This is a genomic window from Streptomyces sp. H39-C1, assembly GCF_027158125.1.
Taxonomy (GTDB): Bacteria; Actinomycetota; Actinomycetes; order Streptomycetales; family Streptomycetaceae; genus Actinacidiphila; species Actinacidiphila fildesensis.
On record NZ_JAPVLS010000057.1, the window covers coordinates 1 to 56992 of the forward strand.

Sequence of the window (56992 nt, forward strand, 5' to 3'; positions counted from 1 at the left end):
GCCGCTCGCCAGCCGTATCGCCGCCTCCCGGCTGGCCGCGCGCCGCACCTGGACCGTCGCCGTCCTGGCCCGCAAGCTCGCCGACCAGCGCCGCCGCCTCGACGAACTGCGCGCCGGTGACCTGGCCGTCAAGGCCACCTTCGAACTCGGCTACGGCCAGCTCGAACCGCTCCAGGCCCGCGCGTTCCGCCTGCTGTCGCTGCCCGACGGCCCGGACATCTCGCTGGACGCGGCCGCCGCCGTCCTGGACATGGACCCGTACTCGACCGAGGAACTGCTCGAAGCCCTCGTCGACATCAGCCTCATCGAGTCCGCCGCCCCGGCCCGCTACCGCTTCCACGACCTGCTGCGGCTGTACGCCCGCGAGTGCGCCGACCGCGACGAGACCGACGAGGCCCGCTGCCGGGCGCTGTCCCGGCTGCTCGACTTCTACCTCTCCTCCGCCGCGTGCGCGTACGAGCTGGAGAACCCCGGCGACCGCGTCCTCGACCACCTCGCCCCGACCGAACGGACCGGCCTGGCCTTCGGCACCCGCGAAGAGGCCCTGGAATGGCTCTTCTCCGAGGCCCAGGGCCTGCTCGCCGCCGTGCAGCAGGCCGCCGGCGGCGGCTGCGAGGGCCCGATGCGGCGCGCGGTCGACCTGCTGTGGGCGGCCCAGGATCTGATGGAGTCGGGCGTCTACGCGCGGCAGTACGAGCAGGGTGTGCAGGCGCTGGTGACGACGGCGGGCGACTGCGCCGAGCATCTGGTCGAGGGCCGGGCCCGCGTCCTCCTCGGCCAACTCCACCGGCTGTCCGGGCAGTTCGTGGCCGCGGACATGGAGGCGCAGCGCTCCTTCATCCTGGGCATGGCCGCGGAAGACCCGCTGACCCGCAGCTACGCCCTCAACCTGCGGGGCGGGATCGCCCTGCAGGGCCACCGCTTCGACGAGTGCGCCGAGTACCACAGCAACGCGCTGGAAGCGTTCCGCGAGGACGGCAACCGGCACGGCGAGGCCGCCGCGCTCAGCAACCTCTCCCGGGCCCAGCTGGAGCTGGGCGACACCGACGCCGCGGTGTCCGCCACCGAGCAGGTCGTGGCGATCTACCGCGGACTGGGCGCCGGCTTCCGGCTCGGCAACGGCCTGTACGCCATGGGCATCGCCCTCACCACGACCGACCGGCTCGACGAGGCGACCGTCTGCCTGACCGAGGCCCTGGGCATCTTCCACGAAGCGCGGCAGCGGTTCTGGGAGGGCATGACGCTCTTCCGGCTCTCCAAGGTCCACCTGGCGGGCGGCCAGTGGCGCCAGTCCGCGTCCCACGCCGAGCAGGCCCTCGTCATCCTCCGCGAGGTCGGCGGCGAATGGCGCACCGCGAACGCCCTCACCGTCCTGGGGCGAGCCCTCGCCGGCTTCGGCCAGACCATCCGTGCCCGCGCCTGCTGGCACGACGCCCTCGGCATCTTCACGGCGCTCGGATCCCCCGAGGCGGACGAGGTCCGACGGCTCATCGACGACCGGTCGTCCCCCGCCGTTGCCATATAATCGCAGGTCACCTCAATCAACGCGCTCGTTTATCTGTTGATTATCTCGGGATGCCAGGATTCCATTCATTGCACGAGCTACCCACCCGGTGGCGCACGGGGGTCGCCACCGGGTGGGTGCAACACAGGACCGACAAAACCTGGGGAGTCCATATGACCACCGAGATCCCGAAGCCAAAGAACGACGGCGGCACCGTCAAGCCGGACAACTGGCACAACGACAGCACGACGGAGCCCATCCCCGACGTCCTCCTCGCCGACGGTGGCCCCGAGACCAAGCCCGACAACTGGCACAACGACTCCGAGCCCGCCAAGTAACAGGCCGGGCCGGCGAATCGGGCCCCGCCCGCTCGGGGGAGCGCCAGGGGTGACCGGGGGGAACCACAAAGCACGGGGAAGCACGGGGGAACGACGGGGGAACGCTCAGGAGCTCGGGGGAGCTCAGGAGCGAACGGGCTCGGGGGGCCCATGGTCCGGGGGGACCGCACGGGGGAAGCTCAGGGGTTCGGGGGAACTCAGGAGTGCACGGGGCTCGAGGGAGCCCACTGGTGAACGGGTCCGGGGGGACCCGGCACGAATCCGGAGTCCGGGGGGACTCAGCGGAACGATCGGGACCGCACAGGGGGAACGCGAGAGACCGACCATGGCGTGGAGGGGGCGCCGTGGCCGGTCTCTCTTCCTGTGCGGGACCGGCTCTACCGCCGCGAGGGGAGCGGTCGACGTCCCCTTCGCACTTTTGCCCGGCTACGCGGGCGACGTCCGCGCCGCCCCCCGCAGCTCCGCCTTCATCACTTTGCCGCTCGCGTTCCGCGGCAGTTCCGTCAGGAAGTTCACTTCCCTCGGGACCTTGTAGTTGGCCATTTCGCGGCGGGACCAGGCGATGAGGTCGTCCGCGGAGAGGGTGGAGTCGCGGCGGCGGATGACGTAGGCCTTGCCCACCTCGCCGAGGCGGGGGTCGGGGATGCCGATGACGGCGGCGTCCGTGACGTCGGGGTGGTGGCGCAGGGCCTGTTCTATCTCGGCGGGGTAGGCGTTGAATCCGCCGACGATGAACATGTCCTTGATGCGGTCGGTGATGCGCAGGTTGCCGTCGGCGTCCATGACGCCGACGTCGCCGGTGTGGAGCCAGCCGTCGGCGTCGATCGCGCGGTCCGTCTCGTCGGGGTCCTCGAAATAGCCGCGCATGACGTTGTAGCCGCGGACCAGGACCTCGCCGGGTTCGCCGGGCCCTGCGGACAGGACGCGTACCTCGGTGTCGGGGATGGCGCGCCCCGATGTGGAGGCGATGACTTCGGCGGGGTCGCCCTGGCGGCACATCGTGACCGTGCCGCCGGCCTCGGTGAGGCCGTACGCCGTCAGGACGGTGGCGATCTTCAGCTCGGAGCGCAGCCGTTCCACGAGTTCGAGCGGGACGACGGCGGCGCCGGTGACGACGAGGCGCAACGCGCTCAGGTCGTGCTTGGCGCGGGCCGGGTGGTCGAGGATCGACTGGTGGAGGGTGGGCGGGCCGGGGAGGACGCTGATGCGTTCCGCGGCGATGTTGGCGAGCGCGGTGTCGACGTTGAAGACGGGCTGCGGCACCATCGTGGCGCCGCGCATGAGGCAGGCGATGATGCCCGCCTTGTAGCCGAAGGTGTGGAAGAACGGGTTGATGATCAGGTAGCGGTCGCCCTCGGTGAGGCCGGCCAGTTCGCTCCAGACGCTGTAGACGCGCAGCGTCTGGGCGTGGCTGATGACGGCGCCCTTGGGGTGGCCCGTGGTCCCGGAGGTGAACGTGATGTCCGAGGGGTCGTCCGGGCGCAGCGAGTCCGCCCGGCGGCGCACCGCCTCGCGGGAGACCGTCCCGCCGCCCGCCAGGAAGTCCCGCCAGGTGCGGTAGCCCTCGGGGGCGGTGTCGGAGAGGACGACGACCTCTTGCAGGTGCGGCAGTTCGGCGTCGGCGCGGCGCAGCGAGGCCACGTAGGACGTGCCGAGGAAGGTGCCGGTGACGAAGAGCAGTCTGGCGCGGGTCCGTTCCAGGACGTAGGCCGCCTCGGCGCCCTTGAAGCGGGTGTTGAGGGGGACGAGGACGCCGCCCGCGGACACGGCGCCGAGCGCCGCGACGATCCAGTCGAGCGTGTTGGGCGCCCAGATGGCGACACGGTCGCCGGCTTCGACGCCCGCCGCGATCGTGGCGGCGGCGGCCCGCTCGACGCGCTCACCCAGCTCCGCGTAGCTGATGCGGGTCCGGCCGTCGACGACCGCCTCGCGGTCGCCGTACTGTCGTACCGCCGCTCGTACCAGCCCCGGGATGCTGCCCCAGTCCAGGTCACCGCGCATGATGCTCCCCTCAACGGGCTTACCGACTGCCTGACCACCGCTACCGGAATACCCGGATACCTCTGACCCACCACTACCTGACTACCCGTCAGATTAGCGGTACCCTGACTGGCTGTCAGCAGTGATGACCATGCCGGGAGGTGTCCGTGAGCGCTGCCCTGAAGGACGCGACAGCGATCGTGGGAATAGGCCAGACCCCGTTCGCCAAGAACCTTGTGGAGTCCGAACGCGCCCTGGCCTGCCGCGCGATCATCGCGGCACTCGACGACGCCGGGATAGCACCCGCCGAGGTCGACGGCTTCGCCTCCTACACGATGGAGGAGACCGACGAGGTCGAGGTGGCGAAGTCCATCGGCGCCGGGGACGTCACCTTCTTCTCCAAGGTCGGGTACGGCGGTGGCGGCTCCTGCGCGACGGTGGCGCACCTCGCGGCGGCCGTCGCCACCGGGCAGGCGACCGTGGGCGTGGCCTGGCGGTCCCGCAAACGCGGCAGCGGCAAGCGCCCCTGGACCAACACCGCGGTCCAGCTCCCCACCCCCGGCCAGTGGACCCGGCCCTTCGGGCTGCTGCGTCCCGCCGACGAGATCGGGATGCTCGCCCGCCGCTACATGCACGAGTTCGGCGCGACCCGCGATCACCTGTTCAACGTCGCCCTCGCCTGCCGTAACCGCGCCAACCAGAACCCGGCCGCGATGATGTATGAGCGCCCGCTGACCCGCGAGATGTACATGACGTCCCGCTGGATCAGTGAACCGCTCTGCCTCTTCGACAACTGCCTGGAGACCGACGGGGCGCTGGCCTGCGTCGTCGTCAGCGCCGAGCGCGCCCGCGACTGCCGCCGCAAGCCCGTCTACGTGCACTCCGCCGCCCAGGGCCTGCCCGCCCAGCACCACGGCATGGTCAACTACTGGAACGACGACCCGCTGACCGGCCCGTCCTGGGCCACCGCGCGCCATCTGTGGAAGAACTCCGACCTCACCCCTGAGGACGTCGATGTCGCCCAGATCTACGACGCGTTCACCCCGCTCATCCCGCTCTCCCTGGAGGGCTACGGCTTCTGCGGCCGCGGCGAGGGCGCCGCGTTCACCGAGGGCGGCGCCCTGGAGATCGGTGGCCGGCTCCCCATCAACACCGGCGGCGGCGGGCTCAGCGAGGCGTACGTCCACGGCTTCAACCTCATCAACGAGGGCGTCAAGCAACTGCGCGGCGACTCCACCGCCCAGGTCCCCGACGCCGCGACCTGCCTGGTCACGGCGGGCGAGGGCGTACCGACATCCGCGCTGCTGCTGCGAAGCTGAGGAGCTGACCGCCATGACCGCCCTGCCCACCGAGCCCGCCAGGACCGTCGAGTCCGCCACCGCCACGACCGGCGACGGCCTGCTGCTGCCCGTGCCCGACGACGACGGCGCGCCCTTCTGGGAGTACGCCCGCCGTGGCGAGCTGCGCGTCCAGGCGTGCGCCGCCTGCGGCGTCCTGCGCTTCCCGCCGCGCCCCTGCTGCCCGCACTGCCAGTCCTTCGACAGCGAGTGGCGGCGGATGAGCGGCCGCGGCCGCATCTGGTCGTACGTCTTCCCGCACCCGCCGCTGCTGCCCGCCTACGCGGAACAGGCGCCGTACAACGCGATCGTCGTGGAGCTGCTGGACGCCCCGCGGATCCGTCTGGTCGGCAACCTCGTCACGTCGGCCGACGCCCCGCTCGACTCCGTCGATCCGTCGAGGCTCCGCATCGGCGCCGGGGTGAAGGTCGCCTTCCACGCGATGGCGGACGGCGTCACCGTGCCGCGCTGGCTGCTGGAGCGGCCATGAGCGTCACCTGTACGTCGAAGGACGGCGTCGCCGTCGTCACCCTGGACCGCCCGCGGCGCCTCAACGCGATCGACCTCGACACCGTCACCGAACTCACCGCCTTGTGGCGGGAGTTCCGGATGAACGACGACGTCCGCGCGATCGTCCTCACCGGCGCCGGCGACAAGGCGTTCTGCACCGGGATCGACCGCTCCGTCGACGTCCCGCAGCCGCCGTCCCCGTATTCCATCGACGATCCGCTGCTGCGCCTCGGCCCCAAGTCCAACGACCTGTGGAAGCCGGTCGTCGCGGCCGTCAACGGCATGGCCTGCGGCGGCGCCTTCTATCTCCTGGGCGAGGCCGAGTTCGTCATCGCCGCCGAGCACGCCACCTTCTTCGACCCGCACACGACGTACGGCATGGTCAGCGCCTACGAGTCCGTCCTCATGGCGCAGCGCATGCCGTACGGCGAGGTCATGCGGATGTCGCTGATGGGCACGGCGGAGCGGGTCGGCGCGCGACGGGCCCACGAGACCGGTCTCGTGTCGGAGGTCGTCCCGGCGGACGAGCTGCTCGACGCGGCCCTGCGCGCCGCCGCCGTCATCGCCTCCTACCCGACGGAAGCGGTCCAGGGCACTGTCCGCGCCGTCTGGTCCGCCCGCGAGGCGGCCCGCGCGCACGCACTGGCGCAGGCCCCGCACCTCATCGCGCTCGGGAACCTGCCGCCGGAACGTCAGGCGGGACTGTTCACGTCGCGCAGCGGAGAGTTCCGGGTGCGCTGACGGTCACCCACCCATGAGCTCAGCTGCGGTTGGCACTCGCGATGACGCAGTCGGTCCACTCCCCGCTCGCGACGCCCGAGTCGAGCGTCCCGATGGCGTCGACCGTCTTCGTCGAGCGGGCCTTCACCAGGGTGCGGGCCAAGGTGGAGCTGCCGATCTGCACGCCCTGCGCGTTCTTCAGGCGCACCACGGCGGAGAAGTAGTACGACTTGGTGCCCCGGCTGTTGTCGATCCGCAGCTGCGACGTGGGCCGCGCGGCGCTGGAACCGGAGCCGTGGCACTGCACGACGGACACTTGGTCGATCGCGGCCGGCAGCCCCGTCGGACTGGCCGAACCGGAGGACGTCGGCGAGCTGGTGCTCCGGCGGTAGGTGCTGGTGGACTGCGGTCGCGGGCTGTACGTCGAATCAGAAGTGGAACCGGAACTCGAGCCCGAGCCGGAACTGGAGCCGGAACTGGAACCGGAACTGGAACCGGAGCCGGAGTTCGAGCTCGAGGAACTGCTGCTGCTGTGACTACTGCTGCAACCGCCCCCCTTGCTGTGGCTCTTGCTCTTGCTCTTGCTCTTGCTCTTGCTCCCGCTGAAACCGGTGAGCGAAAGAACGACGACGGCGAGTACCGCGACAAGGCGCAGTTGACGGAGCTGCAAGGCTGACCATCCCCAGTGGTTGGCAGGAGCGCGTCAGGCTAGCAGCCTCATCGCCCCGCCCGGAGCGCCGCGATCCGCGGCGCCCGGCTCTTCGGCGAGTCCAGGCTGAAGCTGCGGGCGTCGCCCAACTGGTCACGGACGCATGCCTCCGCCGACGCGACGGCGGCCCGCAGTTCCGCGTCCCGCGGCACCCACGGCTGCCGGACGAGCTCCTGCGCCTCCGTGTCGAACTCCCACAGCCCGACCAGCCGCCCCCGGTCCACGATCATGTGCGCGGGCGAGTCCGACAGGGCGCCCAGCGCCTTCGGCCCGGTGAGGTCCGGGCGCCGCGCGTCCGCCGGATCGAGCAGCCGCCCGAAGTCGCGGTGCAGCAGATGGATCCCGTCGATGCCCGCGACCAGCGCGTACGAGGGGTCCTTCGGCACGGTGAACCGCGCGTACTCCGCCGCCGTCCCCTCCGTCCACAGCAGGCCGGGCTCGACCTGCGGTCCCGGCCCGCGCGTGGAGCCCCAGATACAGCCCGGACCCGCCCACGGACCGCGCCCACCCGGTACGCCCCAACGTCCCGGCCGCGTCGTCCGCAGCCACCGACCCGTCAAGACCCTGACGGTGCGACCACCAAGCGCGCGGCTTCCCGATGTCCATGCGGCAGCGTCTGCCCCGCGTGGCGAGCTCACGCCGACCGGCATAGCGTGGGCCACACGGGGGCGCCGAGATTGGACGACGCACGATGATCCGCAACGTCTTCGGGTCCCTCATCGCCCTCATCGGAGCGGCGGCCGCCGTCTGGAGCCCCTTCCGTGCCTGGTACGACGGCCGTCACGGCTCCGAGATCCGCATCGAAGACCTCTTCGACGGGATCACCACCGACCGGGCCGCCGTCATGGGCTCCCTGTTCCTCCCCATGCTCTTCGCCACCCTGATCACCCTCCTGGGGATCCTGCTGCGCTCCCGGCTCCTCGTCGCCTTCTCCGGTGTCCTGGTCCTCGGCTTCACCATCCTGTGGATGGTCCGCCAGGGACTGGCCGCCGGCTCCCTCACCGCGGGCGGCAACGGCCTCGGCATCGGCGTGGCGAACGCCCTCGGCGGCGGCATCCTGCTCCTGATCGGCGCCGCCACCATGTCCGGCCGCCACCACCCGCACTACGGCACCCCACCGCCCCACCCCATCGACACCGTCGCCCCCGTCGAGCCCGTGGAAACTCCCCCCACCTGGCCGACCCCGCCCGAGACCCCACCCGAACCGGCCGAACCCCCACTCGAGGACACCCGGACAGCAACCTGGATCCCACCGGAGCACCGACCGACACCGGAACGTCCGGACTAGGACGGCAGGGGTTGGAACGCGAGGTGCCCGGGGCCGGAGGGGTGGGGGTTCGAAATGCTGCCGAGCTATTTGTGGGCCGCCAGGCCCGTAAATAGTCGATTTCGAACCGCCGCCCCGCAGGACCCGGGCACCGGAACCACGAACAAACCCGCAACCGCTAAGGCCGCCTCGCAGCAGCGCCCGTTCCCTTCACCGCGTCCAGTGCGTAGACGCAGCGGTCCTTGCTGCACGCGTACACGACCCCGTCCGCCGCCACCGGCGACCCCGTGATCTCGCCGCCCGTTTCGAGCTTCCAGCGCAGCTGGCCGCCCCCGGCGTCCACCGTGTACAGGCAGTGGTCCTTCGAGCCGAAGTGGACGCGTCCGTCCGCCACGACCGGCGATCCGACGATCTCGCCCTGGGCGGCGAAGCGCCACTTCGGATTGCCGGTGACGGCGTCGAGCGTGTAGAGCGCGCTGCCCGCGCCCAGGAGCACGTCGCCGCCGGCGACGAGCACCGGTTCGAGGGACTGCCGGGGCTCCGTGGCGACGCGCCAGCGGTCGCGGCCGGTGTGCGGGTCGAGGGCGTAGACCGTGCCGAGGTGGTCGGCGATGTAGATGCCGCCGCCCGCCGCGCCGGCGCCCGGAACGTGGGCCGGCGGCCCGAACATGACGGCGGGGGCGTCGAAGCGCCAGCGCTCCGCCCCGGACCTGGCGTCGAGGGCGAGGACACGCGTGCCCGCGGTGACGTAGACGATGCCGTCGGCCACGACCGGCCGCGTCGGGACGCTGCCGGTCGCGCCGGGGACGCCGGACGCCCCGACCGGGTAGGACCAGCGCTCGGCGCCGGACCCGGCGTCGATGGCGTAGAAGCGGCCGCCGCCCTGGAAGTAGACGGTGCCGGCGGCGATCGAGGGCCCCGACTCGGGGGACTCGAACTCGGTCTGCGCGCCGCCGCGCTCCCAGCGCAGCAGTCCGCGGTCGGCGTCCCAGGCCTGGACGCCGCCGCCCCGCGTGCCGGTGACGACCGTGCCGTGTTCGGCGCGCAGCGAGTAGATCCAGCCCTCGACGCCGGTGCGCCAGAGGTCGCCGCCGTCGGCCGTGTCGAGGGCGTAGAGGCTCGGTCCGTCGGAGGCGTGGATGCGGCCGTCGGCGACGGCCATCGTCCAGGCGACGTCGCGGGTCTTGAACTGCCGCCGCCCGCTGGCGATGTCGAGCGCGTGCACCTCGAAGGAGGTGACGTACAGGCGCCCGTCGGAGACGACGGGCGTGCCCCACACGTCGTTGGACATACGGAAGCGCCAGGGCCGCCACTCCCCCGGCGGGGCCGGCGGCTGGAGCTGCTGCACGGGGAGCGCGCCGGGCCCGTTGGCCCGGTGGGAGCCACCGCGCCGCACCCAGTCCGTGCCGGGGGCGCCCTCCGGCGGTCGCGCACCGTGGTCGGCGTCCGCGACGCGCAGGCCCGGCCCTATCGGAGCGGAACCGGCCAGCCGGACGGGCCCGTGGGTGTGCGGCTCGGACACGGCACCACCTCGCCCGCCGACCGGCGCGTTCAGACCACCGGCGTTCCGACCACCAGGGTTCGGACCGCCCGCGTTCAGACCACCGGGGCCGTTGTTCAGCCCGCCGGGACCGTTGAAACCGCCGGGACCGTTCAGCCCACCGGCGCCGCCGGGGCCCTGTCGGCCGTCCACACCGTGCCGGCCGTGCCCGACCGGTTCGGGGTCCGGGGTGCGCGGCGGCACGGGAGGCCGTGGCGGCGGTGCGGTGCCGGCGTTGACGGCGACGGCCGGCCGCCCGCTGCGGCGCTGCTCTATCAGCGCGACCGCCCCGGGCGGCAGCCACGCGGACGCCGTACCCGTGTCGTCGCTGCCGGTGGAGAACAGATGCGGGGCGAGCTGGGCCTGGAGCTCCGCGGGCGTGGGCCGCTGGTCGGCTTCCATCCGCATGCAGGACTCGATGAGGGGCCGCAGCTCGCTCGGCAGACCCGCCAGGTCCGGGCCCTCGCGGAGCAGCATGAAGACCGTCTCGACGGGGTTCGCGCCGTGGAAGGGGGCGTGCCCCGTCGCGGCGAACACCAGCGTCGAGCCGAGCGAGAACACGTCGCTGGCGCCGCGCACGCTGCGCGAGTCGCGGGCCTGCTCGGGCGACATGTAGGCGGGGGTGCCGACGGCGACGTTCGTCATGGTCAGCCGGGTGTTGGACACCCCGCTGGCGATACCGAAGTCGATCACCCGGGGCCCGTCCTCGACGACCAGGACGTTGGACGGCTTCATGTCACGGTGCACGAGCCCCGCGCCGTGGATGGACTGCAGCGCCTCGGCGACGCCGGCGGCGAGCCAGCGGACGGCCTGGGCGGGCATCGGCCCGGCCTCGTTGATGATCTCTTCGAGGGAGGGGGCGGGGACGTACGCGGTGGCCAGCCATGGCACGGCCGCGCGCGCGTCCGCGTCCACGACGGCGGCCGTGTAGAAGCCGCTGACCGCGCGGGCCGCCTCGACCTCACGGCTGAAGCGGACCCGGAACAGCTGGTCCTCGGCGAGCTCGGCGCGCACCGTCTTGATCGCGACCCGGCGGCCGGAGGCCGACCTGGCGAGATAGACCAGCCCCATGCCGCCGGCACCGAGCCGGGCCAGCACCTCGAAAGGGCCGATCCGTCGCGGGTCGTGCTGCGTCAGCTGCTCCACCGGTGCCCGTCCCTCCCCGTGGGGTGTTCCCCATATGGAAGCTGATTCTTCCTGGCGGAGGGTCCAGTTGCGAACCCGGGGGCGTAACGACACGACATCTGTCGATTCTGTCGGTACGGACCCCCGGTCCTGACCGCTGTGAACAGAGGGCTGACCGGAGCCGGAAGCGACCCGGAACCGGGCCCGAACCGGGCCGGAACCAGGCCCGAACCAGGCAAAACCCGGGCCGGGGCTCCGTGGGGCGGGCTGTCGCGTCATCCACGGCGGACCGGAGTGCGGCCGGCCGCGAACCGACTCATCAAAGAAGTCGGGACGGCGTGTCGCGGGCCCTGTTCGTCACGCCAAGGACGACGAATACGGCACTTCGGCCACTATTCGAACATATGCGCCCTTCCTGGGCCCCGCAGAGCACTGCCCACAGAAGTTATCCACAGGCTGTTGATAAGATGATTCGCTCGAATGGCGGACCGGGGACAGACCGGAGGCGGACCGGGGACGATCAGGCGCGGCAGCGCCGGGGCCGACCGGAAAGCCTGCCGGACCAACGTCCCCCGCATCGCATCCGACGCCGTCGGGACCGCATTCGACGCAGTCGGGACCGCACCCGGAATCCGGTCGAACCCATTTGCACGAGGCCGAATCGCGCGCTGATCACCCGCCGGTAAACTGACGGCATGACAGGACAAGTTCGCACCGTCGACGGCCGTGTTGCCGGTCGTCGAGGTCAGGCGACGCGGCAGAAGCTGCTCGACTGCCTCGGCGAGATGCTCAGCACCTCGCCGTACCGGGACGTCAAGGTCATTGACGTGGCCCGGATGGCGGGCACCTCCCCCGCAACGTTCTACCAGTACTTCCCCGACGTCGAGGGCGCGGTCCTCGAACTCGCCGAGGAAATGGCCAAGGAAGGAGCGAGCCTCACCGACCTGGTCGCCGGACGCTCCTGGATCGGCAAGTCCGGCGCCCTGGCGGCGGAGGAACTGGTCGACGGCTTCCTCTCCTTCTGGCGGAAGAACGACGCGATTCTGCGCGTCGTCGACCTCGGAGCGGCAGAAGGGGACAAGCGGTTCTACAAGATCCGCATGAAGATCCTCAACGCCGTCACCAACTCGCTCACGGATTCCATCAAGGATCTGCAGAGCAAGGGCAAGGTCGACAAGGAGGTCAGCCCGGCCGCCATGGCCGGCTCACTGGTCGCCATGCTGGCCGCCGTCGCGTCGCACCAGAAGGGGTTCACCAGCTGGGGCGTGAAACAGGCCGAGTTGAAGCCGAACCTCGCACTGCTGGTGCATCTCGGCGTCACCGGAAAGAAGCCCGTCAAGTAACTCATCAGGCCCCAAGCGGCCCTTGGCGCGCTCCTGTTCATGTGTCCATCCGTCCTGCCACGTCACGCCCAACGCGGGCGCCGTCCGGTCCTCGGGGGAGGTAGCCGGTACGGCGCCCGCGTTTTCGTACGTGCGGATGCCATGGCTCGATACGTCGTCGGTGGTCAGTCCGCCGCCGGTTCCTCACCGCGCGGTACGAGACGGAAGAGCCGGATCTGCCGGTCCACGCGTGCCGCGTAGGACGCGTAGGGCGGCCAGAACTTCAGGACCGCCGCCCAGGCCGCCTCGCGCTCGGCCCCTTCGAGGAGCCGGGCGACGACGAGCAGGTCCTTCCCCTTCCAGTTGATCTCCGCATCCGGATGCCTGATCAGATTGCCGGTCCACGCCGGGTGGTCGGTCCGCCCGAAGTTGCTGCCGATGAGGACGAACGTGCCGCCGTCCTCGGGCATGCACGCCAACGGCGTACGGCGCGGCTGCCCGCTCTTCGCGCCGGTCGCCGTCAGGACGACGCCGGGTAGCATCTGGGCGCTGAGCAGCACCTTTCCCTTCGTCAGCCGGTGCACCACCTTGTCCATGGCCGGGACGACGTACGGCGCGACCTTCGCGAAGCCGCGGGTGGACGACACCTTCTGGACGAGTGGCTTCGAACGTTCCATCAGCGTCTTCTTCATGCCGCGCTCCCGGCGGCCGTCGACTCAGCGGCGGGTTCCACGATCGGAGCGGCCGGAGCCGTCGCAACCACGGGAACCACGGGAACCGCCGGCCCGAAGAGCCCCGCCCGGTCCGCGGCGCGGGCGCGCAGCAGGTGTACCGGGCCGAAGAGCAGCTCGTCGGACGCGGCGCGCTTGAAGTACAGGTGCGCGTGGTGCTCCCAGGTGAAGCCGACGCCGCCGTGCAGCTGGATCGCCTCACCCGCGACGGACCGCAGGGCCTCCAGGGCTTGTGCGAGCGCGAGCGGCCCGGCGACCGGCAGGTCGCCCTCGGAGGCGGCGGCCGCCCAGGCGGCGTAGTAGGCGGCGGAGCGCGCCGCCTGGACCTGGACGTAGAGGTCGGCGAGCCGGTGCTTGACCGCCTGGAAGGAGCCGACGGGACGTCCGAACTGCTCTCTGACCTGCACGTACTCCACGGTTGAGGCGAGCGCCTGGTCCGCGGCGCCGACCGCCTCCGCGGCGAGCGCGGCGGCGGCGAGTTCACCTGCCCGGGCGAGCGCGGGCCCCGGGTCGGCCGCTTCGTCGCCGCCGAGCGGCACGGCGGCGACGTCGCGCAGCTCGATGCGGGCCTCGGGGCGGGTCTCGTCGAGCGCGGTGAGGCGGGTGCGTACGACGCCGGCCGCGTCGCCGTCGACGAGGAAGAGCCGGGTGCGGGCGGCCGCGTAGCCGCCCGCGTGGGCGGCGACGAGCAGCAGGCCTGCGCTGTGCCCGCCCAGTACCTGGTCGGCCTGCCCGTAGAGCCGCCAGCCGGCCCCGTCCGGATCCTGGCGGGCCTGGATGCCGCCGGCGCGGCCGCCGCCCGCCCAGCTGCCGTCGTTCGGGCCGGTCAGGCCCAGGGCCGTGCCGAGGCCGCCCGGCAGCGCGAGCGCCACCGTGACGGCGCCGGCGGCGATCCTGGGCAGCAGGTCGGCGCGCTGCTGCTCGGTGCCGAGGTCGGCGATGAGCGGAGCGGCCAGCACCGCGGTGCTGAACAGGGGCGACGGCAGCAGCGTGCGGCCCGCCTCCTCGCAGGCCAGCACCAGTTCGGTCGGCCCGCAACCGGCGCCGCCGTACTCCGTCGGCAGCCCGAGTCCCGGCAGGCCGAGCTGTTCGGCGAGCTGGCGCCACAGGGGCTCGTCGTATCCCGCGGTGGTACCGACCGCGGCCTTGACCTCGTCCGGCCCGCAGCGTTTCTGCAGTACCTCTCGCAGGGTGCGCCGGATCTCGTCCTGCTCCTCGGTGAACGCGGCATCCATCGGCGGGCTCCTCACAGGCTAATCTGACGGTCCGTCATCTTAGGGAGCGGCAGTCCAGATGCACAGGGCCGGGGAGCACCCATTCCCGACCGGGCATGATGTCCGGCATGAGCCAGAACTCCAGCCAGGACGGCAAGACCCCGCGCCCGAAGCCGCAGCGCCCGCGCAGCACCACGCTGCGCTTCCTCTCCCCAGGGCCGGACACGTCGACGACACAGCTCAAGGTCTACATCGCGATCTGGGCCGCGCTGCTGGTCCTGTGGATCAGCGCACAGTTCTGGATGAGCGACATCTCGGGCTTCCAGCGGGTGCTGTACATCCTGCTCGCGCTCGTCGCCCTGACGCAGATGTCCTCGGCGGCCGCCCAGCTGCGCAAGAGGCGCTGAGGCACCACCCCTCCCTATCGCCCCCTCTCGCCGCCCCCTCGCCGCATCCCCTGTTCCGGGCTTCCGAATCTGATGTACCGTCAGATTCATGGCTGCTGCTGCTCGCAAGGTCGCCGTCGTCGGCGTGGCGCTGTCCGACTGCGGACGGGTCGACGAGGCCACCCCGTACGCCCTCCACGCCCAGGCCGCCCGCCGGGCGCTGGCCGACTCCGGGCTCGACCGGTCGGTCGTCGACGGCCTCGCCTCGGCCGGTCTCGGGATCCTCGCGCCCGTCGAGGTCGCCGAATACCTCGGCCTGCGCCCCACCTGGGTGGATTCCACCGCCGTCGGCGGCTCCACCTGGGAGGTCATGGCCGCGCACGCCGCCGAGGCGATAGCCGCCGGCCACGCCAACGCCGTCCTGCTCGTCTACGGCTCCACCGCGCGCGCCGACATCAAGGCGAAGCGGCGCACCGCGAACCTCTCCTTCGGCGCCCGCGGCCCGCTGCAGTTCGAGGTCCCGTACGGCCACACCCTGATCTCCAAGTACGCGATGGCCGCGCGCCGCCACATGCACCAGTACGGCACGACGCCGGAGCAGCTCGCCGAGGTCGCCGTGCAGGCCCGCGCCAACGCCGCCCGCAACCCCGACGCGATGTACCGCACCCCGATCACCGTCGACGAGGTGCTGTCCGGGCCGATGATCGCCGACCCGTTCACCAAGCTGCACTGCTGCATCCGCTCCGACGGCGGCGGCGCGGTGCTGCTGGCCGCCGAGGAGTACGTGGCGGACACGGCGAAGACCCCCGTCTGGATCCTCGGCTCGGGCACCTCGGTCTCGCACACCACGATGTCCGAGTGGGAGGACTTCACGGTCTCCCCTGCGGCGGTCTCGGGCCGGCTCGCCTTCGAGCGGGCCGGGGTGACCCCCGCCGACATCGACCTCGCCGAGATCTACGACGCCTTCACGTACATGACGCTCGTGACGCTGGAGGACCTCGGTTTCTGCGCCAAGGGCGAGGGCGGCGCCTTCGTCGAGAAGGGCCGGCTCACGATCGACGGCGATCTGCCCGTCAACACCGACGGTGGCGGCCTGTCCGCCTGCCACCCCGGGATGCGCGGTCTGTTCCTGCTCATCGAGGCCGTCCGGCAGCTGCGCGGCGAGGCGGGCGACCGGCAGGTGCGCAAGTCCGGCGGACGGCTGCCACGGCTGGCCGTCGCCTCCGGGACCGGCGGCTGGTTCTGCTCCTCGGGAACGGTGATCCTCGAACGCGGCTAGGGCGTGCGGTGGCCGGGCCGGACGGAGTGGCCGGACCGGGAGCATTTGTCCCGTCGGTCAGGTTGTAGCGTCGGTCGGATTGCCTCGCCGGTCGGAAGAATCATGAAGATCGAAGATCACGAAAGGCCTCTTCGCGGCGGGCGTGAGTACGCTGGCCCGGTCAGTGGATCTACCGGCGGCCCGGAGAGGGGTATCGCGTGGTCAAGCGCTTCGCCCTACCCCTGGCCTGCACTCTCGTGCTGACCGCCGCCGCGCTGTGGACGCCGTGGGCCAGCCCGCAGCCGAGCGCCCGGGAGGGCTGGACGAACCAGGCCGCGGCCCAGTTCTGGACCCCGGAGCGGATGGCGAACGCCATGCCGCAGACCGCTCCGTTCGGGCCGGAGGAGCTGCCCCTCCCCAACGCGAACGTCAGCACCACCATCGCCCCGGCCGGGGCCGCCCGGCACATCAGCGGTATCCCGACCGTCGGCGTGCTCTTCTCCGTCGACGAGTCGGCCGAGGCCCACTTCTGCTCGGCGAGCGTCGTCCACAGCCCGTCCCGCAGCCTCCTGCTGACCGCCGCGCACTGCGAGGCGGGCACGGACGTCGTCTTCGTCCCCGACTACGTCAAGGGCTCGAAGACCCAGCCGTACGGGACCTGGGCCGTCGACCAGGTCTTCACCGACCCGCGGTGGGCGGACTACGACACCGGCTCCGACTACGACTTCGCCTTCGCGCGGGTGAAGAAGAACGACCAGGGCCGGAGCATCGAGGACATCACCGGCGCCAACGTCCTGGCCCGGACACCCGGCTGGACCAACAAGGTCACCGTGATCGGCTACCCCGGCGAGGCCTTCGACCCGACGGGCCGGGCGATCAGCTGCACGACGGCCACCTCCCGGCTGTCCGGCCTGCGCCAGCTGCAGATGGACTGCGGCGGCTACTACGACGGCACGTCCGGCAGCCCCTGGCTGCTGGACTTCGATCCGAAGACGAAGACCGGCAAGGTCATCGGCCTGGTGGGCGGCCTGGACGGCGGCGGCCCGGACGACAGCGTCTCGTACAGCCCGCTCTTCGAGGACGCCCTCTTCACGCTCTACCGGACGGCGGGCGGCTGAGGGACCTGCCCGGCGCCCGCCGGCTGGTCGGCCAGGGTCGTCCCGTGTTCCGGCCGGACACGACATCGTGGTCGGGGCGCGCGACGCGGGCAGGGCGGCCGGCCTCGCGGCCCGGCTCGGCGCCCGCGCAGGCACGCTCGCGGACGCCGCCGAGCACGGTGAGACGGTGCTCGCCGCGCTTCCGCACGCCGCGATGAGCGACGTGATCACCTCGCTCGCCGACCCGCTCGCGGGACGAGCGGTGATCGCTGCTCGAACCCGATCGTTCCGGGGCCCGACGGCCTCGTGCTCACCACCGACGGCGGCCCGTCCGCGGCCCGCCGGATCGCGGCCGCGGCACCCGGCGCACACGTGGTCAAGGCGTTCAACCTGTGCGCTGCCGGGGTGTGGGCCGCACCCACGGAAGGCCTGGCCGTCCCCCTGTGCGGGGACGACGCGAACGCCCTCGCCCTGGTGCGCACCCTCGTGACCGACCTGCGCGCGGTCCCCCTGGACGCGGGCGGCCTGGACCGTGCCGGCTACCTGGAGGCCACCGCCGCGTTCGTGATCGGCATATGGTTCGCCGGCGGCGACCCACGCACGGTCCTGCCACCCCTGGAACACTCAACTCACTGAGCAGGCAGCGGGGTACCGGAGGCAGGAGATGCATCGGGTGCGGCGGGTGCGAAGACGGCGACGGCCGGAGCGTGGGAACTAGCCGGTGCCTCCGGGTTGGCTTCTTCGGTGCGGAAGCGTACGTGCAGGTCCATGCCGATCCGCAGGGCGGACGCTTCGCAGTCGACGACCTCCGTCATCATCCGCGGGCCCTCGGCGAGATCGACGACGGCGGCGACGTACGGCACCCGGGTGCCGAAGGGCGGCAGGTCGTTGAGGTGGACGACCGACCAGGTGTAGAGCGTGGCGCGGCCGCTCGCCTGCTCCCAGGCGACGTCCTCGCTCCAGCAGGACGGGCAGAACTCGCGCGGATAGTGGTGCGCGGTCCCGCAGGCGGCGCAGCGCCGGATCAACAGCCGGCCGTCGGCGGCGGCCTCCCAGTACGGGCGGGTGAAGGCGTCGATGTCGGGAAGGTCGAAGCGCTGCGCCGTCACAGGAACAGCCCCCACAGGTTGTCGAGCGACCAGGCCTGCCAGCTCATCGCGAAGAGCGCGACGAGCGATATCAGCGCCATCATGGCGTTCTGGCCCTGCTCGGCCCAGTCGTGGATCATCAGGACGAGATAGAGCAGGTTGAGGAGCAGCCCGCCGACGAGCGCCACCGGTGTCAGCAGGCCGACCGTCAGACCCAGCCCGAGCGCCAGCTCGGCGTACACGACGATGTACGCCATCAGCTTGGGCCGTGGCGCGACGACGGTGGTGAAGCCGCCCTGCACAAAGCTCCAGCGGTGTTTGTCCGCGACGCTCTTGGCCCAGGCGATGCCGGTGCCGCGCTCGAACCAGCCCTTCTTGTCCTTGTGCCGCCAGCTCTCCAGCCACCACAGACCGAGGCCTATGCGCAGCACGGCGAGCCATTCGGCTCCGGTGAGCCAGATCGTCTGCATCGTGGGCCTCCCTCTCGAAATCTGACGGTACGTCAGTTCATCGGATGGAGACTGATCCGCGCAAGAGTCCGGCGCCAAACGCTCTCGGATTGATCGCTTCCGGGACTACTCTCACTCCCGCGCCACCTGTCACCTTCCGGTACGTCCCTCCGACAGCCACTCCGCCAGGCCCCGGGAGCACCTCATGGTCGACCACCCCACCTCCTCCGTCCCGCCGGCCTCCCCCGCGCCCGCCGCGGCCACCGCCTCCCCCGACGCGATCGTCATCGGCGCGGGACCCGGCGGCCTCGCCGCGGCGGCGGCGCTGAGCCGGCGTGGCGTCCGGACGCTCGTACTGGAGCGGTCGGACGCGGTCGCCGCGTCCTGGCGCGGCCACTACGACCGGCTGCATCTGCACACCACGCGACGACTGTCCGGCCTGCCCGGCTTCGCCATCCCGCGCGCGTATGGACGCTGGGTCGGCCGCGACGACGTCATCCGCTACCTGGAGCGCTACACCGCGCACCACCGGATCGACGTCGCCACCGGCATCGAGGTGTCCCGGATCGACCGCGTCGACGGCGCCCACATCGCCGCGGGCAGCCCTGGAGGAGCCGGCGGGCGCGGCGGCAAGGGCAGCGGAACGGGCGGTGGCACGTGGCAGCTGCCCGCCACCGGCGGACGGCTGCTCACCGCCTCCGTCGTCGTGGTCGCCACCGGCACCAACCACGTGCCCCACCTCCCGGACTGGCCCGGCCGCGACAGCTTCTCCGGCGAGCTGCTGCACGCCGCCCACTACCGCAACGCCCAGCCCTACGCGGGCCGCGACGTGCTCGTCGTCGGTGTCGGCAACACCGGCGCCGAGATCGCCGTCGACCTCATCGAAGCAGGCGCCGCCCGCGTGCGGATCGCCGTCCGGACGCCGCCGCACATCCTGCGCCGCACCACGGCCGGCTGGCCCGCCCAGGCCACCGGCATCCTCTGCCGCCGGCTGCCGACCGCGGTCGTCGACCGGGTCGCCCCGTACGTGGAGCGGCTCAGCGTCCCCGACCTGTCCGCCTACGGACTCGCCCGCCCCACCACCGGCCTCTACTCCCGCGTGCGCGACGACGGAGCCATCCCGGTACAGGACGTCGGCCTGATCGACGCGATCCAGGCACGGCGGGTGGAACCCGTCGCCGCCGTGGAGAGCTTCGACGGCGACAAGGTCGTGCTGGCCGACGGTTCGAGCATCGGTCCGGAGGTCGTCATCGCCGCCACGGGATACCGGCGCGGCCTCGAACCCCTCGTCGGCCACCTGGGCGTCCTCGACAGCGACGGCCGCCCCGTCGTGCACGGCCCGCACACCCCGCCGGGCGCTCCCGGCCTCTACTTCACCGGCTTCACCAACCCCATCAGCGGCATGTTCCGCGAACTCGCCATCGACGCCCGGCGTATCGCCCGCGCGGCCGCCCGAACCTCCCGGCGGCCGTGACCGACCGCTGTCCGATCCGTTCTTGTACGTACCCCTTCCTCCCCCGTCCGCCCCGGACCCCGCTCTGGCCGTTTCCGGCCAAAGAAGCCACCGACCGGGTCCGCCGGTGTCCGTTCGCGCGCCCAAAACCCCCTGAATAGCGGCCCAGTTGGCCTCCTTCACATCTTTCACATGCCCGCACTGTTCCTGACACGTCGTCAGTTCAGTAATCTGACTATGCGTCAGTTCTGTATACCTTCGAGCAGGAGCGGGCGAGACCGATGCTTGGATCGACATACAGCACCCGCAGCCCCGGCCCCGGGCCCGCCGCACGCGGCGCGTCCGACACCGACGTCGGTGGCCGTCCGCTGCACAACACCGTCCCGGACCTCGACCGGTTCTTCCGGCCGGAGACCGTGGCGGTGGTCGGCGCGTCCGACACGGAAGGACGGCCGAACACCGGCATCACCAGACAGCTCATCGCCTGGTCGCAGCGGGTCGGGGCCCGGCTCTTCCCGGTCAACCCCGGCCGCGAGACCGTCTTCGACCTGCCCTGCTATGCCTCGGTGACGGATCTGCCGGAGACCGTGGACCTCGCGGTGCTCCTCGTCGGTGACCCCCTTCCCGTCATCGAGCAGTTGGGCGAGGCCAAGGTCCGGTTCGCCGTCGCCTTCGCCTCCGGATTCGCCGAGACCGGTGAGGAGGGCGCCGCCGCGCAGACCCGGCTCGCCGAGGTCGTCGCCGCCTCCGGCATGCGGCTGCTCGGCCCGAACACCAACCTCAACGCCTTCGAGAAGTTCCGCGAGGACCTGACCGGGCCGGCCATCGCGCTGATCACCCAGTCGGGCCACCAGGGCCGGCCCCTCTACACGCTGCAGGAACTGGGCATCCGCATCAGCCACTGGGCACCCACCGGCAACGAGGCGGACCTCGAAACCGCCGACTTCATCTCGTACTTCGCCGAGCAGCCCGAGGTCGGGGCCATCGCCGCGTATGTGGAAGGGCTCAGGGACGGCCGCTCGTTCACCCTCGCCGCCGACCGCGCGGCCCGCAACAAGGTGCCGGTGGTGATGGTGAAGGTCGGCCGCACCGAGACCGGCGCCCGCATGGCCGCCTCCCACACCGGCAAGCTGACCGGCTCCGACGCCGTCGTCGACGCGGCCTTCAAGCAGTTCGGCGTCATCCGCGTCGACGGACTCGACCAGCTCCAGGACACGGCGACCCTGCTCGCCCGGGCCAAGCCGCCCACCGCGGACGGCGTCGTCGTCTATTCCATATCCGGCGGCACCGGAGCCCACTTCTCCGACCTCGCCACCGCCGCCGGACTCGACATCCCGCGCCTGTCCGACGAGAAGCAGACCGAACTCCACCAGTGGATCCCCGACTACCTCAACGTCGCGAACCCCATCGACAACGGCGGTCACCCGGTGGGCGACTGGCGCGGCCGGAAGATCATCGACGCGATCCTCGCCGACCCGTCCGTCGGCGTCCTCATCTGTCCGATCACCGGTCCGTTCCCACCCATGAGCGACAAGCTCGCGCAGGACCTGGCCGACGCGGCGGAGAGCACGGACAAGCTGGTGTGCGTGGTGTGGGGCTCGCCGCTGGGCACCGAGGACGCCTACCGCACCACGCTCCTCGGCTCGTCCCGGCTCGCGACCTTCCGCACCTTCGGCAACTGCATCAGCGCCGTCAAGTCCTATCTCGACCACCACCACTTCGCCGCCGCCTACCGCTCCCCCTTCGACGACGCCCCGCGCACCCGCTCCTCCTCGGCCCGCAAGGCGCAGGCCCTGATGCGCGCGGGCCACCAGCTCAGCGAGCACGCGGCGAAGCAGATGCTGCGCGCGTACGGGATCCGGGTGCCGCGCGAGCAGCTGGTCACCAGCGCGGCCGGATCCGTCCGGGCCGCGGGCCTGGTGGGCTACCCCGTCGTCATGAAGGCGTCCGGCGCGCAGCTCGGCCACAAGACCGAACTCGGCCTGGTCAAGATCGGTCTGACCTCCGCGAGCCAGGTCCGCGACGCCTATCGCGACCTGACCGACATCGCCCGCTACGAGGGCGTGGAACTCGACGGCATCCTCGTCTGCCAGATGGTCGAACGCGGCGTCGAGATGGTCGTCGGCGTCACCCACGACCCCCTCTTCGGCCCGACCGTCACCGTCGGCCTCGGCGGGGTCCTCGTCGAGATCCTCGCCGACGCCGCCGTCCGCGTACCGCCGTTCGGCGAGGACATGGCCCGCGACATGCTCGGCGAACTGCGCGGCCACCGACTGCTCGAAGGGGTCAGGGGGGCGCCCCCGGCCGACGTCGACGCGCTCGTCGACGTCGTCATGCGCGTACAGCGGATGGCGATGGAACTCGGCGGCGATCTCTCCGAACTCGACATCAACCCGCTGATGGTGCTGCCGCGCGGCCAGGGTGCGGTGGCGCTCGACGCACTCGCGGTCTGCCGGTGAGCGGTCTGCCGGTGAGCCGTCTGCCGGTGTCCTGTCTGCCGGTGTCCTGTCTGCCGGTGTCCTGTCTGCCGGTAAGCGGTCCGATCCGCCCTCAGCCCTACGCACAAATAGGAGCCACTCCCCCATGACGCCCACCCCCCGTGAAGATTCCGTCGACCCGATCAGTCCGATCGATCCGGTTGATTCATTGGTACTTCACGCCACTGACAACGGCGTCTCATGGATCACTCTCAACCGCCCAGAAGCGATGAACGCGGTCACCTGGGACCAGCGCGAACGCATCATCGCGCTGCTCGACGCGGCATCCGCCGACCCCGCCGTCCGGGCGGTCGTCATCACCGCCACCGGCCGCGCGTTCTGCGCGGGAGCCGACCTCAGCGGCGGCGCGGCCGCGCCCGGCGAGCGCGTCGCGGGCGATGTCGCCCGGACGATCCGGCGCGGCGCGCAGCGCCTCGTCTCCGCCGTCCTGGACTGCGAGAAGCCGGTGATCGCGGCGGTCAACGGCACCGCGGCCGGCATCGGCGCGCACCTCGCCTTCGCCTGCGACCTCGTCCTCGCCTCCGACCGCGCGAAGTTCATCGAGGTCTTCGTCCGCCGCGGCCTCGTGCCCGACGGAGGCGGGGCGTATCTGCTGCCGCGGCTCATCGGCCCGCAGCGCGCGAAGGAGCTCATGTTCTTCGGCGACGACCTCCCGGCCGCCGCCGCGGAACGCCTCGGTCTCGTCAACCGCGTCGTCCCCGCCGAGGACCTGGAGAAGACCGCCCGCGAATGGGCCGAACGCCTCGCCGCCGGCCCGACCCGTTCCCTGGCCCTGACGAAGCAACTGGTCAACGCCTCACTGGACGCCGACCGTTCGACGGCCTTCGCCGCGGAGGCGGCCGCCCAGGAGATCAACATGACGACGGACGACGCCCAGGAAGGCGTCCGGAGCTTCGTGGAGCGCAGGTCCCCGGAGTTCGGGGGGCGATGACGGCGGGGCGGTCCCCGCGGCGATCGGTATGCACCAGAGCCACCACGTACGCCCCTGACGTCCGGCCGCCCACGCGGAGAGCGCGAGGACCGGCAGCACGTGCAGGACCGCGCCGCTGATCGCGAGGAGTTCGAGAAGAGGGGGCACGATCCGCCGCCGGATCCCTCTTCCCATCTGACGCACCGTCAGGTTCAATGGTCGATGTGATGGGACACGCAGGGATGGCGGCCACCGCCGTCCGGTACCTCAGGTCGGTAGGGGCCGCCACGACGGCGGGGCCCGTGGAACCGCTGCCGCGCCCGGACTTGCGGGCCGTGGGGCCGGACGAACGGGCGCCGGTCGATCCGGCGGTGTTCCGGAAGGTGCTGGGTACGTTCGCGTCCGGGGTGACGATCGTCACCGCTCCCGGGGCGGAGGGCCCGACGGGGTTCGCGTGCCAGTCGTTCGCGTCGCTGTCGCTCGATCCGCCACTGGTCGCGTTCATGGTGGCGCGTACGTCCACGACCTGGCCGAAGATCGCGCGCGCCGGTGTCTTCTGCGTCAACATCCTCAGCGACGAACAGGGCACCCTGTGCCGTGGCTTCGCCGTGAGCGGGGCGGACAAGTTCGCGGGGGTCGACTGGACGCCGGCGCCCGTCACCGGGTCGCCGCGGCTGGCGGGCATACCCGCGTGGATCGACTGCACGATCCACGCGGTGCACACCGGTGGCGACCACTTGATCGTCGTCGGCCGGGTCAACGAACTCGGCTGCGCGGAGCCCGATGACGCGGACGGGACCACGCCCGAGGCCGGGCCACTGCTCTTCTACCGTGGACGTTTCGGCCGGTTCGCCCAGTAGTTGACGTCACCCTGTAGTCAACACAGCGGGTCGAGCCAGGACGCTCGGTTCACGTCGTCGCACGCACCCACTCACGCCGCCGCTATGGCCGGGATTCCCGTCGAGCGCCCCCGCCGGATGACCAGGACCATCAGCGCGGCGACCGCGCACAGCGCGCCCGAGCTGTACCAGACGAGGTCGTACGAGCCGAAGGCGTCCCGCGCGACACCGCCCAGGAAGGCCACGACGGCGGCACCTATCTGGTGTGCGGCCAGGACCCAGCCGAAGACGATGGCGCTGTCGTCGCCGTAGTACTCACGGCAGAGGGCGATGGTCGGCGGGACGGTGGCGACCCAGTCGAGGCCGTAGAAGACGATGAAGACGATCATCGGCGGGTGCACCGTGTTCGCCATCAGCTGGGGCAGGAACATCAACGACAGTCCGCGCATCCCGTAGTAGACGGCGAGCAGCCGGCGCGGCTCGAAGCGGTCGGTGAACCAGCCGGAGGCGATGGTTCCGGCGATGTCGAAGACGCCGATGACGGCGAGCAGTGACGCGGCGGCCGTGACCGGCATGCCGTGGTCGTGGGCGGCCGGTACGAAGTGGGTTCTGATCAGGCCGTTCGTGGAGGCTCCGCAGATCGCGAAGGATCCGGCGAGCAGCCAGAAGGGGCCCGTACGGGCGGCGACGGACAGTGCCTTGAGCGCCCGCCGGGCGGCTCCGCGCACCGGGGCCGGCTTGGCGGTGAACTCCGGCGCCCCGTAGGCCGACAGGCCGACGTCCGCGGGGTGGTCGCGCAGCAGCAGCCAGACGAACGGGACGACGGCGAGCGCCGAGAGGGCGACGGTCGCGGCGGCGGGCCGCCAGCCGTGCTGCTCGACGATCCAGGACAGCAGCGGCAGGAAGACCAGCTGTCCGGCCGCGCCGGCCGCCGTCAGGATGCCGGTCACCAGTCCACGGCGGGTGACGAACCACCGGTTGGCGACGGTGGCGGCGAAGGCGAGCGCCATGCACCCGCTGCCGGTGCCGACGAGGATGCCCCAGCACAGGATCAGCTGCCAGGTCTGCGTCATGAAGATGGTGAGGCCGGCGCCGAGCGCGATGGTGGTGAGCGCGGCGGCGACGACACGGCGGATGCCGAATCGATCCATGAGGGCGGCGGCGAACGGTGCGGTGATCCCGTACAGCACGAGGTTGATGGAGACGGCGAAGCCGATCATGCCGCGTGACCAGCCGAATTCCGCGTGCAAGGGCTCGATCAGCAGACCGGGCAGGGAGGCGAACGCGGCCGCGCCGATGATCGTCACGAAGGTGACGGCCGCTACGAACCAGGCACGGTGAACCCTCGACCGCCGGCCGGGAACGGGCACCGCGCCGGCCGATATCCCGGCGTCCGGCGCCTCGGGGACCGGAACGTCCTGTGCCTCGGAGACCGGGACGTCCTGCGGATTCTGCGTCGGGGCTTGAGGTGTCTGCGTCACACGATCAGCTTCGGGCCTGCTTCAACACTGAACGAGTGGCCGGATGGCCATGATGTGAAAGAATCGGGCCATGACGACTCCGGACCAGGCCGGGAAGCAGCACACCGGAACGCGCACCGGAACGCGCACCGGAACGCGAGAGACGGCGTTCCGGCATCAGGACCGGCACCGGGTGGCGGTCCTGGTCATGCCCGGTGTGATCCCCTTCGAGCTGGGGATCCCCGCCCGGATCTTCGGCGGCGCCCGCACCCAGGAGGGTCGCAACCTCTACGAGGTCGTGACCTGCTCGGCCGTGCCGGGGCTCGTCCAGACCGACGCGGACTTCCCGATCCTCGTCGAGAACGGGCCCGAGGTCCTGGAAGCGGCCGACACCGTCGTCGTCCCCGCCACGCACGAGCTCGACGACATCTACGTCTCGGGCCGGCTGAGCGGCCCGCTGGCCGCCGCCTTCGCGCGCATCAGGCCCGGCACCCGCGTCGTGTCGATCTGCACGGGCAGCTATCTGCTGGCCGCCGCGGGGCTGCTGGACGGTCGGCCCGCCACCACCCACTGGGACAGCGCCGACCACTTCCAGCGGCTCTTTCCGCAGGTCAAGGTCGATCCCGACGTGCTCTACATCGACGACGGCGACATCCTCACCTCGGCCGGCGTCGCCTCCGGAATCGATCTCTGCCTGCACATCGTCCGCCGCGACCACGGAACGGCCATCGCGAACGCCGTCGCCCGCCGCACCGTCGTCCCCCCGCACCGCGACGGCGGCCAGGCGCAGTACATCCAGCGGCCGCTCCCCGAACCGCAGCTGGCCAGCACCACGGCCGCCCGCGCCTGGGCGCTGGGCAGGCTCGACCGGCCGCTCACGCTGCGCGAACTCGCCGAGCGCGAGTCGATGAGCGTACGGACCTTCACCCGGCGGTTCCGTGAGGAGGTGGGGATCAGTCCCGGGCAGTGGCTCGTGCAGCAGCGCGTCGAACGCGCCCGCCATCTGCTGGAGTCCAGCGATCTGAGCGTCGACCAGGTCGCGCACCGGGCCGGATTCGGTACGGCGACCTCCATGCGGCAGCACCTGCACGCGGCGCTGGGCGTCTCACCGTCCGCCTACCGCCGCACCTTCAACGCCAACGCAAACGCAAACGCAAACAACAACGCCACGGCCACACCCGCCGCCGCACCCACCGCCTGAACCGACCGATCCCACCTCCGACCGACCCCACCTCCGACGCCCGGATCGGCAACGACGTCGCCGGGCTGCCGGAAGGTGGGTGACTCCTGGGCTCCCGCCCGTTCGGACCGTCAGAAGGTGAGCACCCCCCGTGCCACCCGGCCGTGGTGGGCGTCGTCGGCGGCCTTCGCGAAGTCCTCGACGGGGTAGGTCTCGGTGACCAGTTCGTCGAGCAGCAGCCTGCCCTGGCGGTAGAGCTCGGCGTAGAGCGCGATGTCGCGCTGTGGGCGGGACGAACCGTAGCGGCAGCCCAGGATGGACTTGTCCAGGTACATGGACGACACCAGGAAGCTCGCTTCGGCGTCGGCCGGCGGAACGCCCAGCAGGACGGCCTGGCCGTGCCGGTCGAGCAGGTCGATGGCCTGGCGGATGAGTTTGACGTTGCCGACGCACTCGAAGGTGTGGTCGGCGCCGGTCGGCAGCAGCTCGCGGACGGCCGCGACGGTGTCGTCCACGGCGGACGCGTCGATGAAGTCGGTGGCGCCGAACTGCCGTGCCACGTCCCCCTTGGCGGGGTTGGCGTCCACGGCGACGATCCGGGTGGCGCCCGCTATCCGGCACCCCTGGAGGACGTTGAGGCCGATTCCGCCGGTGCCGATGACGACGACCGTGTCGCCGCGGTCGACCTTGGCGCGGTTGAGCGCGGCGCCGACGCCCGTCAGGACGCCGCAGCCGATCAGGGCGGCGGACGTGAAGGGGATCTCCTTCGGGATCTTGACCGCCTGGACCGCCTTGACCACGGTCTTCTCCGCGAAGGCCGAGTTCGAGGCGAAGTTGAACAGGTCCTTGCCCTGCCGGGAGAAGGGCCTGCCCGGGTAGCCGATCGCCTTGCGGCACATGGTCGGGCGGCCGCGGTCGCACTGCGCGCACGTGCCGCAGTTGGCGAGGGTCGACAGCGACACGTGGTCGCCGGGTTCGACATGGGTGACCCCGGGGCCGACCGCCTCGACGATGCCGGCGCCCTCGTGGCCGAGGACCACGGGGACGGGGAACGGGATCGTGCCGTCGATGACGGACAGATCGCTGTGGCACAGGCCCGCGGCCTGGATGGCGACCAGCACCTCGCCGGGGCCGGGGCCGCGGACCTCCAGGTCGTCGACCACCTGGGGCTGTGTGCCGTCGAAAATGACGCCTCTCATGAACTGTCCTGTTCCCTCAAGGGCCTTCGGTTTCAGGAAGGCCAGACGACCGATTGGAGTTCGCTGTACGCGTGCAGTCCGAACGAGCCGCCGTCCCGGCCGACCCCGCTCTCCTTGAAGCCGCCGAACGGCGTCTCGGGGTGGCGCTGAACCGTGTTGATGCCGACGTTGCCGCTGCGCAGACGGGCGGCGAGCGCCCAGGCGCGGCCCGCGTCGTCGGAGAAGACGTAGTCGTAGAGCCCGTACGGGGTGCCGTTGGCGATCTCGACGGCCTCGTCCTCGGTGTCGTAGGCGAGGGCGACGACGACCGGGCCGAAGAGTTCCTCCTGGGCGACGGTCATGTCGGGGGTGACGTCGGCGATGAGGGTGGGGGCGACGTAGAAGCCGGGCTTGAGGTCGGGGCGTTCGCCGCCGGTGACGACGCGGGCGCCCTGGGCGCGGGCGCCCGCGATGTACGCCTCGACGCGATCACGCTGGGCGGCGCTGATGAGCGGGCCGACGACGGTCGAGTTATCCACAGGGTCCCCGGTGGTCAGCGCTCCGGCGTACTGTGCAAGGGCAGTGATCACCTGCTCGTACTGGTCGCGGTGGACCAGTACGCGGGTGGGCGCCGTGCAGATCTGACCGCTGTGGAAGGCCCAGGTGGAGGCGACCGCCCCGACCGCCGTCTTGAGGACCGCTCCACCCGATTCCGGCAGGACGATCGCCGCACCCTTGCCGCCGAGTTCCATCAGCGTGCGCTTCAGCGTCCGGCCGGACGCTGAAGCGATCGCCTTCCCGACCGCCGTCGACCCGGTGAAGCTGATCATGTCGACGCCCGGGTGCGCGACGAGTGCCTCGCCCGCCGCCGCACCCGATCCGGCGACCACGTTGAACACGCCGTCGGGCAGGCCCGCCTCCTTGAAGATCTCACCGAGCAGCAGGCAGGTCAGCGGGTCCTGCGGGGCGGGCTTGGCCACCACCGTGTTGCCCATCGCCAGGGCGGGGGCGACCTTTCCCGCGAGGTTGGCGAGCGGGAAGTTGTACGAGGTGACGCAGCCGACGACGCCGACCGGGCGGCGTACGGCGGCGGCGCCGATCAGTCCACCGGGTGCGAGAGGAGAAGCTTTGACGGGTTGTGGAGCGAGCGGGATGACATCGGGCTCGACCGCGCCGCGGGCGTAGCGGCGGAATCGGTCGGCGGCCGGCGGGAGTTGCAGGGCGGAGGCGACGCGCGCGGTGGCGCCGGTCTCGGCCTGGAGGAGGGGGACGAGTTCGGCGGCGCGGGCGGAGATCGCGTCGGCTATCCGGTCGAGGACGGCGGCACGTTCGCGTGGGTCGGTGCGCGACCAGCCGTCGAAGGCGGCGCGGGCCGCCCGGACGGCCGCGTCGACGTCGTCGGCGGTCGCTTCGGGGGCGTGCCCGACGGTTTCCTCGGTGGCCGGATTGATGATCGCGTAGTGGCCCTGGGCGGGTTCGTGCCACTGACCGTTGATCCAGTGCGCGTAGGTCGGGGGTACAGGTCGGCTCATGGCCGCGGCTCCTTCGGGAGGCCGAGCACCCGCTCGGCGATGATGTTGCGCTGGATCTCGTCCGAGCCGCCGTAGATCGTGTCGGCACGGCTGAAGAGGAACATCCGCTGCAGCGTGTCGAGTTCGTAGGGCCGGGACGGGGTCCAGGCGGTGGGGCCGGTGGCGGCCGCCGGGCCCCGGACCGCCATGGCCAGTTCGCCGAGCCGCTGGTGCCAGCCGCCCCAGAGCAGCTTGGCGACGCTGGGGGCGCCGGGCGAGTCGGTGCCCAGGGTGCGCAGGGCGTTCCAGCGCATCGTTCTGAGCTCGGCCCACTGGCAGACGATCCGGGCCCGCAGGACGGGTTCTGTGTCGGCGCCGGTGGTCCGGGCGAGGTCGGTGATCTCGCGCAGTTCCTGCTCGAAGCCGATCTGCTGGACGAGGGTGGACACCCCGCGCTCGTAGCCGAGCAGGGACATGGCGACGGTCCAGCCGCCGCCCTCCGTTCCGACGAGGTGGTCGGCGGACGCGTGTGCCGCGTCGAAGAAGACCTCGTTGAACTCGGCGTCGCCCGACATCTGGCGGATCGGCCGGACCTCGATCCGGCCGGGCTGGTCCATCGGCACCAGCAGGAAGCTGAGGCCGTGGTGCCGGCGGGAGCCGGGTTCGGTGCGGGCCAGGACGAAGCACCAGTCGGCGTCCTGGGCGAGCGACGTCCAGATCTTCTGGCCGGTGATCCGGTAGCCGCCGCCGTCGTCCCGGACCGCCGCGGTGCGGATCCCGGCCAGGTCGGATCCGGCGTCCGGTTCGCTGTAGCCCTGGCACCACAGTTCCTCGCCGCGGGCTATCGAAGGAAGGAAGCGGTCCCGCTGCGCGGGGGTGCCGTGGGCGAGGAGGGTGGGTGCGAGCAGGTTCTCGCCGATGTGGCCGGACCGGCCGGGGGCGCCGGATCTCGCGTACTCCTCACCCCAGACGACCTGCTGGGCGAGGGTCGCCCGGCGGTTGCCGTAGTCCCCGGTCCAGCCGAGCCCTATCCAGCCGGCCGCACCGAGGGTGCGCTCCCAGCCGCGCCCGCCCGCCGGCCACCCGTCACGGTGTTCGGCGAGCCAGGCCCGCGCCTGGGCGCGGAAGGATTCGGCCTCCGGGCCGAACGTAAAGTCCACGGATCCTCCGTCATCGGGCCGATCATGAAGAGCCGGACGGTCGTCAGACACGGCCTAGGCGTTGGGCCGCTCGGCGGCGGCCGCTGCCGCGCGCATCGCCTCCAGTTGTTCGAGCATCGGCATCGGGTCGACGCCGATGGTTCCGGGCAGGACGTCCGCGATGCGTTCCGGCGTCCAGGGCCCGTCGCCCCAGGCCGACCGCAGTTCCCGCGGCTGCGCCCAGACGGCGATCTTCGGTCCGGCGACGGTGTAGACCTGCCCGGTGATGGCGGAGGCGCGCTCGGAGAGCAGGAAGACGACCATGGCGGCCACGTCCTCCGGTTCGCCGATCTCCTTGAGCTCCATGGGCACGTTGGCGGACATGCGGGTGCGGGCGACCGGGGCGACGCAGTTCGCCGTCACCCCGTACTTGTTGAGGCCGAGTGCGGCGCTGCGCACCAGCGAGATGATGCCGCCCTTCGCCGCCGAGTAGTTCGGCTGCGAGACGCTGCCCTGGTGGTTTCCGCTGGTGAAGCCGATCAGGGTGCCGGCTCCCTGCTTGCGCATGACCGCGGACGCGGCCCGGAAGACGGTGAAGGTGCCTTTCAGGTGGGTGGCGATGACCGGGTCCCACTCCTCCTCGGCCATGTTGAAGAGCATCCGTTCGCGCAGGATGCCGGCCACGCACACGACGCCGTCGATGCGCCCGTACGTCTCGACGGCCGTGGTGACGATGCGCGCGCCGCCCGCCATCGTCGACACGTCGTCGGCGACGGCGACGGCTTCACCGCCCGCCGCCTGGATCTCCTTGACGACCGACTCCGCGATCTCGCTCGCCGGTTCGCTCGCGCCGTCGATCGAGACCCCGTAGTCGTTGACCACGACCTTGGCCCCCTCGGCGGCACAGGCGAGCGCGACCGCGCGCCCGATGCCACGCCCGGCACCCGTAACAGCGACGACTTTTCCGGTCAGGAAGTTGCCCACGTCCCGCCCCTTCTCATGGTTTCTGACGGACCGTTAGATTCTAGGAGTGAGTACACACCCCAGCACAAGCCCTACGACCAGGAGGCCGCTGTGACGCTTCCCGCCGAGTTCCACGACATCGCCAAACGGATCAACAACTGGGGGCGGTGGGGCGAGGGCGACGAGATCGGCACGCTGAACCTGATCACCGACGAAGTGGTGCGCATCGCGGCCGGGACCGTACGCAGTGGCCGGCGCGTCCCGCTGGCCCTGCCGCTGCAGCAGGACGGGGTGCAGACCGGCATGATCCCCGGCCGGGTCAACCCGCTGCGCACCATGGTCGCGCTCAACCTGGAGATGTTCGGCCCGGGAACCATCGCCACCAGCGACGACGCCGTCACCATGGGCCTGCAGGCGGCCACCCACTGGGACGGCCTGACCCATGTCTCGCACTCCGGAAAGATCTACAACGGCCGTCCCGCCGACTCCGTCACCGCGCACGGCGGCGCCGCCTTCAGCGGCATCGAGAAGGTGACGACCCTGGTCTCACGCGGCGTGCTGCTCGACGTGGCCGCGGCCCGGAAGCTGGACCGGCTGCCCGGCGACCACGCGGTCACCCCCGAGGACCTGGAGGCGGCCGAGGAGCTGGCGGGGACCACGGTGCGCGCCGGGGACATCGTGCTGGTCCGCACCGGTCAGATGCGCTCCTACCTGGGCGGCGACAAGCACGGCTACGCCTTCCCGTCCCCCGGGTTGTCCATCAGGACGCCCGAGTGGTTCCACGCGCGTGATGTGGCGGCGGTCGCCAACGACACGCTCACCTTCGAGATCTTCCCGCCGGAGATCGAGAACCTCTGGCTGCCGGTGCACGGACTCGATCTCGTGGAAATGGGGATGCTGCAGGGCCAGAACTGGAACCTGGAGGAGTTGTCAGAGGCCTGCACCGAGGCGGGGCGGTACGAGTTCTTCCTGGATGCCACGCCCGAGCCCTTCGTGGGCGGGGCAGGCAGTCCGGTCGCACCGGTCGCAGTGCTCTAGGCGCTTCAGGCTGATCCGCTGCTCGGCGAGGGTCCGGTCGGCGAGGGTCCGGTCGCCGATGGTCCGGTCGGTCAGGGTCCGGTCGGCGAGGGGGGTCCGGTCCGTGAGGGCCAGGGGCCGGTCGGCGGCCCGGTGTCCAGCGCTCTGGCGCTCACCGGGCCGCTGGTCCACGGCCTCCAGACAGGCGATCCGCTCGGCGCGGTCCACCTCGCACCAGATCCGCTTGCCGGCTCCTTCGGGCTGCCAGCCCCACCGGTCGGCCAGCCCGTCCACCAGCTCCAGGCCGCGGCCCCCGGTCTCGTCCCGGTGCGCGTGCCGCGGGGTGGGCGGGCGGGCGCTGGTGTCCGCCACCTCGACCCGGACCGTCGAGTCAGAGGTGCCCGAGGCATCCGAGGTGTCCGGGAAGAGCATCCGCAGCACCGCCGGACAGCCGGTGTGCACGACCGCGTTCGTCACGAGCTCGGAGATCAGCAGAATCAGCGTCTCGGCGAGCGGTTCGTCGGCCCCTATGCCGGAGCCCAGAAGCCGTGAGCGCGCCCATCGCCTGGCCCGGCCCACTTCCGCGGGATCCGCGCCGACCTCGAGCTGAACCTGAAGCACCTGCACCGCTCACACCATCCGAACCGGCGGACACATCGCCTCGCGCCACAGCGGAGTCACCCTACGTGACGTCCATGTAGCACAGCATGATTGACCTACAGTCACCCCAACAAGCGCTTCGGGCATATTCCAGCGCAAAGGAGTACGCGTACCGCATACTGTGCGAAGCACATTTGGGGGCGTGTGGGGAGGATTCGAACATCCAGGCGTCCCAGGCGCGGCGCCCGCCCGGCTCCGCCGGGCGGCGACCACTCGGCGCCTCTGTACCTCTCGCACCCGATGGAGCGTACCCGAGCCGGACGCCGACTCCGGTCCGTCACGAGTAACGCGTAGGACACAACCCGATATCAACGCAGCGTCACTGATCATTCACGCGGCCTTCACTGGAGCAGTTCCCCGGCCAGCTCTTCCTCGTGGCGCTCCGTGTCCCCCCGCCCGGCGGCGAGCACCCAGGACCGCTTGATGTGGAGGTGTACGTCGGCCTCCCAGGTGAAGCCCATCCCTCCGAAGACCTGCAGGCAGTCACGTGCGTTGCGGGAGGCCGCGTCGTCGGCGAGCAGCCGCGCCGCGGCCGTCTCGAAGCCGTCGCCGGACACCGCCGCCGCGTAGACGGCCGTGCGGGCCATCTCCAGCCGTACGAGCATGTCCGCACACAGGTGCTTCACCGCCTGGAACGCCCCGATCGGCCGCCCGAACTGCTCACGTTGCCGGGCGTGTTGCACGGCCATCGCGAGGGTCCTTCCGGCGCTGCCGACCTGCAGGGCCGCGGTCAGCAGCGCGGCTTCCCGCCGCAGCAGGACCGGGTCGGCGCCCGCGAGAACCGGGTCGGCGCCTGCGGAAGCAGCTTCGACGCCCGCGCCACCGTCGAGTGCGCGGGCCGGGGGCAGAACGCTGCCGGGCAGGTGAAGGGGGGTGAGGGGGTCGACGGAACGGATCTCCGCCGCCGGATATCCGTCCGCGGCGAAAAGCCCGACGCCCGTCCCGCCGAGCTCCCCGGACCCGAACTCCTGGGACCCGGGCTCTCCGGCCCCGAGCTCCTGGGACCCGGGCTCCCCCAGCACCAGGACGGCGTCCGCGGCGCCCAGGTGGCCGACCGGGGCGGGCGGCAGCGCCAGGGCCACCAGCAGCTCCCCCGCCGCCGCGCCCGCCGCCACCGGCCCGGTCAGATGGGTCGCCGCCAGATGCGTACCGACCAGCGGCCCCGGCAGCAGGACGCGGCCGGCCTCCTCGAAGACGAGCACGGCCTCGGGCAGCCCGAGGCCCACCCCGCCGTCCGCCTCCGGCAGCCTGAGGGCGAAGAACCCGGCCTCCCCCAGCTCACGCCACAGCACCCGGTCGACCACCGGCGGGCCTCCCACCACGGAGGCACCGCCTGAGCCGGTCTCCAGGGCGTCGCCCGCGTCGACCGCCGCGCGCAGCGCCTCGCGAGGGAACCGCCCGGCGAGCAGCTCCCGCACACCCGTCCGCAATGCCTCTTGATCTTCTGTCGGTTGGAAATCCACGGTCGGCCCCCGCTCCTCGGCCCTCGGCCCTCAGCCCTTCGGGAGGCCGAGGATGCGCTCGGCCACGATGTTCTTCTGGATCTGCGATGTGCCGGCGGCGATCGTGTACGAGAGCGACGACAGCCGCTCCGCCGTCCACGGATGCCCGGTGTCCTGCGCGAGCGGCCCCAGAACCTCGGCGGCCGTGTCGTAGAGCTCCTGCCGGGCGTGCGAGTAGCGCAGCTTGAAGACCGACCCGCCGGTCCCGGGCACGCCCGTGCCGCCCGCCCGCAGCGAGCGCTCCGCCTCGCTGACGTTCCACTGGGTGAGCCGCCACAGGACGGAGAACTCGGCCGCGAGCCGGCCCAGCCCGCGCCGCAGCGCCGGATCGTCCCAGCTGCCGTTGGCCTTGGCGGCGCGCGCGACCTCGCCCAGGACGCGGCGGCAGGCGACGACCTCGCCGACGAAGGCGGTGCCGCGTTCGAAGGAGAGGGTGACCATGGTGACGCGCCAGCCGTCGTTCTCCTCCCCCACCCGGTTCTCGACCGGCACCCGCACCTCGTCGAGGAACATCTCGGCGAACTCCGTCGACCCCGCGAGGGTGCGCAGCGGCCGTACCGTGACGCCCGGGGCGTCCATCGGCATCGCGAGCCAGGAGATGCCGCGGTGCTTGGGCGCCTGCGGATCGGTGCGGACCAGCAGTTCGCACCAGTCCGCGACCTCCGCGTGCGAGGTCCAGATCTTCGAGCCGGTCACCACGTACGCGTCGCCGTCGCGCACCGCGCGGGTCCGCAGCGAGGCCAGGTCGGAGCCGGCGCCGGGTTCGCTGAACCCCTGGCACCACACCTCGTCGCCGCGCAGCACCGGCGGCAGCCAGCGCCGCCGCTGCTCGTCGGTGCCTTCGGCGGCGATGGTGGGCCCGGCGTGCAGCAGCCCGACGAAGTTGGCGCCCACATAGGGCGCGCCCGCCTTCTCCGTCTCCTCCAGGAAGATCAGGTGCTGCACCGGCGTCGCGCCCCGCCCGCCGGCGTCGACCGGCCAGTGCAGGCCCGCGTAGCCCGCGTCGTACAGCATCCGCTGCCAGCCGGCGTCGTACGCACGCCGCCCCGGCCAGTCGCGCGGGTCCGGCCGGGGCGGCAGCTTGGGCAGTACGTCGCCGAGCCAGGACCGCAGTCCGGCCCGGAACTCCTCCTGCTCCGCGGTGTACGTCAGATCCACGCTCGCCTCACCTACCGGATCCGCCGGCCGCGGGCGCGGGCGCGGGCGCGGGGCTCTGCCGTGCGAAGGACGAGAGGTCGAGACCGCGGTCGAAGTCGAGATCGAGCATCCGGATCGCGTTGCCGCGCATGAGCTTGTAGACGGTCTCGTCGTCGAGCCCCTTCATATGGTCCTCGGCGACCGCCTTGGTGTGCGGGAAGGTCGAGTCCACATGCGGGTAGTCCGTCTCGAAGGTCGCGTTGTCGCGGCCGACGACGTCCAGCGACGCGACCCCGTGCTTGTCGCGGAAGAAGCAGCAGAAGATCTGCCGGTAGTAGTACGTCGACGGCGGCTCGGGGATGATGTCGCGCACCCCGCCCCAGGCCCGGTGCTCCTCCCAGACGGTGTCGGCGCGCTCCAGGGCGTACGGGATCCAGCCCATCTGGCCCTCGCTGTAGGCGAGTTTGAGCGTCGGGAACTTGACGAGGACCCCGCTGAAGAGGAAGTCCATCATCGAGGCCATCGCGTTGTTGAAGCTGAGCGCGGCCTGGACGGCGGGCGGCGCGTCCGGGGAGGCGGCGGGCATCTGCGAGGACGAGCCGATGTGCATGTTCACGACCGTGCCGGTCTCCTGGCACACCGCGAAGAAGGGGTCCCAGTAGCCGGAGTGGATGCTCGGCAGGCCCAGGTGCGTCGGGATCTCGCTGAACGTGACGGCCTTGACGCCGCGGGCGGCGTTGCGGCGGATCTCGGCCACGGCCAGGTCGATGTCCCAGAGCGGGATGATGCACAGCGGGATGAGCCGGCCGCCGCTGTCACCGCACCACTCGTCGACCATCCAGTCGTTGTAGGCGCGCACGCAGGCGAGCGCGACCTCCTTGTCGTGCGCCTCGGAGAACGTCTGCCCGCAGAACCGCGGGAAGGTCGGGAAGCAGAGTGACGCCTCGACATGGTTGAGGTCCATGTCCGCCAGGCGTTCCTTCGGGTCCCAGCAGCCGCGGCGCATCTCGGCGCGGGTGATGCCCTCCAGGGTCATGTCGTCGCGGTCGAAGCCGACGGCGGCGATGTTCCGCTTGTACGGGAACTTGAGGTCCTCGTAGATCCACCAGTCGGTGGGCGGTCCGTCCGGGTCCATCGTGATCTGGTACTTCCCGGCGACGTACGCCAGCTCACCGATACCTGCGGTCAGCGGCTTCGGACCGCGGTCGCGGTACTTGGCCGGCAGCCACTTCTCGAAGAGGTGCGCGGGTTCGATGACATGGTCGTCGACGCTGATGATCCTGGGCAGTTCCATCGGCCTCTCCCTGCAGATCTGATGGATCGTCAGATTTAGAGTACGCACGCACGCACGTCGCGTCCATCGGCGTCACACCCCTGGACCGGCGGGGCCGCGCCGCATACGCTGCCGCCAGGATCTGACGCTACGTCAGGTGTGGTGACGGTACGGAGGAGACCGGCATGGACCCGACGCGGGAGAGCGGCACGGCCCCGACGCAGACCGGATCGGCCCCGGCACAGGGGACGGGCACGGCCCCGGCGCAAGGGACCGGCACGGTCGCGGCGCAGGAGACCCCGACCGCCGTCGCAGCGGCCCTCGGTGCATCGTCAACCCTCTGGGCGCTCGCCGCCCGCCGCGCCGAGCTCACCCCCGACGCCCCCGTCCTCCTCGACACCGACGGCCGCCGGATCACCTTCGGCCAGCTGTGCCACCGGGCCGAACGCGTCGCCGCCGGCCTCCACGACCTCGGCGTCCGGCCCGGCAGCCGGTTCGCCTGGCAGCTGCCCACCCGGATCGAGACGGTGCTGCTGACCTTCGCCCTCGCCCGGCTCGGCGCCATGCAGACCCCGCTCATCCCCTTCTACCGGGACCGCGAGGTCGGCTACGCGCTGCGCGAGGCCGGGGCGGAGTTCTTCGCGATACCCGGCGAGTGGCGCGGCTACGACTACGCGGCGATGGCCGACCGCCTCGCGCCGCGGCTGTCCCGGCCGCCGCTCCTGCTCACCACCTACGACCGGCTCCCCGACGGCGATCCGGCCGTGCTGCCGGAACCGCCCGCCGACGGCACCTCGGTCCGCTGGATCTACTGGACCTCCGGCACCACCTCCGACCCCAAGGGCGTGCTGCACACCGACCGCAGCCTCATCGCCGCCGGCGGCTGCCTCGCCCACGCGCTGCGCCTCACCCCCGACGACGTCGGCTCCATGGCCTTCCCCTACGCCCATGTCGCCGGACCCGACTACACCGTGATGCTGCTGCTCTACGGCTTTCCCGCGCTGCTCCTCGAGCACTTCGCGCTGCCCGCCTCGCTCGACGCCTACCGGGAGCACGGCGTCACGGTCGCCGGCGGCAGCACCGTCTTCTACTCGATGTTCCTGGCCGAGCAGCGCAAGGACCCCACCGCCAAGCTCATTCCCGGCCTGCGGCTGCTCGCGGGCGGCGGCGCGCCCATGCCGCCCGAGCTGTACTACGAGGTCACGCGCGAGATGGGCTGCCAACTCACCCACGGCTACGGCATGACCGAGGTCCCCATGATCACCATGGGCGCCCCCGACGACACCCCCGACCACCTCGCGACCACCGAGGGGCGCCCCCCGGCGGCCATGGAGATCCGCATCACGGACTCCGACGGCAAGCCGCTGCCCGCCGGCACCGACGGTGAGGTCAGGCTGCGCGGCGAGGCCGTCTGCCAGGGTTATCTGCACGCCGCCCAGACCGCCGAGGTCTTCGACCCGGACGGCTTCCTCATCACCGGCGACCTCGGCCGGCTCACCCCGGACGGCTATCTCGTCCTCACCGGCCGGCTCAAGGACATCATCATCCGCAAGGGCGAGAACATCTCCGCCCAGGAGATCGAGGACCTGCTCTACGAGCACCCCGCCGTCGCCGACGCGGCCGTCGTCGGACTGCCCGACCCCGAGCGCGGTGAACGGGTCTGCGCCGTCGTGGAACAGCCCGCCGGAGCGCCGCCGATCACTCTCGCGGACATCACCGGATATCTACGGGAGCACGGGCTGTCCGCCCACAAGCTGCCGGAACAACTGGAGATCGTGGACGCCCTGCCGCGCAACGACGTGCTGCGCAAGGTGCTGAAGTTCAAGCTGCGGGAGCGCTTCGGCGGCACCCGCTCCTCCTAGGCCGCGCCCCTCAGGAGACGCGGGACCCAGCAGAAACCAGCGGGAACACCGGGACGACCGGGACCAATGGGGCCACCGGCACCGTAAGGATTAGCGGGCCGTGACAGCCGCGGCCGGGCATGCCGCAACAGCCGCTAGTCTGCGTCTGCTGACCACGTAACTTCCGGGACGCGTCGCCGAGTTGACGCGCGCAGGACGTCCGGCCGCGTGGCGCGACCAGGTCTTGGGAGGCGGACGTGGCGGACGCTACGGACAGTGCGGTTGCGGCGCAGAGCGGTCCGCGGGACCGCCGGCCGGGCCGCGCGCAGGCGCAGGTGCACGCGGCGCGCCGGCTGGGCGAGGCCAGGATCGCGCTGGCCGCGGGCGACGCGGCCGGCGCGGCGGACCGGTTCCGCGCGGCGCTCGCCACCGCCGGGGACCACGAGCTCGCGGACGAGCAGGTCTCGGCCCTGCTCGGGCTGGGCGACTGCGCCCTCGAGAGCGGGGAACTCACCGTCGCCCGCGAGCACTTCGAGGCCGTGGAGAAGCTGCTGGCCGGTGAGCCGCTGCCGCGCCGGGCCGCCGCGATCCGCGGCCGGGCGGTCTCCCATCTGCTCGCGGGTGAACTGCGCTACGCCTGCTACCTGCTGGAGAGCGCGATCGACGGACTGCACGCCGCCGGAACCCAGGACCCGGACGCGCTGCTGCTCCTCCACACCGCCGTCATCGCCCCGTACATGGACATGGGCGCCCACGCCCGCGCCGCCCAGGCCGCCGAGCTCGCCCTCGCACTCGCCCCCAGCGCCACCGATCCCGCACTGGTCGCCGGAATGCACCGCAGTGTGGCCCGCACCCTCATCGCCGAGGGCCGGATCACCGAGGCCGACGCCTCGCTCGCCAAGGCACAGGAGCTGTACCAGCGCCTGGGATTCCGCTCCGACCTGGCTAAATGTCATTGGATGCGCGGGTATGTACACGCCCAGGACGGCAATCTGGAGCACGCGGAACGTGAACTGCGGCTCGCCCGCGACATGCTGGCGGCACAGCAGTCCGTGCTCTTCACCGATCAGGTGGAGGTGGAACTCGCCGACGTGCTGCGCCGGCGCGGCAGTCACACCGAGGCGGGCGAACTGCTCGCCCGGCTGCTCGACCGCATCGGTCCCGAGCGCGGCGCCATCCACGCGGCCGGCGCCCACCGGCTGCTCGGTCTGATCGCGCAGGAGGACGGCGAACTCGACGCCGCCGAGGAGCACTACGTCAACGCCCTGTCCCTGCTGGAACGCGCCGGCGCCGCCGGCGATCTCGCCGACCTCTGCCGGCTGCTGGGCGATCTGCTGCGCAGTACCGGACGGGTCGAGGCCGCCCTGGACGCCTATCGCACCGGCCTCGGCCACCGTGCCGCGATCGGCACCACCACACTGGGCCCGGCTCCGGCGAAGCCCACCAGACCACCGGCGTACTGAGACCGCCCGCGACATCCGGTGCGGACCAGGGCGTGTTGCGAAAGTCCCGCCTGGCCCACGGCGTCTGGCACGCGCCCTAGGCGGATATCGGCCGGGCCGAGTCGTCGGTCGCGGAAGCGAGGTCCGGATAGACGTCGAAGAGGCGGCGGACGCCGAGGGCGGCGAGCACCCGGTTCACATGGGACCCGTCGTCGGCGGCGCCCTGGTCCGGCAGCACGATACGGAGCCGGCCCGCGCACGAACGCATCAGTCGGCGCGCGGCGATCAGCACACCCACTCCGCTGGAGTCGCAGAAGCGCACCTCCGCGAGATCGAGGACCACGCTGCGCCGCCCGTCGGCGACCGCCTCGTGCACGTGCTGGCGAACGGTGGGGGAGGTCAGGAGGTCCATCTCGCCCGTGACGATCACCACGGCCCAGCCGTCCTGCTCGACCTGCGTTACTTCCACTGAGACTCACCTCGCGACGTCGCTGGGAGCAGCCCGGCCACCCTGGCGGTCCGCGGAGGCCCGGAAGGCCGCTCCTCGGGGAATTGCGACAGCGTCATCATGTGAACCCTATGCCCGGAATCCCGCACAGCCGAGCAGTACCGCGGTCACACCCGCATAACACATCGCCAGAAGCGGTCCGATACGGCGGCAGGATGGCGCAAAGGGGCGTACGCCGTCGTAGGTGGCGGTTACATTCGAACTGATGAGGCCGGGTAGGTCCGGCAGGACGACGCGGCCGGCGGAACGCCGGCGGCGAGGGGAGAGGTTCGCATGGCGACACCGGCACCACCCCGCTGGGACCGCAAGATGCAGCAGCGTCTGGCCCGCGGGGAGGAAGCCGCGCTCGGCGAGCTGTACGACCGGTACGCGTCGCTGGTGCACAGCCTCGCCCACCGCGTGCTGGACGACGACGAGGCCGCGAACCACATCACCCGCGAGGTCTTCGGCTTCCTCTGGGAGAACCCCGACGCCTACGACCCGAGGCGCGGCTCGCTGCGCTCCTGGATCGCCGCGCTCACCCAGCGCCGGGCCGTGCAGCGACTGCGCCATGCGGAGAACCGCGGCCGGAGCAGCCAGGACGAGGTCGAGGCGAAGGTCCGCGAGGCCAATACCGCCGCCCGCGCCGACTTCATCGTCACCTCCATGCCGGCCCCGTTGCGCGACGCCCTCGAACTGGCCTACTTCCGGCGGCGCGACTACCGGCAGACCGCCGCCGACCTGGGCGTCACCGAGGACGAGGCCCGGCGCCGGCTGCGCCTGGGCCTGCAGCTGCTGTCCACCGCGATGGCACCCGCCGCGCCCGCGGGTCTCGACGGGTGGCAGCGGTGACCGCCGGGACGACGGGCCCCGGGCCGGACCGCGGACGGCTCCCCCCGTACGACCACAGCACCCTCAAGTCCCTGCTCGGGGCCTGGGCGCTGGCCGCCTGCTCACGCGAGGAGTCGCTCGCGGTCGAGGTGCACCTCACGGACTGCGCGTCCTGCGCGGACGAGGCGCTGCGGCTGCGCGACGCCGTCGGCCTGCTGCACCAGGAGGAGACGCTCGACCTTGATCCGCTGCTGCGGTCCCGGGTGTTGTCGGGTTGTCTCGACCGCCGCCCGGCGCGCATTCCGGTGCCCGAATGGGCGGGTCCGTACGACGCGGAGTCCGCCCGGCTGGACGCGCTGCTGCGCGATCTCGGCGACGGCTACTGGGACGCGCCCGTCGAGCTGCGCTGGTACGAGGACAAGCGGGTGGCCCGTGAGGTCTCCGTCGCGCAGGTCATCGGCCATCTCTGCGCGGTGGACGGCCTGGTCGCGTCCGCGCTCGGGCTGCCCATCGACGAGCTGCCGTTCGATCCGGCGCAGCGCACCGAGAGTTACTGGGCCACGGCGCGGAACGTGCCGGGCGCCCCGTTGCGTGCCCGGTGGCGCGAGCAGAGCCAGACGCTGGTGCGCACGGTGTCCTTCGCCGGGCACGGGACCGCCGGACTGGACGTCGGATACGGCGCGTTCACGCTGCCGCTGCGGGACGCGTTCCTCGACCGGGCCTTCGAGTGCTGGATACACGCCTGGGACATCGCCGAGGCCGTCGACTACCCGTACGACCCTCCGGCGCCGCGCAACCTCAACCGCATGATCGACCTGGCGGCCCGGATGCTGCCCACCGCCATCGCGGGGCGCCGCCGGGCCGGACTCACGGCCTCCCCGGCCCGGCTCACCGCCGCGGGCTCGCCCGGCAGGTCGGTGCATCTGGAGGTCGAGGGCCAGGGCGGGGGGAACTGGTACATCGCCCTGGACTCGCCCGGAGCGCCGGCCACCGCCGAGGAGGCGGTGGCCCATGTCGCGCTCGACAGCGTCGAGTTCTGCCAGCTGGCCGCGGGTCATCTGGAGCCCGAGCGGATAGCGGTGGGCCAGGACGGGGACCGCGACGTCATCCGCGATGTGCTCTTCGCCGCCGCGTCACTGTCGAGGCTGTGACGCGGCGGCAGCTCCCCGCTCCTGCTACTTCTTCAAGTGGTCCAGCCAGGGGTGCTTCCGCGGAACGCACGCCTTCGGGTTGGTGTAGGCCGGGCACTTGCCGTCCAGCTTCGGCGTGATGTGCGCCAGCATCGACCGGTACGCGGGGTACAGCCCGGGCCCCGGCATGTACTTGTTGGCGATGGCGGAACCCGACATCCCGAACAGCAGCAGCAGACAGGCGAGCACCCCGGCGTGCAGCGGCAGACGGGCCCGGAGACCGCTCCTGGCGCCGCCGGCCGTGCCCGCGGGAGCGGACGAAGCAGCCGGTGTCAGCTTGGGGAGCTTGATCCGCTTGAGTCGCTGCACCCCGAGATAGATGGAGAATCCGCACAGCACGAGCAGGCAGTACATGATCTGCCACGACGTGCGCGGCCACAGCTGTACGGCGTTGTCCCGGTACATGTGCGAGGCGTACCACAGGCGCATCACCCAGGCGCTGGCCATGCAGGTGGCGGCGACGATGACCACGGACCGCCTGGCGCCCAGGATGAGCGAGACGCCGAGGCCGATCGCGAGCAGGATGGCGAAGAGCCCGACGCCGCCCAGCTCTCCCAGCGGCGGCCACTGGTCCGGCTTGCCGTTCTGCACCCAGAGCCAGATGGAGAAGTAGCCGGGGTCGGTGTCGGTGTCGACGTACATGTACCGGTCGACGTTGTCCGTCGACATCAGCAGGAGCTTGGAGAGGGTCCAGCCGGCCACGGCCAGGAAGACGAACGCGGTCGAGCCGAGCAGGATCAGCGCCCGCTTCGGGCCGGCCTTCCAGGGGAAGTACGCGAGCGTGAGCACGACCATGCCGGCCGCCGACCAGACGAACCATCCTGAATAGAGCAGGAAGTCCAGGCCGATCAGCAGCCCGAGCCCGGCTCCCACCGCGATCAGGCGCCTCGGTTCGGTGACCGGACTGCGCCGCAGTGCGCTCAGCAGCAGCGCCAGCGCCGGGATGAAGATGAAGAGCGACAGGTTGCCGTAGGGCTTGTACGGGTCGATCAGCGGGAGGGTGGGGACGACACCGATGATCAACGCCCACACCGGGCGCAGTATGGTCCGCCACATCAGATAGGCCAGCGGGCCGATGAGCGCGACGGTGACCAGCGAGAGCGTCTTGAGCGCGTAGCCGGTGTTGCCGTTGTAGAAGAGCTTGGCCCAGGCGGCGAGCAGGTAGATGTACAGCGGCGGGTACCCGGAATCGTCCGGGATGCCGTGCCCGGTGGCCACCGAGTGGGCGTACTTCTGGATGACCGAGGAGTCCGAGATCACACCGTTGATGGGCCACGGGGTGCCGTGCAGCGCCACCGCGACGCCGCCCGCGATCAGCCCGGTGAACAGGCCGGCGGTCGCCGCACAGGCCAGCCGTACCGCCCAGGTGTAGTGGACCGGCCGGCCGAAGCGCTGCACCAGCAGCACGGCGACGACGATCGCGATGGCGATGACCATGAACGGGAGCAGCATGGCGGCGAGGCCGCTGACCTGTCCCGGGCGCTTCATCGGGTTGACGTGGATGGTCGCGCTGTACAGCAGCAGCAGCGCGGCGGCGGTCATGGCCACACCCGCCTCGGCGAGCAGTCCCACCCACCGGCGCCCGCCGGGGGCCGCGGCTTGATCGCCCGGGTCCCTCCGGATCAGATTCCGCGGCCGCCAGTTCAACGTCGTCATCAATGCTCCCGTAACTTGTCGGCCACCCCCCTGGCGGTTGGTGGCCAACGGCTGCCGCACTCGCGTCGATCTAGATCGGGGTCGAGGATATCGGACAGCCTGTCCGCCCCCGCGTCGCCATCGGGCCGGGGACCCGGTCCCCGGCCCCACCTGCCAGGCGTTGGTCAGGCACTGCCGGCGCGGCCACCACCGATGGGCCCGAACGCGTGCCGGAGCATCGCGCGGGTACTTCCCTTCGGTCCGCGGCGGGCCGTGGCCGGCAGCAGGGTGACCGCGTGCAGCCGTGAGGACCAGTACCGGCGCGAGGCCTTCGCGGCACGGTTCCAGCCGTGGGCCGTCAGCCGGTCGGACGTCTCCAGGAAGAACCGCCGCGCCTCGTCGAAGCGGTCCCCCGAGAGGGCCTTCGCGGACGACTCGCTGACGGCATGCCTGCGGTACTGGAAGGCCACGGTGTCCGTGACGACCATGGAGGCCCCGTCGAGCAGCAGGTCGACGACGAGCGCCAGATCCTGGATCACCCCGAGGTCGGCCCGGAAGCGGAACTTGCGCATCGCTTCGGTCCGCCAGCAGATGGAGGGGAAGTAGAGCCAGTTGCCGCGCAGCAGGCTCACGGCCAGGTCCTCGCCGCTGAGCGTGAGGGGGCGCGCGCCCTTCGGCGCGTAGAGCCGGTCCTTGGTGGTGTCCGCCAGGGTCCTGGACGGCCGGCCCTCGCCGTCGATGACATCGACGCCGGGCTGCACCATGGTCGCCTTCGGCTCATGGTCCAGGGCGGCGCGGACGGTGCGCAGATAGTTGGGCAGCAGCAGGTCGTCGCAGCCCATGAGGACGGTGTGCTCGCCCTCCGACAGCTCCACGCACCGGTTGAAGTTCCCGGTCACCCCGAGGTTGTGCTCGTTGCGGAGATAGCGGACGCGGTCGTCGGCGAGGGCGGCGAACCACTCCGGTACGCCCGCCTCCTTGCCGTCGTCGACCACGGTGAGCCGCCAGTCGTCCCCGTCCTGGGCGAGCACGCTGCGGACGGCGTCCTGCATGACGGCGACATCGCCGTAGTACGGCATCAGGATGTGGAAGCGGAGTCCGGCGGAGCCGCCGCCGGACGGATCCTGGTCCGTCATGCCGAGACCATCGTGTGCGGGGCCTGGGACGGCACCCGCCGGATCAGCGCGAGCAGCAGGACCAGGCCCGCGCGGGCCAGGTAGACCATCGCGCGCAGCGGCGAGTGGCTCGGCTTGCCGGTGGTGCGCGGCCGCATCGCGACCGGGACCTGCCGGACGGTGTAGCCGCAGCGGATCGCGCCGACGGTGCTCTCCACCGTGTCGCCGAGGTACTCCACCGGGTACCAGCCGGCGAAGAACTCGATCAGGTCGCGGTTGCAGGCGCGGAAGCCGGAGGTGGCGTCGGTCAGCCGGGTGCCGGCCAGCTTGGACATGACGCCGGACAGCAGCCGCATCGCCCAGCGGCGCGGGCCGCGGGCCTGGTAGTCGCCCTCGCCGCCGAAGCGGGCGCCGACGACCAGGTCGGCGTTGTCGAGCTCGCGCAGCAGGGCCGGCACATAGCTCGGGTCGTGCTGGCCGTCGGCGTCGATCTGGATCGCGACGTCGTAGTTGTACTCCAGCGCGTAGCGGTAGCCCAGCCGCATGGCACCGCCGACGCCGAGGTTGTACGGCAGGCGGGCGACGATCGCGCCCTCCGCCGCGGCGACCTTGGCCGTGCGGTCGGTGGAACCGTCGTCCACGACGAGGATGTCCGCGTCGGGCAGTTCCTTGTTGATCTCACCCAGGGTCGTCGCCAGCCCGGCGTCCTCGTTCCACGCCGGCACGATCACCAGTACCCGTCGGCCATCGATCATGCCCGGGCCTCGCGATCATCCGTAGTGGTGGTGGCAGTGGTGCTGTCGGTGCCCGTGTCGCCGTCGATGACGGGTTTCACCGCGTTGGCCGGCATCGGGTCGGCGGTCTGCGCCAAGTGCGCCCGGATCAGGGCCACTTCCTCGGCCAGGGTGCGCGTCTCGGCTTCGAGACGGCTGGACTCCCAGCTCAGGTGCAGTGTGACGAGCAGCACAAGGACGAAGCCGGCGAAGAGCACCAGGCTCACGCCGGAGGCGACGCCGAGCTTGTTGGCGATCGAGTCGAGCCAGGTCGGGAAGAAACCGAGCGGAGCGATGATCAGGCCGATGAGCAGCCACAGGGCCGCATACTTCTCGCGCAGTTGCTGGCGACGCAACAGCTCGACGATGCATCCGAGCACCGCCAAGCCGGTCACCGAGGTAAGTACGGACAATTGCACGATTCAGCCGTCTTTCCGGTCGGAGTACGAGGCTGCCGCGTCATACCGGCGTCGGCTGACGTCCAGGGAATGACCGGCTACCGGGCAGAGGGCGAAGAAGACGTCCCGCCAACCCGCGACTGGGTGGCGACGTCACACACGCTGCCGGACACGGCGCTCATGGTACCCCTTGGCCACAAGAGCCGAAAGCCGGGTGGACGCCCACGCCCCAGGGTCTCCGGGCCGCTGGGGGAGCCGGTCCGGCGACTACCTGTCATATCCCCCGGGGTATTCTTGCCGCCACATGAAGTCGCCCACAGCACTCCTGCGCACGCTCCCTTCCGGAACCCTTCTCGTCGGGGCCGGGGTGGCGGCGAACGCCGGCGCCTCGTACATCTTCCTGGCCCTGGCCGGCCGGACGCTCGGCCATGACGACATGGCCCAGATCTCCGTCCTGTGGTCGGTGATCGCCTTCGCGGGCATCGGGCTGTTCTTCCCCGTCGAGCAGGAACTGACCCGGGTGGTGGCCGCGCGGACCGCCGCGGGACTGGGCGCCGGGCCCGCCATCCGGCGCGGGATACTCACCGCGACGGCGATGCTGGCCGTGGTCCTGGCGGCGCTCGCCGCGGCCTCCGGTCCGCTGGCGGACCTCCTCTTCAACGGCGACCGGGCGATGGTCGCGGTCCTGGGCGCGGCCTTCGTGGGCTGGGCCGCCCAGCACACCGCGCGCGGCATCCTCGCCGGGTACGGGAACTTCCGCTGGTACGCCGTCCAGCTGACCGCCGACGCGGTGCTGCGGGTGGGCGCCGCGATCACGCTGCTGGCCGTACACGGCTCCTTCCTCGCGTTCGGCCTGGCGATGGCGCTGGCCCCGCTGCCCGCCGTGCTCCTGTGCCTGCCCGCGATGCGCCGGGCGTCCCGGCCGGGACCGGCCGCCGGCGTGGGCGAGATCCACAACGGCTTCGGCGTCCTGGTCGTCTCCACCACGCTGATGCAGGCCGTGGCCAATGCTCCGGTCGTCACCGCCAAGCTCCTCGACCCGGACAACACCCCACTGGTCACCGCCCTGGTCTCGGCGCTGATCCTGGTGCGCGTGCCGCAGTTCCTGGTCAGCTCGATGCAGGCGTCCCTGCTGGTGGAGCTCACCGGCCGGCACACCGCCGGCGACAAGGCCGGCTTCCTGCGCACGCTGCGCGGCAACCTGCTGATGGTGTCGGCGCTCGGCGCCGGCTGGGCGGTCGTCTGCGCGGTGATCGGCCCGGCCCTGAACGAGACGGCCTTCCACGCACCGCCGGCCCTCAGCTCCCTGGACTTCGGTCTGTTGGGTCTCGGCGCGGTCGCCCACCTCGCGGCGATCGTGCTCAGCAGCGGCACCCTGGCCACCGGCGGCCACCGCATACTGTGCGTCGCCTGGACGATCGGGGCCCTCGCCCTGGGGACCGCACCCCTGCTGCCCGGCGGCACGGCGCTGCAGGTCGAACTCTCCTACGCGATCGCCGCCGGCGCCGCCGCCGTCGCTCTGCTGTTCGGGCTGCGCTCCGGACTGCGCCATTTCGACCAGCCGTTCGACGCGAAGACCCGGGCACTGGTCGGGGACGCCGAGGCCCTCGGAACCGTCAAACCCGGGTGACACAGACCACATTCAGGTGGTGAACAGCCGGCAAAGGCCCGGCGAAGTTCACAGTCTTGTCACAGCGACCCGACGATCAGACAGCATCGACAAAGTCGGTTGCCGGACGCATGTACGGTCGCTGGACCATGAATGTGCGCCGTATCATCCTTCTTATGTGCGCCCTCGGCGCCCTCATCGCGATAGCCGTCCCGGCCGTTCCCTACGTCCTGGACCACACCCGCGATGCCGTCGCCGCGTCCGTGCCCGAGTCGGCTACCGGTACCGCCCCGCACAAGGTCGCCGAAGTCGCCCCGCCGCCACGGCAGTCGACCGGCGACTTCTCCGTGTCCAAGGAGAACGCCCTGCCCGGCACCCGTGCCTGGGAGGTGCGGAACCCCGGTCCGCAGAACGCGATCGAGGGATACACCAATCACGTCAGCGTGACGTCCGGTCAGCCGTTCGACCTGTATGTGTCGACCACGGCCAGCAGCTTCGAAGTCCAGGCCTTCCGGATGGGCTACTACGGCGGCAAGCAGGGCCGGCTGGTCTGGTCCTCGAAGTCGGTACGCGGTCAGATACAGCCGCCGGCCAAGGTCGTGCCGGGCATATTCATGGCGACCGCCCCGTGGAAGCCGTCCATGAGCATCGGCACCAAGGGCTGGCCCGAGGGCGACTACCTGCTGAAGCTCACGTCCAGGAAGGGCAACGAGCGGAACGTCCCGATCACCGTCCGCTCGACCTCCACCGCGGGCAAGACGGTGTTCGTCAACGCGACCGCCACCTGGCAGGCCTACAACTCGTGGGGCGGGCACAACATCTACGCGGGCCCTCCCGGCCCGCGTTCCTACGCGGAGCGCTCCCGCAAGGTGAGCTTCGACCGGCCCTACGACCGCGGTGGCAGCGGCCAGTTCCTGTGGCACGAGCTGCCCATGCTGGTCACCGCCGAGAAGCTGGGCCTGCGGATGGCCTACGTCACCTCGTCGGAGCTCGACAACATGCCCGAACTGTTCAAGGGCGCGCGCTCGCTGATATTCTCCAGCCATGACGAGTACTGGTCCTCGGGGATGCGGGACACCGCGACCAAGGCCCGCGACACCGGCATCAACATGGCGTTCTTCGGTGCCAACAACGTCTACCGCCACGTCCGCTTCGAGGCCTCGGCCCTCGGCGACCAGCGCGTCGTGACGTGCTACAAGGACCCGTCCGAGGACCCGATGGTGCTCACCGACCCGAACGAGGCGACGCAGCAGTGGCGGCTGCCGCCGAACCCGCGTCCCGAGAGTGAACTGCTCGGCGTCCAGTACGAATGGCTCGGCGTGACCGCGCCGTACGTCGTCACGGACGCGGACAGCTGGGTCTACGCCGGCACCGGCGCGAAGAACGGGTCGAAGTACCCCGGTCTGGTCGCCGTCGAGTACGACAAGCTGTTCACCGGGCCCGAGGTGCCGCGCCCGATACAGGCCCTCTCCGACTCACCCGTCACGCTGGGCAAGAAGCACAGCTTCTCCAACTCCACCTACTACACGACGCCTTCCGGGGCGGGCGTGTTCTCCAGCGGCACCCTCGGCTGGACCTGCACGGTCAACAACGACCGGTGCTCCTACCGTGTGCCGCAGAGCTCGGTGAAGTTCGCCCGCAAGGTCAGCGAGAACATCCTGACGGCGTTCCAGGCGGGCCCCGCCGGCGCGAAGCACCCGGCGGTCGACAACTACAACACGTACGCCAGGCCGCCCGCCGGCTTCTCCTACGCGCACTGACCCGCCGCGGGCCCTCCGAAGGGTCCGCGCGGGTGCACCGAACACGAAAAGCCCGACCGCAGTGGCGGCCGGGCTTTCGTGCGTCGTACCCGGTGGGCGTGACCGGTGGTGCGGCTACGGCCGCGGTGCGAACGTTCCTGCCGCGACCGCCGCCTTGAGCTCGTCCCGCCAGTCGGCCATCGCCGGGAGCCCGGCGGCGGACCAGCGGTCGTGGCCCAGCACGCTGTAGGCCGGGCGCTGGGCCGGCCGGACGAACTTGTCGGCCGTGGTGGGGCGGATCCGGTCGGGGTCCAGCCCCGACAGCTCGAACGCGGCGCGGGCCAGCTCGTACCAGGTGGCCTGGCCGGAAGCCGTGCCGTGGTACGCGCCGGCCGGGGCGTCGCCCGCGAGCGCGGCGCGGCCCAGCTCGGTGAGCCGGACGGCCAGCGCGCGGGCCCAGGTGGGCTGGCCGAGCTGGTCGTCGACGACGTCGAGCGTCTCGTGGGTGGCCGCCAGCTTCAGCATGGTCGCGACGAAGTTGCGGCCGTGCGCGCCGTACAGCCAGGCGGTGCGGACGGTGTAGCCGCTGTCGGGCAGCAGCTCGGCGACCGCGAGCTCACCGGCGAGCTTGCCGCGGCCGTACGCGTTGACCGGCCCGGTCGGGTCGTCCTCGCGGTACGGCTCCTTGGCGTCGCCGGGGAAGACGTAGTCGGTGGAGACATGGATGAGCAGCGCGCCCGCGGCGGCGCAGGCCGCGGCCAGATGGCGCACCCCGTCGCCGTTGACGACGGTGGCGGCGGCCTCGTCGGCCTCCGCGCCGTCGACGTCCGTCCAGGCTGCCGCGTTGACCACGATCCGGTGACCGCGGACCGCCGCGAGCAGCGCCGCGGGGTCGGTCAGATCCAGGTCGGCCCGGGTGGCGGCGGTGACGGCGGCGGCCGGGTCGGCGGCAAGCGCCGCCACGACCTCCTGGCCGAGCATGCCGCCGGCGCCGGTCACCAGCCAGCGGGTGCTGCCGGCGGCCGGGTCGTCGTTCGTCACGGCATCGCTCATGAAAGCGCCGCCTTGGCCTTCAGCGGCTCCCACCAGGCCCGGTTGTCGCGGTACCAGGCGACGGTGTCGGCGAGGCCCTGGTCGAAGCCGATCTGCGGCTCGTAGCCCAGCTCGGCGCGGGACTTGCTGATGTCCAGGGAGTAGCGCAGGTCGTGGCCCTTGCGGTCCTCGACGTACTCGACCATGTCCCAGCCGGCGCCGCAGGCTTCCAGCAGCCGGCCGGCGAGCTCCTTGTTCGTCAACTCGGTGCCGCCGCCGATGTGATAGACCTCACCGGCCTTGCCGCCCTGCAGCGCGAGCGCGATGCCCCGGCAGTGGTCGGAGACGTGCAGCCAGTCACGGATGTTGCCGCCGTCGCCGTAGAGCGGGACCTTCTTGCCGTCCAGCAGGTTCGTCACGAACAGCGGGATCATCTTCTCGGGGAAGTGATGGTGCCCGTAGTTGTTGGAGCAGCGGGTGACCACCACGTCCATCCCGTGCGTGCGGTGGTAGGCGAGCGCGATCAGGTCGGAGCCCGCCTTCGCCGCGGCGTACGGGGAGTTGGGCGCGAGCGGCCAGTCCTCGGTCCACGAGCCTTCGCTGATCGAGCCGTACACCTCGTCCGTGGACACGTGCACGAAGCGGCCGATGCCCAGCTTGTGGGCGGCGTCCAGCAGGGTCTGGGTGCCGAGCACGTTCGTGGTGACGAACGCGGCCGCGCCGGTGATCGACCGGTCGACGTGCGACTCCGCGGCGAAGTGCACCACCGCGTCATGGCCGGGCAGGACGGAGGCGACGAAGTCCGCGTCGCAGATGTCGCCGTGCGCGAACCGGTAGCCGGGCAGGTGGGCGACCGGAGCGAGGTTCTCCGGGTTGCCGGCGTAGGTGAGTTTGTCCAGTACGGTGACGGAGGCGGTCTCGAGCCCCGGCATCTCCCCTGACAGGACTGCGCGGACGAACTGCGAGCCGATGAATCCGGCGCCACCGGTAACAAGAATGTTCATGAGTGCCAGAGTCCAGTCAGGCCCCTACTGGGGGGCGGCGTAAGATGGTTTGCTTCGCCGTAACTCTAGCCGTTCCCCGAGTGCAGGGGCGAAGCCGAGCAGTCTTCGGCCGCCTGCCGCCGGAGAAAGTAGAAACAACATGCGTGGTATCCTCCTCGCCGGCGGGACCGGGTCCCGGCTGTGGCCGATCACCAAAGCGGTCTCCAAACAGCTGATGCCGGTCTACGACAAGCCGATGGTCTATTACCCGCTGTCGACGCTCATGATGGCGGGAATTCGCGACATACTGCTCATCACCACCGAGCAGGACCAGGAGCAGTTCCGCCGGCTCCTCGGCGACGGCTCGCAATTCGGTATCAATATCGAATACCGCTCGCAGCCGAATCCCGGTGGAATCGCCCAGGCTTTCCAGATCGGTGCGGACTTCATCGGCGGTGAGCCGGTGGCGCTCATTCTCGGTGACAACATCTTCCACGGCGCGGGCCTCGGGCGGCAATTGCAGGACCACAGCTCCCCCGACGGCGGCGTGATCTTCGCCTACCAGGTGAAGGACCCCACCGCATACGGCGTCGTCGAGTTCGACGAGCACGGCAACGCGCTGTCGATCGAGGAGAAGCCGGAGCGGCCGAAGTCGCGCTTCGCCGTCCCGGGCCTCTACTTCTACGACAGCCAGGTCGTGGACATCACCAACAGCCTGAAGCCCAGCGCGCGCGGCGAACTGGAGATCACCGAGGTCAACGCGACCTACCTGCAGCAGGGCAAGCTCCGGGTCTCCGTACTGGACCGCGGCACCGCCTGGCTGGACACCGGCACCTTCGACTCCCTCGTCCAGGCCTCGGAGTACGTCCGGGTCATCGAGGAGCGGCAGGGGCTGAAGCTCGGCTGCGTCGAGGAGACCGCCTGGCGGATGGGGTTCATCGACTCCGAGCAGCTGCGCAAACTGGCCGAACCGCTGCTGAAGAGCGGCTACGGCGAATACCTCGTCAACACGATCGCCCTCGAAGAGGACCTCCCGCGATGAACATCCGACCGCTGTCCTTCCACGGCGCCTGGGAGATCACCCCCCAGCAGCACGGCGACCCGCGCGGCCTGTTCCTGGAGTGGTACCGCTTCGACCGGCTGGAGGCCGAGGTCGGGCATCCGATGCGGCTCGCGCAGGCCAACATGTCGGTGTCGTCGAAGGACGTCGTGCGCGGCATCCACTTCGCCGACGTCCCGATGGGCCAGTCCAAGTACGTGACGTGCGTACGCGGCGCGGTGCTCGACGTGGTGGTCGACCTGCGGGTCGGCTCGCCGACCTTCGGCCAGTGGGAGGGCGTCCGGCTGGACGACGTGGACCGCAAGGCCCTCTACATCGCGGAGGGCATGGGCCACGGCTTCTGCGCCCTCAGCGACGACGCCACGCTCTCGTACCTCGTCTCGGACGTCTTCCGTCCCGACAAGGAGCACGGTGTGCACCCGCTCGACCCCGAGCTCGGCATCGACTGGCAGACCGGCGCGCCCCAGCTGTCCGCCCGGGACGCGGCCGCCCCCAGCTTCGCGGAGATGCGGGACGGCGGCCGGCTGCCGGACTTCGACGTCTGCCAGGCCCGCTACAAGGAGCTGGGCGCCGGCGCCTGACCGGACCGGACCGGTACGGCCCGCGGCACCGCACGTCAGGCGAAGACGACCGTGCGGTGCCCGTTGATCAGGACGCGGTGCTCGCTGTGCCACTTCACGGCGCGCGCCAGCGCCTGGCACTCGACGTCACGGCCGATCGCCACGAGCTGCTCGGGGGTGACCTCGTGCCCCACCCGCTCGACCTCCTGCTCGATGATCGGGCCCTCGTCGAGGGCCGCCGTCACGTAGTGCGCGGTCGCGCCGATCAGCTTCACCCCGCGCGCGTGCGCCTGGTGGTAGGGCTTGGCGCCCTTGAAGCTCGGCAGGAACGAGTGGTGGATGTTGATGATCCGGCCGGGCAGCCGCTTGCACAGGTCGTCGGAGATGACCTGCATGTAGCGGGCCAGCACCACCAGGTCCACGCGCTCCGCCTCGACCAGTTCCAGCAGCCGCGCCTCCGCCTGGTCCTTGGTGTCGGCGGTCACCGGGATGTGGTGGAACGGGATGCCGTAGGAGCCGGCGAGCTCCTCGAAGTCCGTGTGGTTGGAGACCACGGCCGCGATCTCGACGGGCAGCGCGCCGATCCGGGTGCGGAACAGCAGATCGTTCAGGCAGTGCCCGAACTTGCTGACCATGAGGACGACCCGCATCTTCTCGTCCGCCGCGTGCAGCTGCCAGTCCATCTGGAAGGCGCTGCCGATCGCCGCGAAGCTCGCGCGCAGTTTGTCCTGGTCCACCGGCGGCTCCGCCGTGAAGTGCACCCGCATGAAGAACAGCCCGGTGTCCTGGTCCCCGAACTGCTGGCTGTCCACGATGTTGCAGCCGGTCATGAAGAGGTAGCTCGACACGGCATGCACGATGCCCTGCTTGTCGGGACAGGACAGCGTCAGCACATATTGCGGTTCGTTCACCACGTCAGCCTCGCACACGCGGCCGCTCGCACGGCGCCGCCGTCCGTCAGGCGGTACGCGTGTAGATCGCCAGGACGTCGAGCGAGCGCGGCGGCGCGTCCACGTCGTCCCCGTCGGCCGTCGCGAGCTTGACGTGCGCCTCACGGGCGGCGCGGATCGCCTCCGGCCAGGCGTGGTGCTCCAGGTAGGTGCTGACCGGCGCGTCCGCGCCCACCTGGTGCAGGATCTTCAGCACCCGGAGCACCGCGACGTCGACGAGCGCGGCCTCCTGCGAGTCGCGGAAGATCGTCCCGACGTATTTCTCGGCGGACCAGTTGTCGAGCCAGGTGTCCTCGACGAGGCGGTAGACGGCGTCGGTGACGTCGCCGAAACCGGGCACCCCGGCGAGCCAGCACTCCTGCTGGAACACCGGGTCGCTGATCATGTGCAGCGCCGAGCGCACATTGCTGCGCCAGCGCCACCAAGGCATGTCATTGAGCGGCATGCCCCCCATCGTGGAGGAGCGGGTACCGCGGCGGGAAGTCTTCTCCGAAGTCTGCACGGTGACCGATCGTACGTTCCCTCGAATCCGCACCTGCAATTCACCTGAACGTGACGCTGCGTTCGCCCACGGTCACCCGCACGTTGAGGGCGGGACGGAAACGTCCATGTTCATGACTGAGCGGCGTTCGCGCAAGGCTGTCCTGTTGGCTGTATCGACGACCTGCGCGGCGCTGATCAGCGGCTGCGGTGCGATCCCGGGGAGCGCGGGGGGCTCCCCGGGACCCGTGGTCGTCATGACCTGGGCGCCGGACGGTACGAAATCGACCAACATGCCAGGAATGCCCGCCATGGCGCAGGCGTTCGCGGCGCACGTCAACGCCTCGGGCGGGCTGAACGGCCGCGACCTCAAGGTCCTCACCTGCAACGACCACAACGACACGGTCGAGGCCGCGAAGTGCGCGCAGCGGGCCCAGGAAGAGGGCGCGGTCGCCGTCATCGGCTCGTACAGCGAGCACGCCAACAGCTTCACCTCCATCCTGGAGTCGGCCGGGATCCCGTACATCGGGGGCTACGGGATAACCCAGGAGGAGTTCCAGAGCCCCATGTCCTATCCCGTCAACGGCGGCCTGCCGGCCCTGCTGACGGGCAGCGGGAAGCAACTGGCGGCCTCCTGCTCCAAGGTCAGCCTGGTGCGGCCGGACACCATCGTCGGCGACCAGTTCCCGCTGTTCCTCGACGCCGGTCTCAAGGCCGGCGGCCGGCCCGCCGCCAACGACCTGCCGACGGCCGACGACTCCACCGAGTACACCGGCGTCGCCCAGCGGGCGGTCGGCAACGCCCACTCCGGCACCTGTGTCTCGGCCGTGCTCGGCGACCGCACGGACACCTTCATCGACTCGCTCCGGCGGCTCGGCAACGAGCTGCCCGACGTGCGGCTCTCCTCGGTGATCGGCAGCATCCAGCAGTCGCTGATCGACAGCACCGGCGGGAGGAACAGCCCGCTGGAGAACGCGTTCGCCACCGGCTGGTACCCGCCGACCTCGGATCCCAAGTGGGACGCGATGAAGGAGGTCGTGAAGAAGTACGCCTTCGGTGACAACCGGATCGACGTCGCCGACCCCGGCGTCCAGACCACCTGGATCGCGTACTCGGTCTTCACCGAGGTCGTCCGGGCGATGGGCGAGGAGGAGGTCAACCCCATGACCCTCAAGCGCGCGCTGGACAAGGCGAACGCCATCTCGACCGGCGGCCTCACCCCGGACCTCGGCTGGCGCAACGAGAACATGCTCCCGGTGCCGGGCCACCCGCGGATGGTGAACGCGAAGGTCGTCTACCAGGTCGTCAAGGACGGCCGGCTGGTCGCCGCCCGCACCGGATTCGTCGACATGGCGGCGACGCTCGGCCGCCAGGTGAGCCAGAACGACTAGCAGCGGGCGCCCGGACCCCGGGCGCCCGCTCGGCTCAGAGCTGGGAGTACTCCCGCTCGGTCAGGTTGTGCTGCTTCGCGATCGCGTTCCAGAGCCGGACGGCCCGCTTCTTCTGCGCCGTAGCGCTGCCGCTCTCGCGGTCGCCCACCGACTTGACGGGGGTGCCCTTCGCGTGGCCGCC

The 56992-nt window shown here is 71.3% G+C and carries 52 protein-coding genes and 2 pseudogenes (1 of these 54 cut by a window edge); 27 read left to right on the forward strand and 27 right to left on the reverse strand.

Features of this window, described 5'->3' with window-relative positions; genetic code table 11:
* Both O3W51_RS30975 and O3W51_RS30980 read left to right on the forward strand, forming a co-directional pair.
* The coding region (locus tag O3W51_RS30975) for a tetratricopeptide repeat protein (protein ID WP_269287818.1) at positions 1–1525 on the forward strand (1525 nt) is incomplete at its 5' end.
* A gap of 152 nt (positions 1526–1677) precedes the next feature.
* Positions 1678–1842, forward strand: coding sequence for a hypothetical protein (locus O3W51_RS30980; protein WP_164294336.1), 165 nt, complete (start codon positions 1678–1680; stop codon positions 1840–1842).
* Between the two features lie 426 nt (positions 1843–2268).
* Here the strand turns inward: O3W51_RS30980 and O3W51_RS30985 are convergent, their stop codons facing one another.
* The gene (locus O3W51_RS30985) at positions 2269–3843 is read right to left on the reverse strand and encodes a FadD3 family acyl-CoA ligase (RefSeq protein WP_269287820.1); all 1575 of its coding nucleotides are present in this window, start codon (positions 3841–3843) and stop codon (positions 2269–2271) included.
* 146 nt (positions 3844–3989) lie between these two features.
* Between O3W51_RS30985 and O3W51_RS30990 the strand changes: the two genes are divergently transcribed.
* From O3W51_RS30990 to O3W51_RS31000, 3 genes are read left to right on the forward strand one after another with little or no spacing between them, the layout of a single operon-like run.
* Positions 3990–5141, forward strand: coding sequence for a lipid-transfer protein (locus O3W51_RS30990; RefSeq protein WP_138353573.1), 1152 nt, complete (start codon positions 3990–3992; stop codon positions 5139–5141).
* A gap of 13 nt (positions 5142–5154) precedes the next feature.
* A complete protein-coding gene (locus O3W51_RS30995; RefSeq protein ID WP_138353572.1) occupies positions 5155–5649 on the forward strand; it encodes a Zn-ribbon domain-containing OB-fold protein in 495 nt (164 codons plus the stop codon).
* Complete coding sequence (locus O3W51_RS31000; RefSeq protein WP_198357778.1) at positions 5646–6410, forward strand: enoyl-CoA hydratase/isomerase family protein; 765 nt, start codon at positions 5646–5648, stop codon at positions 6408–6410. Before O3W51_RS30995 ends, O3W51_RS31000 begins: the two co-directional genes overlap by 4 nt.
* Before the next feature lie 19 nt (positions 6411–6429).
* Here the strand turns inward: O3W51_RS31000 and O3W51_RS31005 are convergent, their stop codons facing one another.
* Positions 6430–6705: a hypothetical protein gene (locus O3W51_RS31005; RefSeq protein ID WP_138353570.1), complete on the reverse strand. Its 276-nt coding sequence runs from the start codon at positions 6703–6705 to the stop codon at positions 6430–6432.
* 401 nt (positions 6706–7106) lie between these two features.
* Positions 7107–7658 carry a hypothetical protein gene (locus O3W51_RS31010; protein WP_198357779.1) on the reverse strand — a complete coding sequence of 184 codons (552 nt, stop codon included), beginning with the start codon at positions 7656–7658 and terminating at the stop codon, positions 7107–7109.
* 131 nt (positions 7659–7789) lie between these two features.
* On the opposite strand from O3W51_RS31010, the gene O3W51_RS31015 reads away from it, so the two are divergent.
* The gene (locus tag O3W51_RS31015) at positions 7790–8386 is read left to right on the forward strand and encodes a hypothetical protein (protein ID WP_198357780.1); all 597 of its coding nucleotides are present in this window, start codon (positions 7790–7792) and stop codon (positions 8384–8386) included.
* Positions 8387–8543: 157 nt separating this feature from the next.
* On the opposite strand, the gene O3W51_RS31020 is transcribed toward O3W51_RS31015, so the two are convergent.
* Complete coding sequence (locus O3W51_RS31020; protein WP_138353568.1) at positions 8544–11051, reverse strand: serine/threonine-protein kinase; 2508 nt, start codon at positions 11049–11051, stop codon at positions 8544–8546.
* A 674-nt stretch (positions 11052–11725) separates the two neighbouring features.
* Here O3W51_RS31020 and O3W51_RS31025 point away from each other — a divergent pair.
* Positions 11726–12373 (forward strand): TetR family transcriptional regulator, encoded by a 648-nt coding sequence (locus tag O3W51_RS31025; RefSeq protein ID WP_138353567.1) that lies wholly within the window; start codon positions 11726–11728, stop codon positions 12371–12373.
* Between the two features lie 164 nt (positions 12374–12537).
* Here the strand turns inward: O3W51_RS31025 and O3W51_RS31030 are convergent, their stop codons facing one another.
* On the reverse strand, positions 12538–13044 hold the full coding sequence (locus O3W51_RS31030; RefSeq protein WP_232485315.1) for a nitroreductase family deazaflavin-dependent oxidoreductase: 507 nt from the start codon (positions 13042–13044) through the stop codon (positions 12538–12540).
* Positions 13041–14318, reverse strand: coding sequence for an acyl-CoA dehydrogenase family protein (locus O3W51_RS31035; protein WP_138353566.1), 1278 nt, complete (start codon positions 14316–14318; stop codon positions 13041–13043). The genes O3W51_RS31030 and O3W51_RS31035 overlap by 4 nt, the downstream gene beginning before the upstream one ends.
* A gap of 107 nt (positions 14319–14425) precedes the next feature.
* Here O3W51_RS31035 and O3W51_RS31040 point away from each other — a divergent pair, with 107 nt between their 5' ends.
* From O3W51_RS31040 to O3W51_RS48550, 5 genes and pseudogenes are all read left to right on the forward strand, one after another.
* A complete protein-coding gene (locus O3W51_RS31040; protein ID WP_138353565.1) occupies positions 14426–14704 on the forward strand; it encodes a hypothetical protein in 279 nt (92 codons plus the stop codon).
* A gap of 88 nt (positions 14705–14792) precedes the next feature.
* A complete protein-coding gene (locus O3W51_RS31045) occupies positions 14793–15962 on the forward strand; it encodes an acetyl-CoA acetyltransferase (RefSeq protein WP_198357781.1) in 1170 nt (389 codons plus the stop codon).
* A gap of 197 nt (positions 15963–16159) precedes the next feature.
* Positions 16160–17059, forward strand: coding sequence for a trypsin-like serine peptidase (locus O3W51_RS31050; protein WP_244809211.1), 900 nt, complete (start codon positions 16160–16162; stop codon positions 17057–17059).
* Positions 17060–17126: 67 nt separating this feature from the next.
* Positions 17127–17246 (forward strand): annotated as a pseudogene (locus O3W51_RS48545) (NADP oxidoreductase); the annotation flags it as partial.
* 98 nt (positions 17247–17344) lie between these two features.
* Positions 17345–17674 carry a hypothetical protein gene (locus tag O3W51_RS48550; protein WP_307811457.1) on the forward strand — a complete coding sequence of 110 codons (330 nt, stop codon included), beginning with the start codon at positions 17345–17347 and terminating at the stop codon, positions 17672–17674.
* Here the strand turns inward: O3W51_RS48550 and O3W51_RS31060 are convergent.
* Positions 17668–18147 (reverse strand): Zn-ribbon domain-containing OB-fold protein, encoded by a 480-nt coding sequence (locus O3W51_RS31060; protein ID WP_164296021.1) that lies wholly within the window; start codon positions 18145–18147, stop codon positions 17668–17670. The genes O3W51_RS48550 and O3W51_RS31060 overlap by 7 nt on opposite strands.
* The gene (locus O3W51_RS31065) at positions 18144–18596 is read right to left on the reverse strand and encodes a DoxX family protein (RefSeq protein WP_138353562.1); all 453 of its coding nucleotides are present in this window, start codon (positions 18594–18596) and stop codon (positions 18144–18146) included. The genes O3W51_RS31060 and O3W51_RS31065 overlap by 4 nt, the downstream gene beginning before the upstream one ends.
* A gap of 184 nt (positions 18597–18780) precedes the next feature.
* Here O3W51_RS31065 and O3W51_RS31070 point away from each other — a divergent pair, with 184 nt between their 5' ends.
* From O3W51_RS31070 to O3W51_RS31085, 4 genes are all read left to right on the forward strand, one after another.
* On the forward strand, positions 18781–20049 hold the full coding sequence (locus O3W51_RS31070) for a flavin-containing monooxygenase (RefSeq protein ID WP_198357783.1): 1269 nt from the start codon (positions 18781–18783) through the stop codon (positions 20047–20049).
* A 260-nt stretch (positions 20050–20309) separates the two neighbouring features.
* A complete protein-coding gene (locus O3W51_RS31075; RefSeq protein ID WP_138353560.1) occupies positions 20310–22487 on the forward strand; it encodes an acetate--CoA ligase family protein in 2178 nt (725 codons plus the stop codon).
* Between the two features lie 124 nt (positions 22488–22611).
* Positions 22612–23457, forward strand: a complete 846-nt coding sequence (locus O3W51_RS31080) for an enoyl-CoA hydratase/isomerase family protein (RefSeq protein ID WP_138353559.1) — start codon at positions 22612–22614, stop codon at positions 23455–23457.
* Between the two features lie 206 nt (positions 23458–23663).
* Entirely contained in the window at positions 23664–24296 is a 633-nt protein-coding gene (locus O3W51_RS31085) for a flavin reductase family protein (protein WP_232485316.1), read from the forward strand.
* Between the two features lie 71 nt (positions 24297–24367).
* Here the strand turns inward: O3W51_RS31085 and O3W51_RS31090 are convergent, their stop codons facing one another.
* Positions 24368–25660, reverse strand: coding sequence for an MFS transporter (locus O3W51_RS31090; RefSeq protein ID WP_138353600.1), 1293 nt, complete (start codon positions 25658–25660; stop codon positions 24368–24370).
* A 166-nt stretch (positions 25661–25826) separates the two neighbouring features.
* Here O3W51_RS31090 and O3W51_RS31095 point away from each other — a divergent pair, with 166 nt between their 5' ends.
* Positions 25827–26936, forward strand: coding sequence for a GlxA family transcriptional regulator (locus tag O3W51_RS31095; RefSeq protein WP_138353558.1), 1110 nt, complete (start codon positions 25827–25829; stop codon positions 26934–26936).
* 110 nt (positions 26937–27046) lie between these two features.
* Here the strand turns inward: O3W51_RS31095 and O3W51_RS31100 are convergent, their stop codons facing one another.
* From O3W51_RS31100 to O3W51_RS31115, 4 genes are read right to left on the reverse strand one after another with little or no spacing between them, the layout of a single operon-like run.
* On the reverse strand, positions 27047–28114 hold the full coding sequence (locus O3W51_RS31100; protein WP_138353557.1) for a Zn-dependent alcohol dehydrogenase: 1068 nt from the start codon (positions 28112–28114) through the stop codon (positions 27047–27049).
* A gap of 32 nt (positions 28115–28146) precedes the next feature.
* Positions 28147–29625 carry an aldehyde dehydrogenase family protein gene (locus tag O3W51_RS31105; RefSeq protein ID WP_138353556.1) on the reverse strand — a complete coding sequence of 493 codons (1479 nt, stop codon included), beginning with the start codon at positions 29623–29625 and terminating at the stop codon, positions 28147–28149.
* Complete coding sequence (locus O3W51_RS31110) at positions 29622–30764, reverse strand: acyl-CoA dehydrogenase family protein (RefSeq protein WP_138353555.1); 1143 nt, start codon at positions 30762–30764, stop codon at positions 29622–29624. Before O3W51_RS31110 ends, O3W51_RS31105 begins: the two co-directional genes overlap by 4 nt.
* A 54-nt stretch (positions 30765–30818) precedes the next feature.
* Positions 30819–31727: an SDR family oxidoreductase gene (locus tag O3W51_RS31115; RefSeq protein WP_138353554.1), complete on the reverse strand. Its 909-nt coding sequence runs from the start codon at positions 31725–31727 to the stop codon at positions 30819–30821.
* Positions 31728–31817: 90 nt separating this feature from the next.
* On the opposite strand from O3W51_RS31115, the gene O3W51_RS31120 reads away from it, so the two are divergent.
* On the forward strand, positions 31818–32744 hold the full coding sequence (locus O3W51_RS31120) for a cyclase family protein (RefSeq protein WP_138353553.1): 927 nt from the start codon (positions 31818–31820) through the stop codon (positions 32742–32744).
* 198 nt (positions 32745–32942) lie between these two features.
* Here O3W51_RS31120 and O3W51_RS31125 read toward each other — a convergent pair.
* From O3W51_RS31125 to O3W51_RS31140, 4 genes and pseudogenes are all read right to left on the reverse strand, one after another.
* Positions 32943–33350, reverse strand: a pseudogene (locus O3W51_RS31125) (ATP-binding protein); the annotation flags it as partial.
* A gap of 374 nt (positions 33351–33724) precedes the next feature.
* The gene (locus O3W51_RS31130) at positions 33725–34846 is read right to left on the reverse strand and encodes an acyl-CoA dehydrogenase family protein (RefSeq protein ID WP_198357786.1); all 1122 of its coding nucleotides are present in this window, start codon (positions 34844–34846) and stop codon (positions 33725–33727) included.
* A 30-nt stretch (positions 34847–34876) separates the two neighbouring features.
* The gene (locus O3W51_RS31135) at positions 34877–36043 is read right to left on the reverse strand and encodes an acyl-CoA dehydrogenase (RefSeq protein ID WP_138353551.1); all 1167 of its coding nucleotides are present in this window, start codon (positions 36041–36043) and stop codon (positions 34877–34879) included.
* Positions 36044–36050: 7 nt separating this feature from the next.
* The gene (locus O3W51_RS31140) at positions 36051–37316 is read right to left on the reverse strand and encodes an amidohydrolase family protein (RefSeq protein ID WP_244809213.1); all 1266 of its coding nucleotides are present in this window, start codon (positions 37314–37316) and stop codon (positions 36051–36053) included.
* Between the two features lie 164 nt (positions 37317–37480).
* Here O3W51_RS31140 and O3W51_RS31145 point away from each other — a divergent pair, with 164 nt between their 5' ends.
* Both O3W51_RS31145 and O3W51_RS31150 read left to right on the forward strand, forming a co-directional pair.
* Complete coding sequence (locus O3W51_RS31145; protein ID WP_138353550.1) at positions 37481–39157, forward strand: class I adenylate-forming enzyme family protein; 1677 nt, start codon at positions 37481–37483, stop codon at positions 39155–39157.
* A 236-nt stretch (positions 39158–39393) separates the two neighbouring features.
* Positions 39394–40599 carry a tetratricopeptide repeat protein gene (locus O3W51_RS31150; RefSeq protein ID WP_187144914.1) on the forward strand — a complete coding sequence of 402 codons (1206 nt, stop codon included), beginning with the start codon at positions 39394–39396 and terminating at the stop codon, positions 40597–40599.
* Positions 40600–40675: 76 nt separating this feature from the next.
* On the opposite strand, the gene O3W51_RS31155 is transcribed toward O3W51_RS31150, so the two are convergent.
* A complete protein-coding gene (locus tag O3W51_RS31155; RefSeq protein WP_138353549.1) occupies positions 40676–41047 on the reverse strand; it encodes an STAS domain-containing protein in 372 nt (123 codons plus the stop codon).
* Positions 41048–41359: 312 nt separating this feature from the next.
* On the opposite strand from O3W51_RS31155, the gene O3W51_RS31160 reads away from it, so the two are divergent.
* Together O3W51_RS31160 and O3W51_RS31165 are read left to right on the forward strand one after the other, a co-directional pair.
* Positions 41360–41917, forward strand: coding sequence for a sigma-70 family RNA polymerase sigma factor (locus O3W51_RS31160; protein ID WP_138353548.1), 558 nt, complete (start codon positions 41360–41362; stop codon positions 41915–41917).
* Positions 41914–43047, forward strand: coding sequence for a maleylpyruvate isomerase family mycothiol-dependent enzyme (locus tag O3W51_RS31165; protein WP_198357788.1), 1134 nt, complete (start codon positions 41914–41916; stop codon positions 43045–43047). The genes O3W51_RS31160 and O3W51_RS31165 overlap by 4 nt, the downstream gene beginning before the upstream one ends.
* 24 nt (positions 43048–43071) lie before the next feature.
* On the opposite strand, the gene O3W51_RS31170 is transcribed toward O3W51_RS31165, so the two are convergent.
* The 4 genes from O3W51_RS31170 to O3W51_RS31185 form a co-directional block, all read right to left on the reverse strand.
* Positions 43072–44742, reverse strand: a complete 1671-nt coding sequence (locus O3W51_RS31170) for a hypothetical protein (protein WP_138353546.1) — start codon at positions 44740–44742, stop codon at positions 43072–43074.
* A gap of 164 nt (positions 44743–44906) precedes the next feature.
* Complete coding sequence (locus O3W51_RS31175) at positions 44907–45857, reverse strand: glycosyltransferase family 2 protein (RefSeq protein WP_138353545.1); 951 nt, start codon at positions 45855–45857, stop codon at positions 44907–44909.
* A complete protein-coding gene (locus O3W51_RS31180; RefSeq protein WP_138353544.1) occupies positions 45854–46591 on the reverse strand; it encodes a glycosyltransferase family 2 protein in 738 nt (245 codons plus the stop codon). The genes O3W51_RS31175 and O3W51_RS31180 overlap by 4 nt, the downstream gene beginning before the upstream one ends.
* Positions 46588–47004, reverse strand: a complete 417-nt coding sequence (locus tag O3W51_RS31185) for a DUF2304 domain-containing protein (protein ID WP_198357789.1) — start codon at positions 47002–47004, stop codon at positions 46588–46590. The genes O3W51_RS31180 and O3W51_RS31185 overlap by 4 nt, the downstream gene beginning before the upstream one ends.
* Before the next feature lie 307 nt (positions 47005–47311).
* Between O3W51_RS31185 and O3W51_RS31190 the strand changes: the two genes are divergently transcribed.
* Together O3W51_RS31190 and O3W51_RS31195 are read left to right on the forward strand one after the other, a co-directional pair.
* The gene (locus O3W51_RS31190; protein WP_138353542.1) at positions 47312–48637 is read left to right on the forward strand and encodes a lipopolysaccharide biosynthesis protein; all 1326 of its coding nucleotides are present in this window, start codon (positions 47312–47314) and stop codon (positions 48635–48637) included.
* 128 nt (positions 48638–48765) lie between these two features.
* On the forward strand, positions 48766–50376 hold the full coding sequence (locus tag O3W51_RS31195; protein WP_269287822.1) for a N,N-dimethylformamidase beta subunit family domain-containing protein: 1611 nt from the start codon (positions 48766–48768) through the stop codon (positions 50374–50376).
* A gap of 114 nt (positions 50377–50490) precedes the next feature.
* Here the strand turns inward: O3W51_RS31195 and rfbD are convergent, their stop codons facing one another.
* Complete coding sequence (gene rfbD, locus O3W51_RS31200) at positions 50491–51408, reverse strand: dTDP-4-dehydrorhamnose reductase (RefSeq protein WP_138353540.1); 918 nt, start codon at positions 51406–51408, stop codon at positions 50491–50493.
* Positions 51405–52391, reverse strand: coding sequence for a dTDP-glucose 4,6-dehydratase (gene rfbB, locus O3W51_RS31205; RefSeq protein WP_138353539.1), 987 nt, complete (start codon positions 52389–52391; stop codon positions 51405–51407). Before rfbB ends, rfbD begins: the two co-directional genes overlap by 4 nt.
* A 139-nt stretch (positions 52392–52530) precedes the next feature.
* On the opposite strand from rfbB, the gene rfbA reads away from it, so the two are divergent.
* Entirely contained in the window at positions 52531–53412 is an 882-nt protein-coding gene (rfbA, locus tag O3W51_RS31210; RefSeq protein ID WP_269287823.1) for a glucose-1-phosphate thymidylyltransferase RfbA, read from the forward strand.
* The gene (rfbC, locus tag O3W51_RS31215; RefSeq protein WP_138353537.1) at positions 53409–54011 is read left to right on the forward strand and encodes a dTDP-4-dehydrorhamnose 3,5-epimerase; all 603 of its coding nucleotides are present in this window, start codon (positions 53409–53411) and stop codon (positions 54009–54011) included. Before rfbA ends, rfbC begins: the two co-directional genes overlap by 4 nt.
* A gap of 35 nt (positions 54012–54046) precedes the next feature.
* Here the strand turns inward: rfbC and purU are convergent, their stop codons facing one another.
* Positions 54047–54901: a formyltetrahydrofolate deformylase gene (purU, locus tag O3W51_RS31220; protein ID WP_343241464.1), complete on the reverse strand. Its 855-nt coding sequence runs from the start codon at positions 54899–54901 to the stop codon at positions 54047–54049.
* Positions 54902–54947: 46 nt separating this feature from the next.
* Entirely contained in the window at positions 54948–55394 is a 447-nt protein-coding gene (locus O3W51_RS31225) for an SCO4402 family protein (RefSeq protein WP_269287827.1), read from the reverse strand.
* A 193-nt stretch (positions 55395–55587) separates the two neighbouring features.
* Here O3W51_RS31225 and O3W51_RS31230 point away from each other — a divergent pair, with 193 nt between their 5' ends.
* Complete coding sequence (locus O3W51_RS31230) at positions 55588–56811, forward strand: ABC transporter substrate-binding protein (RefSeq protein WP_244809217.1); 1224 nt, start codon at positions 55588–55590, stop codon at positions 56809–56811.
* Positions 56812–56845: 34 nt separating this feature from the next.
* On the opposite strand, the gene O3W51_RS31235 is transcribed toward O3W51_RS31230, so the two are convergent.
* Positions 56846–56992: the final stretch of a hypothetical protein gene (locus O3W51_RS31235; protein ID WP_269287824.1), read on the reverse strand. It continues 1284 nt past the right edge of the window; only the last 147 of its 1431 coding nucleotides appear in the window; the start codon falls outside the window, past its right edge — the gene reads right to left on this strand; its stop codon occupies positions 56846–56848.

Coding starts and splice junctions, on each gene's coding strand:
- O3W51_RS31080 (WP_138353559.1), top strand. CDS start 22,612: ATGACGCCCACCCCCCGTGAAGATTCCGTCGACCCGATCAGTCCGATC.
- O3W51_RS31175 (WP_138353545.1), bottom strand. CDS start 45,857: ATGACGGACCAGGATCCGTCCGGCGGCGGCTCCGCCGGACTCCGCTTC.
- O3W51_RS31035 (WP_138353566.1), bottom strand. CDS start 14,318: ATGGATGCCGCGTTCACCGAGGAGCAGGACGAGATCCGGCGCACCCTG.
- O3W51_RS31095 (WP_138353558.1), top strand. CDS start 25,827: ATGACGACTCCGGACCAGGCCGGGAAGCAGCACACCGGAACGCGCACC.
- O3W51_RS31040 (WP_138353565.1), top strand. CDS start 14,426: ATGAGCCAGAACTCCAGCCAGGACGGCAAGACCCCGCGCCCGAAGCCG.
- O3W51_RS30980 (WP_164294336.1), top strand. CDS start 1,678: ATGACCACCGAGATCCCGAAGCCAAAGAACGACGGCGGCACCGTCAAG.
- O3W51_RS30985 (WP_269287820.1), bottom strand. CDS start 3,843: ATGCGCGGTGACCTGGACTGGGGCAGCATCCCGGGGCTGGTACGAGCG.
- O3W51_RS31045 (WP_198357781.1), top strand. CDS start 14,793: ATGGCTGCTGCTGCTCGCAAGGTCGCCGTCGTCGGCGTGGCGCTGTCC.
- O3W51_RS31195 (WP_269287822.1), top strand. CDS start 48,766: ATGAATGTGCGCCGTATCATCCTTCTTATGTGCGCCCTCGGCGCCCTC.
- rfbB (WP_138353539.1), bottom strand. CDS start 52,391: ATGAACATTCTTGTTACCGGTGGCGCCGGATTCATCGGCTCGCAGTTC.
- O3W51_RS31160 (WP_138353548.1), top strand. CDS start 41,360: ATGGCGACACCGGCACCACCCCGCTGGGACCGCAAGATGCAGCAGCGT.
- O3W51_RS31015 (WP_198357780.1), top strand. CDS start 7,790: ATGATCCGCAACGTCTTCGGGTCCCTCATCGCCCTCATCGGAGCGGCG.
- rfbA (WP_269287823.1), top strand. CDS start 52,531: ATGCGTGGTATCCTCCTCGCCGGCGGGACCGGGTCCCGGCTGTGGCCG.
- O3W51_RS31030 (WP_232485315.1), bottom strand. CDS start 13,044: ATGAAGAAGACGCTGATGGAACGTTCGAAGCCACTCGTCCAGAAGGTG.
- O3W51_RS31170 (WP_138353546.1), bottom strand. CDS start 44,742: ATGACGACGTTGAACTGGCGGCCGCGGAATCTGATCCGGAGGGACCCG.
- O3W51_RS31105 (WP_138353556.1), bottom strand. CDS start 29,625: ATGAGCCGACCTGTACCCCCGACCTACGCGCACTGGATCAACGGTCAG.
- O3W51_RS31145 (WP_138353550.1), top strand. CDS start 37,481: ATGGACCCGACGCGGGAGAGCGGCACGGCCCCGACGCAGACCGGATCG.
- O3W51_RS31025 (WP_138353567.1), top strand. CDS start 11,726: ATGACAGGACAAGTTCGCACCGTCGACGGCCGTGTTGCCGGTCGTCGA.
- O3W51_RS31075 (WP_138353560.1), top strand. CDS start 20,310: ATGCTTGGATCGACATACAGCACCCGCAGCCCCGGCCCCGGGCCCGCC.
- O3W51_RS31140 (WP_244809213.1), bottom strand. CDS start 37,316: ATGGAACTGCCCAGGATCATCAGCGTCGACGACCATGTCATCGAACCC.
- O3W51_RS31085 (WP_232485316.1), top strand. CDS start 23,664: ATGGGACACGCAGGGATGGCGGCCACCGCCGTCCGGTACCTCAGGTCG.
- O3W51_RS31225 (WP_269287827.1), bottom strand. CDS start 55,394: ATGGGGGGCATGCCGCTCAATGACATGCCTTGGTGGCGCTGGCGCAGC.
- rfbC (WP_138353537.1), top strand. CDS start 53,409: ATGAACATCCGACCGCTGTCCTTCCACGGCGCCTGGGAGATCACCCCC.
- O3W51_RS30995 (WP_138353572.1), top strand. CDS start 5,155: ATGACCGCCCTGCCCACCGAGCCCGCCAGGACCGTCGAGTCCGCCACC.
- O3W51_RS31180 (WP_138353544.1), bottom strand. CDS start 46,591: ATGATCGATGGCCGACGGGTACTGGTGATCGTGCCGGCGTGGAACGAG.
- O3W51_RS31190 (WP_138353542.1), top strand. CDS start 47,312: ATGAAGTCGCCCACAGCACTCCTGCGCACGCTCCCTTCCGGAACCCTT.
- O3W51_RS31100 (WP_138353557.1), bottom strand. CDS start 28,114: ATGAGAGGCGTCATTTTCGACGGCACACAGCCCCAGGTGGTCGACGAC.
- rfbD (WP_138353540.1), bottom strand. CDS start 51,408: ATGAGCGATGCCGTGACGAACGACGACCCGGCCGCCGGCAGCACCCGC.
- O3W51_RS31065 (WP_138353562.1), bottom strand. CDS start 18,596: ATGCAGACGATCTGGCTCACCGGAGCCGAATGGCTCGCCGTGCTGCGC.
- O3W51_RS31000 (WP_198357778.1), top strand. CDS start 5,646: ATGAGCGTCACCTGTACGTCGAAGGACGGCGTCGCCGTCGTCACCCTG.
- O3W51_RS31070 (WP_198357783.1), top strand. CDS start 18,781: ATGGTCGACCACCCCACCTCCTCCGTCCCGCCGGCCTCCCCCGCGCCC.